Annotated in this window: 48 protein-coding genes and 2 rRNA genes (1 of these 50 running past the window's edge); 23 read left to right on the forward strand and 27 right to left on the reverse strand. The window is 66.6% G+C overall.

Annotated elements, in window-relative coordinates; genetic code table 11:
* The 3 genes in view from AC3FOF_RS30260 to AC3FOF_RS30270 are tightly spaced (at most 45 nt apart) and all read left to right on the forward strand, a layout consistent with a single transcriptional unit that may run on beyond the window.
* Positions 1-916, forward strand: the 3' portion of a protein-coding gene (locus tag AC3FOF_RS30260; protein ID WP_488728691.1) for an MFS transporter. 437 nt of this gene lie to the left of the window's left edge; the window shows 916 of its 1,353 coding nt (coding positions 438-1,353); its start codon lies beyond the left edge, outside the window; it ends in the stop codon at positions 914-916.
* 37 nt (positions 917-953) lie between these two features.
* Complete coding sequence (locus AC3FOF_RS30265) at positions 954-1,580, forward strand: RraA family protein (protein ID WP_017228689.1); 627 nt, start codon at positions 954-956, stop codon at positions 1,578-1,580.
* A gap of 45 nt (positions 1,581-1,625) precedes the next feature.
* Positions 1,626-2,546, forward strand: a complete 921-nt coding sequence (locus tag AC3FOF_RS30270; RefSeq protein ID WP_488728692.1) for an HpcH/HpaI aldolase/citrate lyase family protein — start codon at positions 1,626-1,628, stop codon at positions 2,544-2,546.
* Positions 2,547-2,727: 181 nt separating this feature from the next.
* On the opposite strand, the gene AC3FOF_RS30275 is transcribed toward AC3FOF_RS30270, so the two are convergent.
* Positions 2,728-3,723, reverse strand: a complete 996-nt coding sequence (locus tag AC3FOF_RS30275; RefSeq protein WP_017228686.1) for a LysR family transcriptional regulator — start codon at positions 3,721-3,723, stop codon at positions 2,728-2,730.
* Between the two features lie 125 nt (positions 3,724-3,848).
* On the opposite strand from AC3FOF_RS30275, the gene AC3FOF_RS30280 reads away from it, so the two are divergent.
* From AC3FOF_RS30280 to AC3FOF_RS30300, 5 genes are all read left to right on the forward strand, one after another.
* The gene (locus AC3FOF_RS30280) at positions 3,849-4,610 is read left to right on the forward strand and encodes an HAD family hydrolase (RefSeq protein ID WP_488728693.1); all 762 of its coding nucleotides are present in this window, start codon (positions 3,849-3,851) and stop codon (positions 4,608-4,610) included.
* A 52-nt stretch (positions 4,611-4,662) separates the two neighbouring features.
* Positions 4,663-5,970: an NAD(P)/FAD-dependent oxidoreductase gene (locus tag AC3FOF_RS30285; protein ID WP_488728694.1), complete on the forward strand. Its 1,308-nt coding sequence runs from the start codon at positions 4,663-4,665 to the stop codon at positions 5,968-5,970.
* 389 nt (positions 5,971-6,359) lie between these two features.
* Entirely contained in the window at positions 6,360-6,962 is a 603-nt protein-coding gene (locus AC3FOF_RS30290) for a sigma-70 family RNA polymerase sigma factor (RefSeq protein WP_488728695.1), read from the forward strand.
* Positions 6,946-7,785: a FecR family protein gene (locus tag AC3FOF_RS30295; protein WP_488728696.1), complete on the forward strand. Its 840-nt coding sequence runs from the start codon at positions 6,946-6,948 to the stop codon at positions 7,783-7,785. The genes AC3FOF_RS30290 and AC3FOF_RS30295 overlap by 17 nt, the downstream gene beginning before the upstream one ends.
* Positions 7,786-7,890: 105 nt before the next feature.
* The gene (locus tag AC3FOF_RS30300; protein ID WP_488728697.1) at positions 7,891-10,275 is read left to right on the forward strand and encodes a TonB-dependent siderophore receptor; all 2,385 of its coding nucleotides are present in this window, start codon (positions 7,891-7,893) and stop codon (positions 10,273-10,275) included.
* A gap of 144 nt (positions 10,276-10,419) precedes the next feature.
* Here AC3FOF_RS30300 and AC3FOF_RS30305 read toward each other — a convergent pair whose 3' ends face one another.
* Positions 10,420-10,944, reverse strand: a complete 525-nt coding sequence (locus AC3FOF_RS30305; RefSeq protein WP_276266934.1) for a helix-turn-helix transcriptional regulator — start codon at positions 10,942-10,944, stop codon at positions 10,420-10,422.
* 381 nt (positions 10,945-11,325) lie between these two features.
* Here AC3FOF_RS30305 and AC3FOF_RS30310 point away from each other — a divergent pair, with 381 nt between their 5' ends.
* The 3 genes from AC3FOF_RS30310 (at position 11,326) to AC3FOF_RS30320 (ending at position 15,133) form a co-directional block, all read left to right on the forward strand.
* The gene (locus tag AC3FOF_RS30310; protein WP_488728698.1) at positions 11,326-13,494 is read left to right on the forward strand and encodes a TonB-dependent receptor; all 2,169 of its coding nucleotides are present in this window, start codon (positions 11,326-11,328) and stop codon (positions 13,492-13,494) included.
* Positions 13,495-13,501: 7 nt separating this feature from the next.
* Positions 13,502-14,236 (forward strand): hypothetical protein, encoded by a 735-nt coding sequence (locus AC3FOF_RS30315; RefSeq protein WP_488728699.1) that lies wholly within the window; start codon positions 13,502-13,504, stop codon positions 14,234-14,236.
* A 267-nt stretch (positions 14,237-14,503) separates the two neighbouring features.
* On the forward strand, positions 14,504-15,133 hold the full coding sequence (locus tag AC3FOF_RS30320) for a heme-binding beta-barrel domain-containing protein (protein ID WP_017228677.1): 630 nt from the start codon (positions 14,504-14,506) through the stop codon (positions 15,131-15,133).
* A 232-nt stretch (positions 15,134-15,365) separates the two neighbouring features.
* Here AC3FOF_RS30320 and AC3FOF_RS30325 read toward each other — a convergent pair whose 3' ends face one another.
* From AC3FOF_RS30325 to AC3FOF_RS30345, 5 genes are all read right to left on the reverse strand, one after another.
* On the reverse strand, positions 15,366-15,848 hold the full coding sequence (locus AC3FOF_RS30325) for a hypothetical protein (RefSeq protein ID WP_488728700.1): 483 nt from the start codon (positions 15,846-15,848) through the stop codon (positions 15,366-15,368).
* 208 nt (positions 15,849-16,056) lie between these two features.
* Entirely contained in the window at positions 16,057-16,725 is a 669-nt protein-coding gene (locus AC3FOF_RS30330) for an anti-sigma factor family protein (protein ID WP_488728701.1), read from the reverse strand.
* The gene (locus AC3FOF_RS30335) at positions 16,715-17,335 is read right to left on the reverse strand and encodes an RNA polymerase sigma factor (protein WP_488728702.1); all 621 of its coding nucleotides are present in this window, start codon (positions 17,333-17,335) and stop codon (positions 16,715-16,717) included. The genes AC3FOF_RS30330 and AC3FOF_RS30335 overlap by 11 nt, the downstream gene beginning before the upstream one ends.
* Positions 17,336-17,464: 129 nt before the next feature.
* Complete coding sequence (locus tag AC3FOF_RS30340) at positions 17,465-17,989, reverse strand: dethiobiotin synthetase (RefSeq protein ID WP_276266928.1); 525 nt, start codon at positions 17,987-17,989, stop codon at positions 17,465-17,467.
* Between the two features lie 760 nt (positions 17,990-18,749).
* On the reverse strand, positions 18,750-19,835 hold the full coding sequence (locus tag AC3FOF_RS30345; protein ID WP_276266927.1) for a ferritin-like domain-containing protein: 1,086 nt from the start codon (positions 19,833-19,835) through the stop codon (positions 18,750-18,752).
* Positions 19,836-20,004: 169 nt separating this feature from the next.
* On the opposite strand from AC3FOF_RS30345, the gene AC3FOF_RS30350 reads away from it, so the two are divergent.
* Both AC3FOF_RS30350 and AC3FOF_RS30355 read left to right on the forward strand, forming a co-directional pair.
* Positions 20,005-21,033, forward strand: coding sequence for a 2Fe-2S iron-sulfur cluster-binding protein (locus tag AC3FOF_RS30350; protein WP_488728703.1), 1,029 nt, complete (start codon positions 20,005-20,007; stop codon positions 21,031-21,033).
* A complete protein-coding gene (locus tag AC3FOF_RS30355) occupies positions 21,030-21,716 on the forward strand; it encodes a TetR/AcrR family transcriptional regulator (protein WP_276266925.1) in 687 nt (228 codons plus the stop codon). The genes AC3FOF_RS30350 and AC3FOF_RS30355 overlap by 4 nt, the downstream gene beginning before the upstream one ends.
* Positions 21,717-21,733: 17 nt before the next feature.
* Here the strand turns inward: AC3FOF_RS30355 and AC3FOF_RS30360 are convergent, their stop codons facing one another.
* The gene (locus AC3FOF_RS30360) at positions 21,734-22,642 is read right to left on the reverse strand and encodes a LysR family transcriptional regulator (protein ID WP_346430294.1); all 909 of its coding nucleotides are present in this window, start codon (positions 22,640-22,642) and stop codon (positions 21,734-21,736) included.
* A gap of 124 nt (positions 22,643-22,766) precedes the next feature.
* Here AC3FOF_RS30360 and AC3FOF_RS30365 point away from each other — a divergent pair, with 124 nt between their 5' ends.
* The gene (locus AC3FOF_RS30365; RefSeq protein WP_017230516.1) at positions 22,767-23,666 is read left to right on the forward strand and encodes a sterol desaturase family protein; all 900 of its coding nucleotides are present in this window, start codon (positions 22,767-22,769) and stop codon (positions 23,664-23,666) included.
* Here the strand turns inward: AC3FOF_RS30365 and AC3FOF_RS30370 are convergent.
* The 10 genes from AC3FOF_RS30370 to AC3FOF_RS30415 all read right to left on the reverse strand — a co-directional run bounded on the left by AC3FOF_RS30370 (position 23,657) and on the right by AC3FOF_RS30415 (position 37,567).
* Complete coding sequence (locus AC3FOF_RS30370) at positions 23,657-24,361, reverse strand: orotate phosphoribosyltransferase (protein ID WP_488728704.1); 705 nt, start codon at positions 24,359-24,361, stop codon at positions 23,657-23,659. The two genes, AC3FOF_RS30365 and AC3FOF_RS30370, sit on opposite strands and share 10 nt — an antisense overlap.
* 63 nt (positions 24,362-24,424) lie before the next feature.
* A complete protein-coding gene (gene aspA, locus AC3FOF_RS30375; protein WP_488728721.1) occupies positions 24,425-25,849 on the reverse strand; it encodes an aspartate ammonia-lyase in 1,425 nt (474 codons plus the stop codon).
* Positions 25,850-26,119: 270 nt separating this feature from the next.
* Positions 26,120-27,373, reverse strand: coding sequence for a hydantoinase/carbamoylase family amidase (locus AC3FOF_RS30380; RefSeq protein WP_488728705.1), 1,254 nt, complete (start codon positions 27,371-27,373; stop codon positions 26,120-26,122).
* A gap of 113 nt (positions 27,374-27,486) precedes the next feature.
* The gene (locus AC3FOF_RS30385; RefSeq protein WP_488728706.1) at positions 27,487-28,437 is read right to left on the reverse strand and encodes a dihydroorotate dehydrogenase; all 951 of its coding nucleotides are present in this window, start codon (positions 28,435-28,437) and stop codon (positions 27,487-27,489) included.
* The gene (locus AC3FOF_RS30390; RefSeq protein ID WP_017230521.1) at positions 28,430-29,278 is read right to left on the reverse strand and encodes a dihydroorotate dehydrogenase electron transfer subunit; all 849 of its coding nucleotides are present in this window, start codon (positions 29,276-29,278) and stop codon (positions 28,430-28,432) included. The genes AC3FOF_RS30385 and AC3FOF_RS30390 overlap by 8 nt, the downstream gene beginning before the upstream one ends.
* A gap of 83 nt (positions 29,279-29,361) precedes the next feature.
* On the reverse strand, positions 29,362-30,621 hold the full coding sequence (locus tag AC3FOF_RS30395) for an MFS transporter (protein ID WP_488728707.1): 1,260 nt from the start codon (positions 30,619-30,621) through the stop codon (positions 29,362-29,364).
* Between the two features lie 595 nt (positions 30,622-31,216).
* The gene (locus tag AC3FOF_RS30400) at positions 31,217-33,685 is read right to left on the reverse strand and encodes a TonB-dependent siderophore receptor (protein ID WP_488728708.1); all 2,469 of its coding nucleotides are present in this window, start codon (positions 33,683-33,685) and stop codon (positions 31,217-31,219) included.
* A gap of 7 nt (positions 33,686-33,692) precedes the next feature.
* The gene (locus tag AC3FOF_RS30405; RefSeq protein ID WP_488728709.1) at positions 33,693-35,918 is read right to left on the reverse strand and encodes a TonB-dependent receptor; all 2,226 of its coding nucleotides are present in this window, start codon (positions 35,916-35,918) and stop codon (positions 33,693-33,695) included.
* A gap of 112 nt (positions 35,919-36,030) precedes the next feature.
* Positions 36,031-37,041 (reverse strand): FecR domain-containing protein, encoded by a 1,011-nt coding sequence (locus AC3FOF_RS30410; RefSeq protein WP_488728710.1) that lies wholly within the window; start codon positions 37,039-37,041, stop codon positions 36,031-36,033.
* Positions 37,042-37,057: 16 nt separating this feature from the next.
* Positions 37,058-37,567: a sigma-70 family RNA polymerase sigma factor gene (locus AC3FOF_RS30415; protein ID WP_017224838.1), complete on the reverse strand. Its 510-nt coding sequence runs from the start codon at positions 37,565-37,567 to the stop codon at positions 37,058-37,060.
* A 324-nt stretch (positions 37,568-37,891) separates the two neighbouring features.
* Here AC3FOF_RS30415 and AC3FOF_RS30420 point away from each other — a divergent pair, with 324 nt between their 5' ends.
* The 5 genes from AC3FOF_RS30420 to AC3FOF_RS30440 all read left to right on the forward strand — a co-directional run bounded on the left by AC3FOF_RS30420 (position 37,892) and on the right by AC3FOF_RS30440 (position 44,104).
* Entirely contained in the window at positions 37,892-38,404 is a 513-nt protein-coding gene (locus AC3FOF_RS30420; RefSeq protein WP_017224839.1) for a sigma-70 family RNA polymerase sigma factor, read from the forward strand.
* Between the two features lie 6 nt (positions 38,405-38,410).
* Positions 38,411-39,403, forward strand: coding sequence for a FecR domain-containing protein (locus tag AC3FOF_RS30425; protein WP_488728711.1), 993 nt, complete (start codon positions 38,411-38,413; stop codon positions 39,401-39,403).
* Positions 39,404-39,560: 157 nt separating this feature from the next.
* Positions 39,561-42,098: a TonB-dependent siderophore receptor gene (locus AC3FOF_RS30430; protein WP_488728712.1), complete on the forward strand. Its 2,538-nt coding sequence runs from the start codon at positions 39,561-39,563 to the stop codon at positions 42,096-42,098.
* Positions 42,099-42,259: 161 nt separating this feature from the next.
* Positions 42,260-42,928, forward strand: a complete 669-nt coding sequence (locus AC3FOF_RS30435; RefSeq protein ID WP_488728722.1) for a hypothetical protein — start codon at positions 42,260-42,262, stop codon at positions 42,926-42,928.
* Positions 42,929-43,579: 651 nt separating this feature from the next.
* Positions 43,580-44,104 (forward strand): Spy/CpxP family protein refolding chaperone, encoded by a 525-nt coding sequence (locus AC3FOF_RS30440; protein ID WP_276266497.1) that lies wholly within the window; start codon positions 43,580-43,582, stop codon positions 44,102-44,104.
* Positions 44,105-44,190: 86 nt separating this feature from the next.
* On the opposite strand, the gene AC3FOF_RS30445 is transcribed toward AC3FOF_RS30440, so the two are convergent.
* The 4 genes from AC3FOF_RS30445 to AC3FOF_RS30460 all read right to left on the reverse strand — a co-directional run bounded on the left by AC3FOF_RS30445 (position 44,191) and on the right by AC3FOF_RS30460 (position 47,976).
* Positions 44,191-45,153, reverse strand: coding sequence for a hypothetical protein (locus AC3FOF_RS30445; RefSeq protein ID WP_488728713.1), 963 nt, complete (start codon positions 45,151-45,153; stop codon positions 44,191-44,193).
* Between the two features lie 201 nt (positions 45,154-45,354).
* A complete protein-coding gene (locus tag AC3FOF_RS30450) occupies positions 45,355-46,011 on the reverse strand; it encodes a TerD family protein (RefSeq protein WP_017225999.1) in 657 nt (218 codons plus the stop codon).
* An 85-nt stretch (positions 46,012-46,096) separates the two neighbouring features.
* Positions 46,097-46,837, reverse strand: a complete 741-nt coding sequence (locus AC3FOF_RS30455) for a VWA domain-containing protein (RefSeq protein WP_017226000.1) — start codon at positions 46,835-46,837, stop codon at positions 46,097-46,099.
* 53 nt (positions 46,838-46,890) lie between these two features.
* A complete protein-coding gene (locus AC3FOF_RS30460; RefSeq protein ID WP_488728714.1) occupies positions 46,891-47,976 on the reverse strand; it encodes a toxic anion resistance protein in 1,086 nt (361 codons plus the stop codon).
* A 336-nt stretch (positions 47,977-48,312) separates the two neighbouring features.
* Here AC3FOF_RS30460 and AC3FOF_RS30465 point away from each other — a divergent pair, with 336 nt between their 5' ends.
* Both AC3FOF_RS30465 and AC3FOF_RS30470 read left to right on the forward strand, forming a co-directional pair.
* The gene (locus AC3FOF_RS30465) at positions 48,313-48,666 is read left to right on the forward strand and encodes a GFA family protein (RefSeq protein ID WP_488728715.1); all 354 of its coding nucleotides are present in this window, start codon (positions 48,313-48,315) and stop codon (positions 48,664-48,666) included.
* Positions 48,667-48,845: 179 nt separating this feature from the next.
* Positions 48,846-49,100, forward strand: a complete 255-nt coding sequence (locus tag AC3FOF_RS30470) for a hypothetical protein (RefSeq protein WP_276266500.1) — start codon at positions 48,846-48,848, stop codon at positions 49,098-49,100.
* A gap of 140 nt (positions 49,101-49,240) precedes the next feature.
* Here AC3FOF_RS30470 and leuD read toward each other — a convergent pair whose 3' ends face one another.
* From leuD to AC3FOF_RS30485, 3 genes are read right to left on the reverse strand one after another with little or no spacing between them, the layout of a single operon-like run.
* Positions 49,241-49,897: a 3-isopropylmalate dehydratase small subunit gene (gene leuD, locus AC3FOF_RS30475; protein WP_017226005.1), complete on the reverse strand. Its 657-nt coding sequence runs from the start codon at positions 49,895-49,897 to the stop codon at positions 49,241-49,243.
* Between the two features lies 1 nt (position 49,898).
* Positions 49,899-51,314: a 3-isopropylmalate dehydratase large subunit gene (locus AC3FOF_RS30480; RefSeq protein ID WP_488728716.1), complete on the reverse strand. Its 1,416-nt coding sequence runs from the start codon at positions 51,312-51,314 to the stop codon at positions 49,899-49,901.
* A 10-nt stretch (positions 51,315-51,324) separates the two neighbouring features.
* The gene (locus AC3FOF_RS30485) at positions 51,325-52,218 is read right to left on the reverse strand and encodes an isocitrate lyase/PEP mutase family protein (protein ID WP_035809825.1); all 894 of its coding nucleotides are present in this window, start codon (positions 52,216-52,218) and stop codon (positions 51,325-51,327) included.
* Positions 52,219-52,341: 123 nt separating this feature from the next.
* Between AC3FOF_RS30485 and AC3FOF_RS30490 the strand changes: the two genes are divergently transcribed.
* Positions 52,342-53,343 carry a tripartite tricarboxylate transporter substrate binding protein gene (locus AC3FOF_RS30490; RefSeq protein ID WP_017226008.1) on the forward strand — a complete coding sequence of 334 codons (1,002 nt, stop codon included), beginning with the start codon at positions 52,342-52,344 and terminating at the stop codon, positions 53,341-53,343.
* 43 nt (positions 53,344-53,386) lie between these two features.
* The gene (locus AC3FOF_RS30495; RefSeq protein WP_017226009.1) at positions 53,387-54,139 is read left to right on the forward strand and encodes a GntR family transcriptional regulator; all 753 of its coding nucleotides are present in this window, start codon (positions 53,387-53,389) and stop codon (positions 54,137-54,139) included.
* Positions 54,140-54,351: 212 nt separating this feature from the next.
* Here AC3FOF_RS30495 and rrf read toward each other — a convergent pair.
* Together rrf and AC3FOF_RS30505 are read right to left on the reverse strand one after the other, a co-directional pair.
* Positions 54,352-54,464 (reverse strand): 5S ribosomal RNA (gene rrf / locus AC3FOF_RS30500).
* Between the two features lie 113 nt (positions 54,465-54,577).
* Positions 54,578-54,665, reverse strand: a 23S ribosomal RNA gene (locus AC3FOF_RS30505); the annotation flags it as partial.

Consider the following 54,665-nt stretch of genomic DNA (forward strand, 5'->3'; position numbering starts at 1 on the left):
TGTGCTGATGGCGGTGGAACACGCGCCGGCCAACCGGCGCGGCCTCTATGGATCGTGGGTGCAGATCGGCGTTCCCGCCGGCACGTTGATCGCCAACCTGGCGTTCCTGTTCAGCAATGCGGTGATGTCCAATGAAGCGCTGCTGTCCTGGGGCTGGCGCATCCCTTTCCTGGCCAGCGTCCTGCTGGTCGGCGTGGGCATGTACATCCGCCTGAATACGTCGGAAACGCCGTCGTTCAGCAAGGTCAAGGCCACCGCCGCGCAGGTGAAGATTCCCCTGGCGGAGGTGCTGACGAAATCGTGGAAGCAGGTGCTGCTGGGCGGCATCGCAACGATGTCCACCGGTACCGCCTTCAACCTGATCGTGGCGTTCGGCCTGACCTACGGCACCCAGACGCTCGGCTTCTCGCGCAACCAGATGCTGACGATCGCGCTGATTTCCTGCGCGCTGTGCATCGTGCTGCTGCCGCTGTTCGGCCTGCTGTCGGACAAGGTTGGCCGCAAGCCCGTCATCGTCGGCGGCATCATCGCCGAGGCACTGCTCGCCTTCCCGCTGTTCTGGCTGCTGGACACCAGGATGTTTGCCTTCGCCCTGCTCGGCTACCTGCTGATGATGAGCGCTTTTGCCGCGAACTACGGCCCCATTGCCACCTTCCTGGCCGAGCTGTTCGGCACCAAGGTGCGCTACTCAGGCCTGTCGATCAGCTACATGCTCTCCGGGCTGCTGGGCAGCGCCGCCACGCCGATCATCACCACCGCGCTGCTGTCCGCCACCGGCCGCGGCTCCTCGGTGGCCTGGTACATGATCGGCTCGGCGCTGCTTTCCGCCATTGCCCTGCTGCTGCTGGCCGAAACGCTGCGCAAGGATGCCAGCTCGGCAAGCTCCGCGGGAGACGCCAGGACTTCGCTGTCCTGAGCCGCCGGGACGACTTCGCCATTACGCAAAACCGATCATGCAAAACCATATCGACGCCGCCCTGCTGAGCCGGCTTGAACGCGTGAGTTTCCCCACGCTGGGGCACTTCCTCGAAGACGGCTTTGCCAGCCACGTGATTCGCGCGCTCGTTCCCAACGTGAAGGTCGTGGGCCGGGCCGTCACCTTGCGGCTGGCCACGCCCAACGCCATTGCCGTAAACCGGGCGCTGGCCCGCCTCGCGGCCGGCGACGTGCTGGTGATCGATGCCTGCGGCGACCACGCCCATGCGCCCGTCGGCGCGGTCACCGCCACCGCGGCCTTGTGCGCGGGCGCCAGGGGGATCGTGGTCGACGGCGTGGTGACGGATATCCTGGAACTGCGCACCATGGGCATGCCCGTTTTCGCGCGGGGCACCAGCGTGCTCACCACCAAGCGGATCGACGAAGGCGGCAGCGCCATCGGCGTGCCGGTAGTCTGCGGTGGCGTCACTGTCAACGCGGGCGACATCGTGCTGGCGGACGATAACGGCGTGCTGTTCCTGGCGCCGGAGATCGCCGCCGGCATCGTCGGCCAGGCGCTCGCATCCGATGAGGCCGAGCCAGCGATCCTGGCCCGGCTGCAAGCAGGCGAACCCGCCGCCACGGTGCTGTTCCAGGGCCATTGAGGCCCGCCGCTGCCTTGCGCCCCCTATGGAGAAAAAGAAAACGCCATGAGCGCTCACCCCCGAACCATGACAAGACGTCCGGCGGAACTCAGGCGCAGCTGGCTGTTCGTGCCCGGGCTGGACCCGGTACGGCAGCAGGCCGCGCTGGAAAGCGGCCCCGATGTGCTGGTCGCCGACCTGGAAGAATTCACCTGCCCCGCGGACCGTCCGGCGGCACGCGCGCGGATAGTCGCCCTGATGGCGCAATGCCGGGCACGCGGCATCGTCGGCGCCGTGCGCATCAACAAGCTGGATGGCGACGGGCTGGACGACCTGCGCGGTGTGCTGCCGGGCGGCCCCGCGGCCGTCTTCCTGCCGCATACCGAGACGGCTGCACAGATCCAGGTGCTGGACCAGGAAATCACCGCGCTGGAACGCGAACTCGGCCTGCTCCACGGGCAGACGGAAATCGTGCCCACGCTGGAGTCCGCGCGCGGCGTGGTCGCCGCCGTGTCCATCCTGTCAGCCAGCACGCGCGTCAGCGCCTGCCTGCTGGCCGCCGAGGACCTGAGCGCCGACCTCGATGCCGTGCGCGGGCCGGACGGCATCGAGCTGCAGCACCTGCGCGCGCGCTTCCTGGTCGATTGCGTGGCGGTGGGCTGCGTGCCGATCGACTGCCCCTGCAACTACCAGGATCCGGCGGTGCTGGCCGCGGATCTCGCCTGGGCGCGCCGGATCGGGCTGAAGGCGAAATGCACGGTATTCCCGCCGCAGGTGGTTGACATCCACGCCGCGCTGACCCCTTCCGCACAGCAAGTGGTGCGGGCGCAAGACATCGTCCGCGGCTACGAAGCCGCTCGCGACGGGAAACCCACGGCTGGCCCGCGCATCGATCCGCCGGACTACAACACCGCGCGCCGCCTGCTGTCGCGCCATGCGAAGTTCGCGCAGTGGGCGCTGGGCGGCAGCGGCAAGGCACACGGCTAAGGCCCCCTTGGGAACGGGTAGGCCAGCGCCAACCCGGTCTCCCGCTAGCTCCCGGACTTGAAAGCGGCCTCCGGCCGCCGTGGCTCGTACTCCAGTTGCGCACCACTGGCCACGGCCGCGGGCCGCGCCAATGCCAGCGCAAGCGCCGCCGCGAGAGGCGGTATCGACATCCGGAACGCCATCACCGCTTCGCCTCGCCGGGCTCGCTCTTGCCCTGGCGCCTGGCGCGGGCGTGCAGCCGGCGCAGGATGCCGTCGAAGCTTTCCAGTTGCCGGTTGATCTCCGCCTGGCCGTTCTCCACCAGGAATGCGCGAAATGCCAGTGCGACGCGCGGCAGGCGCACGGCGGGCAGGTTCAGCACATACCAGTCGCGCTCGATCGGATTGCTCTGCAACGGCAGCAAGCCGATCAGTCCCGCCTGGAACTCCAGCGTGCAGGCGTGCAGCGACAGGAACGCCACGCCAAGGCCGGCGGACACCATCCGCTTGATGGCGGCGTTGCTGGAGAGTTCGGAACCCAGCGGCAGCCGCAGTCCGGCCTCCTTGAACAGGCGCTCCACCGTATTGCGGGTGCCCGAGCCGCGCTCGCGCACCATCAGGTTCTCGTGCATCAGGTCTTGCAGCGTGACATGGCGGCGCGCCATCAGCGGGTGGTCCGGCGCCGCGATGAACGCCATCGGGTGCTTGGCGAACGGCGTCGCGTGAGTGCGGATATCCGAGGGCGGCCGGCCGATGATGGCAAGGTCGATCTCGTGCATGGCAAGCATCCGCACGATCTCCTCGCGGTTGCCCACGTGGAGCTTGATCTTCACATCCGGCCGGTCCTCGGTAAAGGCCACCAGCATCGACGGCAGCAGATACTCCGCCGTGGTGATGGCGCCCACGCGCAGCGTGCCCGCCAGGCTGCCCTTGAGCGCCGTGACTTCCTCGGTGGCATCGCGCCACAGGCGCAGGATCTGCCCGGCGTAGTCCGCCATCACCTCCCCGGCGGGCGTGAGCTGCAGCCCCCTGCCAGCGCGCTGCACCAGCGGGGTGCCGGTTGCCTCCTCCAGCAGCTTGAGCTGCAGCGACACCGTCGGCTGGGTGAGATGCAACTCCTCCGCGGCACGGGACACGCCGCCCAGGCGGGCGATCGCATCGATGGCGTTCAGCTGCCGGAAAGTGGTGGTGCGATTCATAGTAGAAAACCTATCGGTCGGTTTTATAAACCAATTTTTCAATATGAGGGGGCTACCTTATAGTGACCTCACCCGAAACGCAATGCTGTGAGCGTATCGCAACGCAGTGCACATGGAGATGGAGAATGTCGCTTGAATTGCTGGTGCTAACCGTAGACGAAGTGCTTGTCAGGACCGACGAGCTGCACAGGGCCGCCATCAACGTGGCGCTGCGGGAATGCTACGACGATGCGGGTTGGACCAGCGAAGCCCATGCGATGTGGAAACGGGCCGGCGACTCCCGCCAGATGCTGCGGGCGTGGCTGCACGCACGGCACGGGCGCGTCCCGCCGGCACAGGATGACGCCTTGTACCGTGCTTACCAGAAAGCCTTTGTCGAGCGTTGCGCCCGGCAGGCTATCGGCATCCGTTGGCAGGCCTTGCGACTCATGGACGGTGCCGAGCAGGGCGGCGCGCGGCTCGCACTGGTCGCCCCGATGTCATCGCGCATGCTCTGCGCATTGCTCGATGGCGCGCTCGGGGCGGACTGGGTGGATCGCTTCTCCGTGGTAGCCACCGCCGACGCCTTGTCGGCCCAGGAGACCGAGGCTGATCTCTACCGGCTCGTCCTGCGTACCGCCGACGTGCCGGCGCACCGCGCCTTGCTGGCCGCCGCGACGGAATACGGCCTGCGCGCCGCGCAGGGCATCGGCATGCATGCGGTGAACGTGTTGCCGGAGGGCAGCGAGGCGCCACGCCTGGCCGCTGGCCTGGCGACGCTTTCCAGCGCGCCGCAGGCGATCTGGCCCGAGTTCCACGCCCTCGAGTCATTGGTGCCCACGCAGCCTCCTCGCGCGACTGATGCCTCCGATGGAAGCCGCGCCACGGCCGAGCCGCTGGCGAATTGATTCGCCCGCCACCACGGCAAGCACGAACCGGATACCCATTGCGGAGATGCCCATGAAAACCATCGTTATCGTCGGCGGCGGCGCCGCCGGGCTACAGGTCGCCACGCGCCTGGGCAAGCGGCTCGGCAAGCGCGGCCTCGCTGAAATCGTCCTGGTCGACCGCAGCCCGACCCACCTGTGGAAGCCCCTGCTGCATGAAGTGGCCGCGGGCAGGCTCGAACCCGTCGTCCACCACACCTCGTTCGCCCTGCAGGCAGAGCGCCACCACTTCCGCTTCGTGCAAGGCGAACTGCATGCAGTGGATCGCGCCAGCCGGACCATCGCCGTGGCGACCGCCGGCGCGGGATACGGCCAGGGCGAACAGGTCCGGTCCATTGCCTACGACAAGCTGGTGCTCGCCGTTGGCGGCGTCACGCAATACTTCGGCGTGCCCGGCGCGCGCGAGCACGCCCTGACGCTGGACAGCGTCAGCAGCGCGGAAGAAGTGCGGGACCGGGTGCACGCGGTCCTGCGCCGCAAGACCGCGCTGCCAGGCGCCCCGGCACGGGCCGCCGCGGGTAAAGTCCGCGTCGCCATCGTCGGGGCGGGCGCGACCGGCGTACAGCTTGCGGCCCAGTTGCGCCGAACCTCGCACGTATTGAACCGCTACGGCATCCACGGGCTCGACCCCGTGACGGACGTGGACATTTGCCTGATCGAAGCCTCGCCCGCCGTGCTCCCCGGCATGGGCAACCGGATCGCAGCACGCGTGAGCGAGCAGCTCGCGCGGTTGAACATCCGCGTCCAGTGCAGCGCGCGGGTGACATCGGTCAGCGCAAGCGGCCTGACGTTTGCCGGCCAGCCGCCCATGCAGGCCGATGTGGTTGTGTGGGCGGCCGGCATTGCGGCGCCGGACATGCTGAGCACCTTCCAGCTTCCGGTGAACGCCAAAGGACAGATCCGCGTGCTGCCCACGCTGCAGAGTGTCGGCGACGAGCATATCTACGCCATCGGCGACTGCGCCAGCTGCCGGCCGCATGACCTCGACGCCGAACTCCCGACCCGTGCGCAGGTTGCCTGCCAGCAGGCGCTGTACCTGGCCGAAGCCCTGCCGCAGCAACTCGCGGGCCAGCAGCCGGAGGGCTTCAGGTATCGCGACTATGGTTCGCTGGTGTCCCTGGCGGGAAGCAGCGCCATCGCCAAACTGGCCGCGCCCGGCAAAGCGGAGGGCTGGCATATCGAAGGGACGCTTGCCGCCCTGCTCCACCATGCGGTCTATCGCCGGCACGTGCTCGCCATCCACGGCTGGGGACGGGCGATGGGGATGACGCTGGCGCAGGGGCTGGAGCGTTTGCTGGCGGCGGGGACGCGGCTGCATTGATGCCGTGGACGCCAGGTCTGGCGGCATGCTTGCCGGCAGACCTGGCGCTTGCCATGGTTTGCTCCGCTCTCCCGCTTGCGGGAGGGGGCGGCCGGGTCAAATACCGCTGCGTGCTGGATAACAGCATTGGCTTCGCTTGTTTGTTCGCCTGCCCGCCAGGCGCCAAACCCGGCGGATTCCCTGGAGAGGCATTGTTCGCCTGATGGAGTGAGGGTGCGGGATGCTGATTCGGGTTCCACCCCAGCCTTTGGGGTGAAACCGGGACGCCGCGCAACGTGACGGGGTGCCGGCCTCGTTACATGCCTCTCGCGCGGCAGCCACACCCCTTATAAATAGTAACGATTATCATTTATAATTCGTGGCCATTCCACCCCCTTTCCTTGCGCCAGGTGCCCCCCGAACCCGACAGCCACAACCTGCTCGCCACCCTGGTCCGGCATTACGAGGACCTGGTCGAGCATGTGCGCCGCCGCTTTGCTGCCCGGGGCTTTGCACGCGATGTGGTGCATGACCTGTGCGTGCAGCTGCTCGAGCGGCCGCCCCGCGCCACGGCACGGCAACCGCTGGCCTTTCTCAGGCGTGCTTCGCTCTACCGTGCCATAGACCGGCACCGCGCGGAGGCCGCGCACGCCAATGTCGTAGTCTCGGTGGACGAGGTGGCCGACCTGCGCAGCCATGAAGCCGATGGCGCGCAGCAATTGCACCTGGCCCAGCAAGTACAATCGCTGCACATGGCCATCGAAAACCTGCCGCCGCGCTGCCGCCTCGTCTTCCTGCTGCATCGGCTACACGATATGCCGCAGGAAGAGGTGGCGCGGGAGCTTGGCATCTCCCGCAATATGGTGGCGCGCCATCTTGCGCGCGCCATGCAAAGCCTGCGGCCCTTGCTGGACCCGGACCCAAGGCCCCCGGCGCCGTTCGTCGTCCCGCAGCAGCCGGCGGCAATCGCAGCACCCACGATCGTGAGACCGGCTGATGGCAGTGCCGCCTGACAACGCCCGCAAGAACCCGCCCTTGCCCAACGACCCGCTGGCGCCTTTCAAGCCTGATCTGCTCCAGCACTTCCCTGGCAAGGAGGCGCTGCTGCGTGAAGGCAAGGCCTACAGCCGACGGCGTGGACGCACCAGCAAGGCAGCAGTAACCTGCCTCGGCGTTGCGGTGGCCGCACTGTGGCTGGCCGACCCTGCCTGGCAGACCACGCGCCTTGCCACTCGCGTTGGCGAGCGCAGCACCTGGACGCTTCGCGATGGTAGTCGCATCCAGCTCAATACCGATTCCGTGATGGTCGTCGAGAACCACCTGCGCAGCCGGCGGATCGCGCTCGAACGCGGCGAGGCCATGTTCACGGTGTCGCACAGCTGGCGCGCGTTCGTTGTCACCGCAGCCGGCGTCGAGATCCGCGATATCGGCACCCATTTCAACGTCCGCCGGGCGCATGGGGATGTGGATGTGGCTGTGATGGAAGGCGCGGTCGAGATCAAAGCCGGTACCGGCAGCGCGCGGGTAGCCAGAGGCCAGGCCCTGGCGGTGCACGGCGGACAGCTTGGCCCGCTGGTGGACGTCCAGCCAGGCGCAGTGGCGTGGGCCAAAGGCAAGCTGGTGCTCGACGGCAGCCCGCTGCGCCTGGTCGTTGCCGAAATGCAGCGCTACCGCGATGCCCCAATCCGCTTGCGCGACGAGCATGCCGGCAGCCTGCGCCTGTCCGGCGAGTACGACATCGGTGGCCTCGAACCCCTCCTGGACGCGCTCCCCGCCGTACTTCCGGTGCGCGTGGCCCGGCATGCCGATGGCACTGTCGACATCGCCTCGCGCTGATCCCGCAAAAAATTTGTAACAAGCATCAACATCGCCGCGCGCAGCTACGCCTTTCCCTGCAAGGCCCGGTTCCTGGGCCGTCCGATAAAGAAAAGGGGAAATCGCGTGAATCCAGCTTTGCTTGGCACCGCCCGCCGCGGCCTTGCCAGCCGCCTTACCACCCTGTCCGCGTTTGCCGCGGGCATAACGCTGGCTGCCAGCGCGCTAGCGCAGGGAACGCTTGACGTCGACATGCCAGCCCAGCCGCTGGACCACGCGCTGCGCGCGCTGGCGCGCCAGTCGGGCGCGCAGATCGTGTTCGCCACCGACCAGACCGAGCGCCGGACCGCGCCGGCGGTCAGCGGCAAGCTGACGCTAGACCAGGCGCTGGAACGGCTGCTCACGGGCACCGGCCTGAAGGCCAAGGGGACCGGCGCGCAGGCCTACGTGATCACCGCGCCGGCGGCGATGCCTGTCATATCTTCGCCGCCGCGCACCGCACCGGAAGCGAAGCTCGCCCCGGTGGAGATCAGGAGCACCCGTCCGTCGCTGTTTGCCAGCGACGGCATCAGCATGGGCGCGCTGGGTGAGAAGCAGCCGGAAGAGGTACCGTTCTCGGTGCAGTCGTACAACAGCGAGCTGATGAATTCGCAGGATGCGCGCACGTTGATGGATGTGGTGAAAAACGATCCGTCGATCCAGGATGCCACCCAGGCCGGCGCCTATGAGACCGTGCGCATCCGCGGCTTCTTTGTGGACTGGACCAACACCATTCGCCGCGATGGCATGTCGGTGGCGCCGTACTACGAGATCCCGCTCGAGAACATCGAGCAAGTCGATGTGCTCAAGGGGCCGTCCGGTTTCCTGTACGGGATCAATTCCCCGGGTGGCACGATCAACTACGTGATCAAGCGCCCCACCCGGGAACGATTCGCCAGCGTCAAGACAGCGGTGCGCGATCACGACGGCTACTACACCAGCGTGGATGCCGGCGGGCCTCTCGCCGACGGCCGCTTTGGCTACCGTCTCAATGTTGCCGGGGAAAAGATCGGCAACTTCGGCCACAACGGCGACGTTTCACGCAAATTCGTGGCCGGCGCCTTTGACTGGGGCATCACGCCGCAGGCCTTGCTGCAACTCAATTTCGACTACCAGGAGCGCAAGATCGCGGCCCAGCCCGCGGTTGGCCCCTACCCCGACGGCACGCTGCCGTCGCCGGTCAATCCGCGCGTGCTGCTGGGCCAGTCCTGGCTGCAGTACGAGACCAAGACCTACAACATCGGTGCGGACTTCAGTTACCGCCTCAACGATCGCTGGAAGCTCACCAGCCGCGTAGCCCAGTCCTATAACGCACGCGTGGCGGCCTTTCCCGATATCTACAATGTCAGCCGTAGCGGCGACATTCTCTCCGGCGACATCTACCTGAACCCGGACCAGAATTTCCGGGTACTTTCCACCGATACCTACGTCAGCGGCAACTTCGACACCGGCCCGATCCGGCACCAGCTCGTGGCGGGCTTGTCCACGCGCAACTTCAGCGCCGTCGAATCCGGCTTCACGGTGCTCGGCACCACGGTGGGCAACATCTACCGGCCGGTCTATTCGCCGGAGCCGGCGAACCTGAGCTTTCCGAAGAAGAACATCTCGAAGAACTACCAGCCCAGCATCTTCATCAGTGACGTGATGGCACTGGCACCGAAGTGGGACCTGTTGCTCGGGCTGCGCCATATCCGCTACAAGAACGACAGCCTGCCGGCCTCGGGAAAGAATACCGAGCAAAGTGCCAGCGTCAACGCGCCCTCCTTCGCGCTGACCTTCAAGCCGCTGGCGGGCCTGTCCACCTACGTCAGCTATGCCGAAGGTTACGAACAGCCTGGTCCGGCCGGCTACGACACCAACAATGCCGGCGAGAACATGCCGCCGCTGAAGACCCGGCAGTATGAGTTCGGGGTCAAGTCCAGGGTCACCGACAACCTCCTGGTGACAGGCGCGGTGTTCCGCCTGGAAAAGACCCTGCAATACGTGAACGCGGAGCATTTCACCGTCCAGGGCGGCACCCAGCGCCATAGCGGTCTTGAGCTGACCGCCAACGGCCGGCTCACAGGCGCGCTCTCGGTGGTAAGCGGGCTTGCCCTGCTGCATACCGAAGCGGACAACCCTGCCGACCCAAGCGTGGCCGGCAAGCGTATTGCCGACGTGCCGAACTTCCAGGCCAGCACCTTCCTGGACTACCGGATCGCGGCGCTGCCCGGGGTCAGCCTCAGCGGTGGCGTGTACTACGTGGGCCGGCGCGCGCTCAATGCGCAAAACACGAGCTGGATGGCAGGATATACCCGCTTCGACGCGGGAGCGCGCTACGCCGCGCGGCTGGCGGGATACCGCGCCACCTTCGCGCTCAGCATCCAGAACCTGACGGACAAGCGCTACTGGGCGGCCGGCGACCCCAGCATCAACGGCGCATGGGCTGGCAAGCCGCGCACGGTGTGGCTGTCTGCCCAGTTCGATATGTAAGCCTGGCGCCAGCCCCGACCCGCGCGCGGCACGCCACGCCAGCTGCGCGTATGAGCGGAGGGCTTGCGCATTGCCACCTCGGGCCGGCCTTGCCGGCTTTCCGGCTGCCGGCGGGCCTGACGGGCGCCACTGAGCCGCGCACCCTCAGGCCGCCTTGAGTCCGGGCCCGTGGGGTGCCTGCGGCGCCATCAGGTCCTCGAGGAAATAGGCCGCAAGCTGGTGCCGGCCCTCCACCTTGGCTTTTGCGTAGACGTTGGCCGCATGCTGGCGCACGGTCTTGGCCTTGCTCTCGCGCACCGCGGCAATTTCCTCCAGCGAGAGTCCCTTGATCAGGAGCAGGGCCACGTCTTTCTCCGAGGCCGTGAGCTTCCATGCCTCGAATTGCTCCTGCATTTCTCGGAGGAAGTGCCGGGTCGAAGCCCTGGCAGCCTCGTTGCGTTCGGCCATCGCGCGCTCGGCGGCCTGGGCCGCGTTGCGTAGCGCGGCAAGCTCGCGCGCCGCACGCTGGCGGTCACGCGCAAACACGGCAAGGATCCCGATGAAGGCCACGGTGGCAAAACACTCCGCGATCAGGTGGTAGCTGACACCACTCCTCAAGTGGAGATGAGCCAGGTCCCAGAACTGGTACATCGGAAAGAAGGCGAGCAGTAGAAGGAGTCTCGGCGGCATATGACGAATTCAATGCTGACATCCACCCCGATCGGATGGATCGGCGCCACCAGAAGGTTGCGCTGGATGCGCGAGACCGAAATGTAACTGATTCTCGTTTCTAGCGGAAGTACCGTGATGCCGAAGGCAGGCGTCATCCACCTAAAGTTGATTATTATCAACTTTTTGATACAGGACATTTGTCCCGCAGGCCGGCGGAGAGCGGTCCTGCTGGCCAAAAACCAACGTTGGGCCAGGAAAAGCAGCATCTCCTCACGGGGCAGATGTCCCGGGTGCCCGATTTTGAATTGAAAACAGGAATGATTCGCATTAGCCTCACCAGGGTCCGCCGAACTGGCGCCATGCATTGCTTCTCCCTAATCCGCGCATCTGGAATCCCCTGTGAGCACCACCGCAACAAAACGATCCCTCCCCGGCCGGCGGCTGCCCCGCCCCACGGCACTGGCCGCACTGACTTCCGCCATGTTCGCCGGACTTCCCCTGGCAGCCGCGGCGCAGGACTCCCATAGCCTGCCGGAGGTGACCGCATCGGCCGGCAAGGTGGCCGCCGGCAGCCTTGGCGACACCGTCACCACCGGCACCAAGACCGACACCCCGCTGCGCGATATCCCGGCCGCCGTGACGGTGATTCCAGACAGTCTGTTGCGCGAACAGGGCGCGGTGGACATGAACTACGCGCTGCAGAATTCCGCTGGCGTCCAGCCCCTGCTTGCGGGCGGCTATGGCTTCGCCAACAACTACACCATCCGCGGACTGGCCATGCGTTTCCTGCGCGATGGCTATCAGGACGGTCCCACCCAGAACGGCTACTACCGGACCATGTACGACGTCGACCGGATCGAGGTCCTGAAGGGCCCCGGCTCGGCGCTCTATGGCTCGGGCCAGCCCGGCGGCAGCGTCAATATGGTCACCAAGCCCCCGCTGAACAGGTTCGGTGCCGAAGTGGGCGCCTTCGGGGGCAGCTACGGCACCTGGGGCACTTATGTGGACGTGGGCGGGCCCGTCAGTTCGCAGTTCGGCACCCGTGTCATCGCCGACATCGAAAAGAGCGACGGCTATCGCGGCCTCGCGCGTGACATCAAGGAAGTCTCGCCATCCCTGAGCTGGGCCTACGATACGAACAAGACCCTGACCCTCGACTACGACCACCGCGACATCCGCATCAAGCCGGACAACTACGGCATCCTCTTCAACAACCAGGGCCAGATTGCCGGCGCCGCGCGCGATGCGCGCTACTACAGCCCGTTCAACCAGACCCACCAGACCATCGACCGGGTGACGCTGAGCCACGACTGGCGCATCGACCCCGACCTCACCATGCGCACCGCCTTTGTCTACGACGAGCGCGCCCTCGACATGACGCGCAACGCAGGCGGCAACGGCGGCAACGCCGCCAACCAGATGACAGGCCGAAGCGCGCGCGCACAGACCGACGATACGCACTTCACCCTGCTGCAGAACGAACTGGTATGGAAGACCAGCACCGGCCCGGTCGGCCATACCGTGCTGGCCGGCATCGAGTATTCGGACACGCGCATCGACACGGTGCGCACCGGCTACAACCTACCCAACATTGCCAACATCAACGCCCCGGCCGTGCCGGAAACCACGCTCTCCGGCCTGACCCCGGTAGCAAGCCAGGGCTTCAACCGCAAGCTCAAGCAGGAAGACCTCGGCGTGTATCTGCAAGACCAGCTTGCCTTCGGCGACCAGTTCAAGCTGCGCGCGGCAGTGCGCAGCGATCGCGTCAAGTTCAGCGACGTGGGCACCCAGGGCGGCAACTTCCGCTCGATCGGCGATACCCGGAACCTCACGTCCGGCTCGCTCGGCGCCGTCTGGCAACCGCGTCAATCCCTGTCCTTCTACGCCGGGGTGTCGACCAGCAAGTTCATCAACGTGTCGACGGAACCCTCTGCCCTGTCCACCCAGCCGGAGAGCGCGCTGCAGAAGGAAATCGGCGTCAAGGCCGAATTCCTGGATGGCCGGCTGCAGACCAACGCGGCCTTGTTCGAGACTCAGCGCAAGGACTACTACATCACCCTGCCGGGTGCGCTGAGCCCCACGCCGGACGGGCGTGACCGCGCGCGCGGGCTGGAACTGGAAATCACCGCGCGCCCGCTGCAGGGCTGGTCGATACTGGCCAACTTCGTCGTCCAGAACGCTGAAGTGCAATCCAACGCGCTGGCATCCAATGCCCAGATGGGCGTCGCCAACCGAAGCATTGCCGGCACCCGCCCCACCGGCGTGGCCAGGACCGGCGGCCGTCTCTGGACCACCTACGACTTCCAGCAGCCAGCCCTGCACGGCTGGGGCGTGGGCCTGGGCCTGACCTACAAGGGCGACAGCTATGCCGACAGCCTGAACCTGTATCGCGTGCCAGCCTATGTCGTGCTGGATGCCGCGGTCTACTACCGCCAGAAGAAGTGGGACGTCACCCTCAACCTGCGCAACCTGACCGACAAGACCTACTACACCAGTCCAACCTTCGTCGGCGCCTTGCCCGGGGATCCCCGCAGCGCAATGCTCACCGCGCGATACCGTTTCCAGTGAGACGCCAATGAACAAGCCCACCCCGGCCCGGCTGGCTGCTGCCGCCTTGATGATCGCAAGCGCCGCGCTGGCGCTGCCGGCCCACGCCCATTACCTCTGGCTCGAACAGGGCGCCAAGACCTCGCGGCTGTATTTCGGCGAATACGAGGAACGCCTGCACGAACGCTCGCCAGGCCGCCTCGACGAAATGCCGGCCCCGGAGATCCGGGCCGTCGACCGTTCCGGGAAACTGTCCGGGCTCGACGCCGTGCGCGGCACCGATGGCTTTACCTTCCCGATGCCGCAAGGCAGTTCGGGCATCGTGGCGGAAGAAACCGGCTACGCCGTGAAGGACTGGACCCGCTACGGCATTGGCGTGGTCAAGCCGATGTTCTATGCACGCCTGCTGACGGGGCCAGCACCCGTTGCGCCGGTGCTCCCGCTCGACATCGTCCCCACCGGGAAGGCCAGCGAGTTCAGGGTCGTGTTCCGCGGCGCTCCGCTGGCCGGCGTTGACGTGCGAATCGTCGCGCCTAACACCTGGTCCCGCGAAGAGCGAACCGGACAGGACGGTACGGTGCGCGTCAGCTATCCATGGTGCGGCCAGTACATCCTGCAGGTCGTCCACAAGGAAAGCGTCGAGGGGGTATTCGGGAACCAGCGCTTCGAAGCCGTACGCCATCGCATGACCGCCACGCTGTCCGTGCGAAACGGCGCAGCCACATCGGTGCCCGCGCAGTGGGAGGCATCCAAGGTGGATTGAGCGCCGGTCGAGCATGAAGCCGGCAGATATACCTTCTGGCGCAGGGCCGTCGCATGCATGCCCGCCGGGTATCGGGCGCACAATCGTTCCCCCTCACCTGAACGACGGTGTCGAAGTTCCGAGGCTGTTAGAATCGGGCGGAAAATCCACGTACCGTAGCATGAACGCCGGGACCGGACGGTGCAATCGCGTACCGGCCGGAAACCGTGCCCATATCCGGAACTGCTGCGTGGACCCCACATTCCAAAGCTTCAATCGAGAACCATCGTGAACGAGTTTCCTGCCGATATTTACACCGAGCCATCCGACATTGATGTCGATACGCTAAACAACCTGGGCCCGCTGACAGGCATGGCCGGGATCTGGCAGGGAATGCGCGGGCTGGATGTCAAGCCCAAGGCAGAAGGCCCGAAGAAGCAGGCATTCGTGGAACGGATCGAACTCCAGCCGATTGATCCACAGACCAATGGCCCCCAACTCCTTTACGGGCTCCGCTACCACACTCACGTCGTCAAGCCGGATCAGATCAAGACCTATCACGAGCAAGTGGGCTACTGGCTCTGGGAGCCGGGCACTGGCACGGTCATCCACACGCTGACGATCCCTCGCGGCCAAACCGTGATGGCCGTTGGAAATGCGACCGCCGATGCGACGGCGTTTGAGCTCGTTGCGACGAAGGGGTCCGAAACGCATGGCATTTGCTCCAACCCTTTCCTTGAGCATGCGTTCAAGACCATCGAATTTCGGATCAATGTCACGACCAACGCCGATGGGACCTGGTCTTACCACGAGGACACGGTGCTCATGATCCGGGGCAAGACCGAGCCGTTTCATCATACCGATCGCAATACGCTCACCAAGATTGGAGAGCCCACGCCGAATCCGCTCGCACGATAATGGATCTTGCCGTACTGGTTTCGCGGCAGCGTGATCTCGCCCTGTGCTTGATATGGCCCGCCTTGGCATGGTGGCGAGAATGACAACACGACGCGTGCTCTACCGACCCCAGACAGCGCGCCGCCCCGCAGCCAGATGAACCCGGAACAAGCCGCCGGTGGAAAACCACCGGCGGGCCGCAGCCTGCCTTTCTCCCTTCTCTATTTACGTCGCGCGCGGTGCGCCCGGCGCCTTAGCTGTGCGCCCCGTCCGTGAACGGATCGCGCCGCTCCGTGATGTTTGCACCATCGGAATAGACGTCGAATTTGCTGGCTCGCGCCCCATCGGTGTAGGGATCTCGCGGCCCGGCGATATGGGCTTTGCTGTCCAGCGTTGCGGCATTGCCGGGAATGGCGGACGCATGGGCCAGGGCCGCGAACGATGTCAATGCGGCGACAGCCGCCGGAATCAGGATTTTCATGATGCGCTCCAATTGCAGTAGGGATGGCTCCCAAGGCACGTTGCCGCGAGGGCTGCGCCTGGGCTCGCATGTCGATCCGGCTTCCGGGAACTCGCTGATTGCCGGCAACCGGTTCGCCATGCACCTGTAGAACTGCGCAGAGGCCAGGCTTATTCCCGGTCCCGAACGAAGGGCGGCAAGGTCTCCGGTCTCATGGCCGGTGGCGCCGCGCAGATCGACCGCACCATCCGCGTTGACATCGGGACTGGCTGACAATGCCGCTCAGCGGATGGCGCCAATGCCCGCGCAGGCTAGCGCGGGCAAAGCCAGGTGGATGCCGATGCGCCACGCGGGGACGAGCGCACCGCACAGCCGGCAGCAGAGGCGTCCGCGCTCTCCACAATGCCTTGTCGATCTTCCTCCTTGCCTTGCAACCGACAGTGCCTACCCGGCCTATCGTGATGACATGGCCCCGTTCGCCGTTCTAATTGCCTTGCCACGTCCGCAGCGCCTGCACGAACGTGTTCAGATGCTCCGGCTCCGCGTCGGTGATCGCCCAGAAGCTCATGCCGTTCTGCTGCCACCGCGCCATTGCGTATCCCTCGGCAGAATAGGCCGCGTGCGCGGGCACCCTGCCCTGCGCGGGGAACACGTAAAGGTCGATCGGGTGCCGCTGGTAGCGATAGACCAGCACCGCGACGGCGCGGTGGCCGACATAGTCGACCCGCCCGCCAGCCAGGGGAAAGCCCTGTGCCGCAAGGTCGATGACCGGCGGCGCATAGTCGAGCCGGCCGTTGAACCAGGGCTTCACGGTGTGCCGATCGGTCGACACTACGTCGACCGGATGCTGCGACATCAGCGAACGCACGTGACTCGCGACAATCTCGTCGCCCAGCATGCCGGTTCGCGGCGGCTGCACCAGGACAAGCGCACCAAACACCAGCGCAGAGGCCGCGACGCCTGCCAAGGCGCCGCCAGCCCACGCCGGCGCAAGATGGAAGGCAAGGTTGCCCCATGTGGACCAGGGCTGGCGGCGAGGCTGGCGCGGCAACCCCGCCAGCACGCGCGCACGCAGATGCGGCGGAGCGCGATGATAGAGCGATCCGTCGCGCAGCAGGCTGTGCAGCGAACGCGCTGTCTTGTCATTGTCCATGATTCTCTCCCAACGAGTGGTCAGGCGCAGGCACGCGGGCGCGCGCGATACCGGCGGCATGGCCGCATGCCGGCGCCTGGGCCGCTCGCACCGCGGCGCACAGCAGATGGCGCCCCCGGGCCAGCCGCGACATCACAGTGCCGATCGGAATGCCGGCAACCGTCGCAATATCGCGATAGCTCAACTCCTCCAGCTCGCGCAGGACCAGCACCTCGCGATATTCGACCGGCAGTGTCTCCAGCGCGCGGTGGACAAGGTGCACATCTTCCTGGCGCACCGCCAGTGTTTCGGGATTGCTGCCGATATCGTCCTCCCATCCCTGCAGGCGCTCGTCGCCATGCAGGGCATCGTCATAGGACGCGCCCTCGGCCGCATCGCGCCGCCTGCGCCACTCGGTGAACCAGGTGTTCCTGACGATGGCAAGCAGCCACGCCCGCGCGTTGTCACCGTGAAAGCCATTGAAGAAACGAAACGCGCGCAAGTAGGCCTCCTGCACGATATCGTCGGCATCGCCTGCGCTGCCGCTCAGCCAGCGTGCCAGGTTGTAGGCCGCGTCCAGATGCGGCAAAGCCACCTCCGAGAAGCGGCGGGACTCGTCGGTTGCAGCCACGGTGCCCTCCTGTTCCTTGCCTGTGTATTACCGCCCCGGGCTGCCATTTATTCCCGGGCCAACGCCTGCCCGCCGGGAAAGACCCTGCGGTGTTCGACGGCGCCGTTGCCCGGTGGAAGCCGGCGCGCGCTACGACCCGGTCAGGAAATCCGGGATGACCTGAGTCAGGCGCAGCACCCCGCCCGGATCGAAGTAGAAGTGCATCGTCGCGTACGACAGACCGTCCTGCGCGAAACGGTAGCTCCATACCCTGCGGTGCAGGCGGGGGAATTCGGTGGTTTCGGCCGGCTTGCCGAAACGAACCAGCACCTCATGCATGGTCCACTCGCCGATCCTGGCCTGGCCGAGCTCCTCGCTGGTCAGGATCTGCCTGACACTGACGACGCGCCCGCTGGGATCCAGCTCGGCTGCCCATTTGGTTTCGCCTGGCGCGGGATAGAGCCAGCGCCAGGAGCCATCCGGCAGTGGATAGGCCTCGCGCGGCTCACCCAGCCTGGCCCGCAGTTCGGCCTGGCTGGTGCCCGGCGTTACCGATTGCCACGCCGGACTCGCGCAGCCGCCTGCCAGGACCGCGGCAGCCAGTGCCAGCATCGGCCGTGCATGCCGCGGCGCATGAAGCTTCAGCGCGCGTTTGATTGAGGTAATGGAAAACATGTCTGATCTCCTGCAACCATCGTGGAGAAGACTGCCGCCCGGCCTGCGGAGCCGGATGGCAGCGCCAAGGATGCGCCGGCATGCCGGGCCGCCGATGCGCCACGGTGTCATGCCCTGGCGAACCGGCTGGATGTCGAAGCGGGAGGCTATCCGGGAGGCGCCGCTGCGTGCCGGCACCTGTATTACTGCCGCACGAGCGCGGTTATTCGCATGAACCGGACAGATATCGGGAATGAAGGTTGCCCTGTCCGGCGACCCGGGCCATCCGGCAAGATCTGCCCGGTCGGACACCGGCGCGGCGACGCGCTGGCGGACAGGCGATCGCCTTTCCGCCAGCCAGTGCGGGCCATAGCATCGTGTGCGCCCAACATGCACCTTCCCGTCTGTCGTTGTTGCCGCAACGCCAGATGACAGCGGTAGCTGCAGGACGAAAGCTGACCCGATTGCCCGCGTTGGGCTGGTTGCTACCGGTCCCCCACAGAGCAAGCGGACGTTCAGCCTGGAGCGCCCAGTGAGCGTCCGCCCGGTAGCAAGCCCGCGGCAGATGCCTGGACGCCTTGGGCCAAAAGACCGCTATGGCCGATGTGCTGGCAGTGGCGATCTTCGTGTCAATGGCAGCTCCGCTCCGGAAGCTGTCATGCGAATGATGAGCCGCCGGCTGGCGGCAGTGGGCCGACAAGCGACCTTGGTTACCCACGCAGCCCGGCGAATCCAAGAAACCTGGGAAGTGGTTGCGCCACCGCCCAGCCCCCCTTCCGCCTCAGTGCTGCGCGCCGGCTTGCGCCGCGTCGATGGCGTCCGTCACGTGCCGGCGCGCATCGAATTCTTCGGCAATCTTCTGATCCTGCGCAAACTGCGCCTCCACGTCGACATTGGCGAACTCGATGGCGCCCATGTCGGCAAACGCGCTCTGCACGCGCGGGCTCCATAGGCCGATATCCTTGACGGTGGGCACGATGCGGCTGAACAGCCGATGGCGGAACTGCCGCATGTTCTCCGACTCCCGCACCGCCTTTGCGCACTCGTCCTCCGGCAGGCCGAGGCGGCCCCAGACCTCCTTCTGGTCGAAGCGATCGCGCATCAGGTAGCAGGCTTCGATGACGAAGTCTTCCCGCTCCTTGCGTTCGGCCTCGGTCAGCTGCGGATAGTAGCCGCGCAGCGCGGTACGGCCGAAGGCGACGTGGCGCGCTTCGTCCTGCATCACGTAAGCGTTGATCGAGGCGGCCAGCGGATTCCTGGAAAAGTCGCGGATGCGCTGGAACGCAGCGAGCGCCAGCCCTTCCACCAGCACCTGCATGCCGAGGTAGCAGAAGTCCCAGCGCGAATCGGTCAGGATGGTTTCCAGCAGCGATTTGAGTCCCGGCGTGATCGGATAGAGAATGCCTACCTTTTCGTGCAGCAGGCGTGAATACGCTTCGACATGGCGCGCTTCGTCCATGGTCTGCGTGGCGGCATAGAATTTGGCGTCCATGCCCGGCACCATCTGCACGATGCGCGCGGAAACCATCAGCGCCCCCTGCTCGCCATGCAGGAACTGCGACAGCGAATGCGCCTGCTGGTGGCGGCGCACTTCGATGCGGTCCTGATGCCCCAGCTTGTCCCAGAGCGGCGTGCCGTAGATCGGGATCATCCGGTCGTCCAGTTCCTGCGGGTTCTCGGGATCGAGTTGCTGCGACCAATCGATGCGGTCGCTGGCGTTCCATTGCTGCTTCTTGCTGGTCTCGTAGAGTTGCAGCAGCTTGGAATTCTCGTTGTCGTATTCCCAGTTGAACTCGGTGGCCACCTGGCTGCCGATCGACCAACCTGTCTGGACCACCGGCAGCGTGTAACGATGAAGGGATGACATGCCGTCTCCTTTGGCGCTCATGGGTTGCGACCGCTCTCCACGCTGGTTTCACCGGAGGTGGGAACGGTCTTGAATTTGCGTTGGTCTCCGGCTATAAAACAGAATCATAATTCTCTTTCTTGTTATTTCAAGGACTCGGAACAGGGTCCGGAGCCGCCGGGAGACATTGATGCAGTTCCACAATCTGACGGTCGCGCAGGTGACCGGGGAGACCGCCGACGCGCGCTCCTACACGCTTGCGGTGCCGGATGCGCTGCAGCAATCGTTCGCGTATCGCGCCGGCCAGCACCTCACTTTCCGGGTAAACATGGAGGGCGAAATCCTGCAGCGGAGCTACTCGCTTTCCAGCTCGCCCGAGGCCGGCGGCCTGCCGGTGGTCACCGTCAAGCACATCCCCGGCGGACGGGTGTCGGGCTGGTTCCACGCCCAAGTCCGCGCCGGCACGCAACTGGAGGTAAGCGCGCCGGCCGGCCGTTTCGTTTGCGACGACAGCGACGCCCCGCTCTTCTTCTGCGCGGCGGGCAGCGGCATTACGCCCGTGCTTTCGATGATCCGGTCGGCGCTGGTTTGCACGAAGCGCGGGATGACGCTTTTCTATGCCAATCGCGATGCCGCCGGCACGATCTTCGGGAGGGAGATCGCCAGCCTGGCGCGGGACCACCCCGAGCGGCTGACCGTGCATATGCACTACGACGATGCCGCTGGATTTCCCGGGCGCGGCAACATTGCCGCCCTGCTCTCGCCGGTGGCGCATTGCCAGCTTTATCTGTGCGGCCCGGGGCCGTTCATGCAGACGGTCGTGGAAGCGGCCGAAGCGGCAGGCGTGGCGCGCGGGCGCGTGCATCTTGAGCGGTTCGACGCTGCCGCGCAGCAACCCGGGGCTGCTGCCGCGAGCCCTTCATCGCAGGCGGGCACGGACGCCTGCGATGCCAGCGTCACCATCGGCGGCGCGCTGCATGTGGTCCGCGTAGCCGGCGGCCAGTCGCTGCTGCACGCGGCGCTGGCCAGCGGCGTGGATGCGCCCTATGCCTGCGAGGAAGGCTATTGCGGCTCGTGCGCGGCCAAGTGCATCGACGGTGCGGTGGTCCATGAGCGCAACGATGTCTTCAATGCCGACGAGCTTGCCGCCGGCTGGATCCTGACCTGCCAGGCGCGCCCGCGCCGGGAGCGGCCGGTCGCCATTACCTACGACGTATGACATCCGAAACCACGGCGCCGGGAAAAGCCGCGGCTACCACGCTGCGCGCGGGACTGAAGCCACCCCGGCAGGAGCGCAGCGAAGCCACGCTGAAGGCATTGCTGTCGGCAGGCAGGACGCTGATCAATGAAGCGGGCGACCTGGGCGGCTTCTCGCTTGCCGGGCTGACGCGTGCCGCGGGCACCTCGGTCGGTGCCTTCTATGCACGCTTCCCCGACAAAGAGACCTTCTGCGCGCTGGTGCTGGAGGACACGCTGGCAGAACTGCGCGCCGCGCTGGACCTCTCGCTGGCCACGGACCCGGTGTGGGCCACGGGGCCGGCCGCCGCGATCTGCGCCCGCATCGTCGGCTTCTATATCGATCTCTTCCGCAAGCACCGCGGCCTGTTCGCGGCCTATATGCGGCACGGCCCTGCGCAGAACCCCCTGTGGCGCCCCATCCGCGAGGCCAACCAGCGGATACTGGATGCGATGGTGCCGCGCCTGGCGCGGCATGTCGATGCCACGCGCTTCACCGGACCCGACGACGAAACCCGGATCGCGGTCCAGCTTGTCGTCAGCGCCTTGACCAACATCGTGCTGCATGCCCCCGGCGGCCTGGACCTGTACGACCCGCGGCTGGAGCAGCGGCTTGCCGAGATGCTGCATCGCTACCTTGCGCTGCCGGCAGGCGGCCAGGCCTAGGCATCGCCCCCTACGGGCTACCTGTTCACTTCACCCGCAACCCGCGTGATGCAGGCGATCGCATTGCTCGCCATGGGCGACGGCGTCCGGTTGCGCAGGCTCACCACGCCCATCTCCGAAAACAGCGCGGGCAGTCCCCGCACGCGCAGCGGCACCAGTGCACCGGCATCGAGATCGGCTTGCACCGCGGCCTGCGTGGCGGCCAGCACCGTGTCGGTCGATAAAGCCACCGCCCGCAGGATGGCGAAGTCATCGCACTCCAGGGCGGGAATGGCTTCCTGCCCCGCCGGCAATCCGATGGCTCTCGCCAGCCCGGCTTTCACCACGTTCGGTACCTTCGTGGCCGCAACGCCGTAGCGCCAGGCATCCTGCAACGTGCATTGGCGCGCCGCCAGCGGATGCCCCGCGCGGACGCAGAAGCAGCCGCGCTGCGTTCCCAGCGGACGGACATCCAGCGCCGCGTCCTCCGGCAGGTCGCGTACCTCCGCAACGAAGAACTCGATATCCTCCGTGCGCAGGCGCTCCAGCAACTGGTGCCAGTTGCTCTCCTCGACCCGCAAGGCAACCTTGGGATAGAGACGCCGCAGTTCGGACAGCACACGCGGCATGAGGGTCGCGGCCGGGAACGGCCCGACGCCGAAGGCGGTGTCGCCCAGCTCGCTGTCGCGATAAAGATCGACATCGCGCTGCAGGCAGCGCGCATCGAAGAGCAGCTTGCGGGCCCGCTCGATCACGAACTCGCCGGCCGGCGTGGGCCGAACGTCGCCGGCATCGCGCTCGAACAGGCGGATGCCGAGATCGCTCTCGATGGCCTGGATGCTGCGGCTGAAGGCGGGCTGGCTCAGGTGAACGCGCTCGGCCGCCCGCGCGAAATGCAGCGTGTCGGCCAGCGCCAGGACGTGGCCGAGGCGGCGAAGATCCATCATCTTGCGTTGCTCCATACGCATTGGAACGTTGCGAAGTATGCATTGGACGCATTAACGCGGCAAGCCTAAAGTGGTCCGGACCTAAAGTCGTCCAGACCATGAAGCGACATCGGAGACAACGCCAATGCGTCCGCACCTGCAGAACCTGTTGATCCTGACCATCATGCTTGGCTTTGCCGGCATGGAGTTCGTCACCCGGCGCTACAAGCGCAGCGTCCACGCCACCCACGACGATACCAAGCTGGAGCTGGCGATGTTCGTCAGCCTGCTGGCGGTGACCCAGCCGCTGGCCCTGCTCGTCACCAACAAGCTCTGCGTGTGGCTGATTCCGCAACAGCAAGGCGCGTGGGCGGACCTGCCCTGGTGGGCCATGGTGGCGATCATGCTGGTCTGCGACGACATGACCCAGTACTGGTGGCACCGCCTATCGCATTCGCCGCTGCTGTGGCCATTGCACCGCGCGCACCACACCGCGCAGTACATGAGCATCCGCATGACGTACCGCAACAATTTCTTCTATTACCTGATGATGCCGGGACTGTGGATTGCCGGCGTCTTGCTGTACCTCGGCTTCGCCAAGGTCTATGGCGTGTACATCGTTGTCAAGCTGGCCGTGATCCTTGGCGCACACAGCGCATGGCGCTGGGACGAGCCGCTGTACCGGATCCGCGCCTTGCGCCCGGTGATGTGGGTGCTGGAGCGGACGATCTCGACGCCGGCCACGCACTGGGCCCACCACGCACTGACGAATGAAGACGGCATCGGGCACTACAAGGGCAATTTCGGCAACCTGCTGTTCTTCTGGGACATCCTGTTCGGCTCCGCGCACATCACGCGAAAGTACCCCGCCAGGGTCGGCCTGCAGGATGACCTGCTGTTCGGGCAAGAGCGCTGGTTCACCCAGATGTTCTATCCCTTGTTCCAATCGCGGCGCGAGCATTCCGCGCTGCGCTTCGGCGGGCGCGCCTATGCGGAGGCCAGCGCCGATGCGGCTTTGCCGCATGGCGAACGGACTCAGGCCTGACGCCCGCCGTGATCCCGCGACCAGCGCAGCGGGTCGTCCAGAAACGCGCGCAGCTCGTCCAGGCTACGCTGGCCAACGGTACCGGCCGCGCACGCTGCGTCGAGCACGTCCCGCCAGTTCGCCAGCGAATGCGCCGTGACCTGCCATGGGGCCAGCATGGCTTGCGTGGGGAAGGTGCCGTAGTCGAACAGCACGAAAATGTCCTTCACGGTCGTGCCGGCGGCGCTCAGCGCTTCGCAGAAGATCCGCTTGGAGCGGGCAGCCGCCATCATGTCGTCGACCAGCAGCACCCGGTCTCCCGCCGCCACCAGCCCTTCGACCTGCGAACCCGGCCCCAGGCCCTTGGCTTCCTTGCGCACATACAGCAGCGGCAGGTCCAGGGCTTCGGCCACCCAGGCGCCAGGCGCGATCCCGCTCGACTCGGCGCCGGCCACCGCGTCGATACCCTCCAGGCAGTGGCGCTCCCTCAGCATCTCCAGCCCGCGAGCGATCAGTTCCCGCCTCAGCCGGGGAAAGGAAATCAGCCGGCGGCAATCGATATAGACCGGGCTGGCCCAGCCGGACGGCAGCCGGAACGGCTCGTCCGTGCGGAACTTGACGCAGCCGGCGTCCAGCAGGGCACGGCCCACGGTTGTCGACAGGCCGACCTGGGAACGCAGCTGAGCAGCTCGGGATGGCTGGAAGGGTTGAGACATGCATGTGCTCCAATTCTTGTGCGCCACCGCGGCAGGCTCGTGCAGCGGTGGCAAGACGCCGCGCTACCGCCCGGCCGGCTTCGGGCCGTACGCGCGGGGCTGGATCAGGGCTTCCGGCCGCAGGGCTTCCTCCAGTTCCGCCTCGGTCATCAGGCCCCGCGCCAGGACCACCTCCCGGATGGTCGCATTGCTGGCGTAAGCCTCGGCAGCGACCGACGTTGCGTTCTTGTACCCGATGATCGGGTTGAGCGCTGTCACCAGGGCGATGGAGCGCTCGATGGTCTCTCGCAGCCGGTCCGGGTTGGCTGTGATCCCCTTGACGCACCGCTCCGCCAGCGTGGCGCAGCCGTTGGTCAGGTGCTTGAAACTGCGGAACAGGCTGGCCGCGATCACCGGCTCGAAGGCGTTCAACTGCAACTGCCCGGCCTCCGCGGCGAAGGTCACCGCGGTGTCGTTGCCGAAGACCTCGAAGGCGATCTGGTTGACCACTTCCGGGATGACCGGATTCACCTTGCCCGGCATGATCGACGAGCCGGCCTGCATGGGCGGCAGGTTGATCTCGCCAAAGCCGGCGCGCGGGCCGCTGGACAGCAGCCGCAGGTCGTTGCAGGTCTTGGACAGCTTGACGGCGATGCGCTTGAGCACGCCGGAGATCTGCACGAAGGCGCCGCAATCCTGCGTGGCCTCCACCAGGTTGGGCGCGGTGATCAGATCGACCCCGGTGATCCGGCTCAGCGCCGCGGTGGCCTTGGCCGCATAGTCGGGATGCGCGGTAATGCCGGTGCCGATGGCGGTGGCGCCCAGGTTGACTTCGCGGATCAGCGCCGATGCCTCCCGCAGCCGCGCCATATCCTCCTCGAGCATGACCGCGTAGGTCGAGAACTCCTGGCCGAGCGTCATGGGGACCGCGTCCTGCAGCTGGGTGCGTCCCAGCTTGAGCAGTCCGGCGAACTCCACGGCCTTGGCGTCGAACGCGGCGCGCAGCACGTCCATCGCATCCAGCAGGTGCCCGATGGCGAAGAAGGTGGCGATCCGCAGCGCCGTCGGGTAGACGTCATTGGTGCTCTGCGCCATATTGACGTGCTCGTTGGGATGCAGGTAGGCGTACTCCCCGCGTTGGTGTCCCATGATCTCCAGGGCCCGGTTGCAGATGACCTCGTTGGCATTCATATTGGTGGAGGTACCGGCGCCACCCTGGATGATGTCCACCACGAACTGCTCATGCAGCCTGCCTTCCCGGATCTCCTGGCAAGCCGCGGCGATCGCGGCGCGCAACGCTTCCGGGAGCAGCCCGAGTTCCGCGTTGGCCTGCGCCGCCGCCTCCTTGATGGCGGCCAGGGCGATCACCAGATTGGGATAGGTGGCGATCGTGGTGCCGGAGATCTGGAAGTTCTCGACGGCGCGCAGCGTATGCACGCCGTAGTAGGCGGCATTGGGCACCTCGCGCTCGCCCAGCAGGTCCGATTCAATGCGATAGGTGTCGTTCATCTCGTTCATGATCCGTGCCTCTCAGATGGGAGCATTGCTATAGCCTGGCAATGTCGCTGCGATGTCACTTTCCCGGCTCGCTTCGGGTTCCGCCATCTTCCAATCTAGTGCCTCGCCGGCCAGGAACGGAAGCTCCGTCTTGCCATCCGGCGATGCGACGAATCCGGGCGCCCGCCGGCGCTCGCTCAGGAACGTGATGCTCCCCACGTTCAGGGGCCGGCCGCGGCAGCGGTCCCCGGACAAACGCGATCGAGCATGCCATGGCGCCGCTCAGAGGCTGCCGATGGCCTGCTCCAGCACGCCCGTGCCGAGCATGAAATCATCCAGGTCCATGGCCTCGCCGGGATTGTGGGACCCATTCTCGTTGCGGATGAACAGCATGCCCGTCGGAATGCCGGCATTGGCAAACAGGGACGCATCGTGGCCGGCGCCGCTGGGCACCAGTTCGAACGGCGTGCCCTGCAGCCGGCACTTCTCCGCCAGCAGCCCGGACAGCTGGCTGTCCATGGTCGCCGGCGCGGAATCCATGCGGCGGTCGAACTCGAAGCACACGCCACGGTCGCGGCAGATGGCCTTGCATTCCGCGCGCATCAGCTGGTAGAAGCCCTCCAGGGTGTCAACGCTCTTGCTGCGCGCCTCGAAGCTGAAATTCACCGTGCCGGGAATGCGGGAGACCGAGTGTTCCTCCGGGCTGGTGCTGACCATGCCGGTGGTAACCACCAGGTCGATGCCGCGCTCCAGCAGCACACGCCAATGCTCGTCGAGACGGGTGATCAGCTCGGCCACCGCGAACATGGCGTCCTTGCGCAGCCAGCGGGGTACCGCGCCGGAGTGGCCGGCCTCGCCGATGCAGGCGATGCGGTTGTGGCGCACGTTTCCGCGGATGCCAGGCACCACGGCCAGCGGCAAGCCGCGCGCCACCATCACCGGGCCCTGCTCGATATGCAGCTCCAGGTAGGCGCGCACCTTCGACTTGTCGAACAGCACGGTCTGCGCGCGGACGGCCTCGATATCGGCGCCGGCGGCTTCCATGCACGCCGCCAGCGTCTGGCCGGACTGCCGGTGCCTGAGCGCGAGGTCGTCGGCGGACAGCTTGCCCAGCGCGGCGCCGGACCCCATATAGGCCTTGCCGAACCAGGCGCTCTCCTCGCCGCGGAAGCCGATCACCTTCAGCGGCACGTTCGATGGCCGGCCACTGCGTTTTTGTCGCACCAGGCAGAGAATCCCCGCGACGATCCCCGCCAGGCCGTCGTAGTTGCCGCCCTGGGGCACCGAGTCCAGATGCGAACCCACCCATGCGGCCGGCGCGTCGCGGTCGGCTTCGGGCAGGTGGAACACGAGATTGGCCGCCCGGTCGGTGCCGGCCTCGATACCTTCGCGCAGCGCGAATTCCCGCAGATAGTCGGCTGCGGCGGTCTCGCCCGCGCCATAGCTGCCCCGGGTCACGCCCACGCCATCGAACGACAGCGCCCTGATGTCGTTGAACAGCTGCGCGGCGAGCGGCTTGAGTTCCAGAATATCCATGACGCTTGTCTGCCTGTCGCTTGTCTGCTTGTCTGTTTGTTGCTGGTTACCCGTGCATCGCTGCAAGCGCGCGGCGGGAGCCGGCCGCCGCAGCGGTGCGGCTGGCGCCGTCGTCAACCCGATTGCTGCGCGAAGCGCAGCCAGCGGTCGCTCAGTTGCCGGTCGAGCCGGACCTGTCCCGTCAGGTCCCGCACCGCTGCGGTGCCCGTCTCGTCGCAGTACGCCTGGAGCCCGTCGATGATCTTCTGCATGACCCCGGGATCGCGGAACGAGGCGGTGCCGACCTGGACGGCGGAGGCCCCTGCGAGCATGAACTCCACCGCATCCTCGGCGCTCTGGATACCGCCGCAGCCGATGATGGGAATGCGCACGGCGCGGTAGCACTGGTGCACCAGCCGCAAGGCGATCGGCTTGATGGCGGGGCCGGACAGGCCGCCCATCACGTTGCCCAGCCTGGGCTTGCGCGTGCGCACGTCGATGGCCATGCCGAGCACCGTGTTGCCCATCACGATGGCGTCCGCGCCCGCATCCTCCGCCGCCCGCGCCACTGCCGCGATATGGCTGGCGTTGGGCGTGAGCTTGACCCAGAACGGCAGACGGGTGCGCCGGCGTATCGCCGCGACGGCCTTGTAGGTGGTCTCGGGCAGCATGGCGAAGGCCATGCCGTCGGCCTCCAGATTGGGGCACGAGATATTCGCCTCGATCGCCGCCACCCCGGGCAGCGACATGGCCTCGCATGCGAAGGCGAACTCTTCCGCCGTATCCGCGGAGACCGACACCACCACCGGCGTGTCGTACGCTGTGTACGGCGGCAGTACGTGATCGCGGTAGTGGTCCAGCCCCTTGCCGGGAATGCCGATCGAGTTCAGCATGCCGCCGCAGGTCTCCGCGACGCGGGGCGTGGGATTGCCGGCGCGCGCTTTCGGCGAGACGCTCTTGATGACCAGGGCGCCGAGCCGGTTGAAATCGAGCGCTTCGCGGTACTCGATGGCGAAGCAGCCGGAGGCGGGCATGACAGGGTTGCGCAGCGTGAGCTCGCCGACCCGAACGGATGAATCAGCCAAACTCCACCTCCCCCACCACATCGCGAATCGAAAACACGGGGCCTTCGCGGCAAACCCGCAGGAATTGCTTGTCGCCGTCACAATCGAACAGGCGGACGCAGGACAGGCAAACCCCCATTCCGCACGCCATGCGCTGTTCCATCGCCACCTCGCCCCTGACCTCGGGATAGTCCGCCAGCACGCGCTGCAGCAGCATCAGCAGGCGGTGCGAGCCGCAGGTATAGACGGCGTCGGGCCGCTGGGTGTCGATCATGCGGCGCAGCAGGACTTCGACGGATGCCACCGATGACGAGCCATCGGCGTCGAACACACGCTGCACCCCGGCATTGGCGCCCCGCAGGAATTCCTTCTCCATCAGGTCATCGGGCGCGCGTGCCGACATGACCGCGCTGATCGCCACGCCGGCGCCGGCCGCCTGCTGGATCAGCGGCGCCATGGTGGCAAGGCCCACGCCGCGCGCGACCATCAGGATGCGTTTGAACGCGGGGTCGAAGGTAAAGGTATTGCCCAGGGGGCCGACGATATCCAACTGCCCGCCGTCCTGCAGGCCGGCCATGGCGCGCGTGCCGGCGCCGGTCACGCTGTAGAGGAACTCGATGCGGCCGTCTTCCGGCCCCGCGCCATAGACGCTCATGGGGCGCAGCAGGAATGGCTGCTCCGCTTCCGTGACCGGGCATCTGAGCTGATAGAACTGCCCCGGCCTGGTGATCCGCGCGAGCGGCGCATCGGACGCCAGGCGAATGTACTTGTAGCGCCGGTTGACCCAGTAGTGCTCGACGACGCGGCAGCGGTAGGACGCGACGGCGGCGCCCTGCAGCGCGCTGCAAAGGGTTGCTGACATGGTGACTCCTGTCTACCTGAACTTGATGCTGGCCACTCGATGCCGGCCGCCTGCCGTATCCGGCGCGGCTGCCCGCAGCCCGCCTACCCCAGCTCGACGCCCTTCAGCTCGGGGATCAGGAGCAGCGTGGCCAGCATGTCCAGCACGTAGATGCTGGCCAGCAGCGCGATGGCGACCTGGAAGGAGTACGTTGCCGCCAGCGCGCCCACCACGATCGGCCCGAAACCGCCAACCGCCCGGCCGATATTGAACAGCACGTTCTGGGCGGTGGCGCGTGCCGCGGTGGGATAGGCCTCGGAGATCAGCGCGCCGTATCCGCCGATCATGCCGTTGACGAACATGCCCATCACGGCGCCGGCCCACAGCATGGTGGCCGGATCGGACATGCGGGAATAGGCGATCACCATCGCCACCGCGCCCGCCTGGAAAACCAGGAAAGTGGGCCTGCGGCCGATGCGGTCGGCCAATTGCCCGAACAGGCAGACGCCGATCATCATCCCGACGATGGTGACCGAGGTCCACATCGCGGACTTGGTCAGCGAGAAGCCGAGCGTCTTCGACAGATAGGTGGGCAACCAGATCATGATGCCGTAGTAGCCGAAGTTCTGGACCGCGCACAGGACGACAATGCCAAGGCTGGTCCGCGCCGTGCGCGCATCCGCAACCAGCAGCCTGAATGCGTTCGCCTTCTTCCCGGCATCGTTGCTGCGCACGAACACTTCCGGCTCATGCAGCTTGTTGCGCACGAACCAGGCGACCAGCGCGGGGACCACGCCAAGCAGGAACATGCCGCGCCAGCCGATGTGCGGCAGCAGCAGCGGCGTGAGCAGCGAGGCCATCAGCACGCCCGCCTGCCAACCCAGGGCCACGTAGGACGACACCCGCGCGCGCTTGCTGGCGGGCCAGGCTTCCGCCGCCAGCGCCATGCCGATGCCGAACTCGCCGCCAAGGCCGATGCCGGCGATGGTGCGATAGGCCAGCAGGTCCCAGAAGCCCTGCGCAAATGCGCACATGCCGGTAAAGACCGCGAACAGCACGATGGTCCAGGTCAGCACGCGAACCCGGCCATAGCGGTCGCTCAGGGAGCCGAAGATGATGCCCCCCGCCACCGCGCCGATCAGCGTCCAGGTCACCAGGGCGCCCGACTGGCTGGTGCCGAGGCCCAGCGACAAGCTGATGGCCGGCAGCATGAAACCGAGGATCAGCAGGTCGAACCCATCCATCGCATAGCCGATCGCCGAGCCTGCCAGCGCCTTCCAGGCGTAAGCCGAGGTGCGCCCGGATGACGGGTTGGAGGACATGGCATCGGCAAGGGGTGCCGGTGCGCTCGCGTTTGCTTCCATGGGGATCGCTCCTTGGTATCTTGGCCGAGCCTGGCTGACGGATCGGAACCGCCTGTGTCAATGGCGGCAGGGGGTGCTGGCCCCACCGCCTCTCTTTTTAAGACGCCTCGCGCCGTCGCCGGGACCTCTTGCCCGCCTCACCGGTCCGGCAAACCCGCCGGTGACCGAGGCAGCCCCGGGTCTTCTCGTCCTTCTAGTGGCGAAAACGGCGCTAGAAGACCAAGCAACGCGCCATGTCGCGGAATGGCTTACCGTCCTTCGCCATGCTTCCTCTCAAAGATTGTCTCTTTTTTTGGACCAAAGGGACAAAAAAATAGGTTTCTGTCGCTGCCATCTCAACACGCCGCCAACATCTGGGACATAACCTGGCGTTTCATCTTTTTTTTTAGACTACGCCGAGTAAAACCGCCTTTCAAGCTCTATTTGCGACGCTAGGGAAATCCCCTATCCCAGGTGTCGCTGCCCATCCAACGCGCCAGCCACAGCATGCGATCGCAAAAAATCCAATTATTGAGACAGAATCAGCGAATCCTGTTGTGATTTACTCACGCCCTGGCCACCCCTACCTCATCCACGCATGCGGCCGCCTGCCGCCTCAGAAACTCACTGTCGCCGACAGCAGGAACGTGCGCGGCTCGGCCTGGGCCAGCCCGCCATAGGCGTCGACCGCGGCCCAGTAGCGCTGGTCGAATACATTGCGGACGTTGATCCGGAACGTCGTGGGCCTGCCTGCCACGGTGGCCCGGTAGCGGGCGCCCAGGTCCACGCGCGTCCAGCCGGGAATGCGCTGGCGGTTGGCCTGGTCGACGTACTGCTTGCCGGTATGGACGAGACTGCCAGCCAGGGTCAGCGCCGGCACGAACGGCGTATCCCACTCCGCCCCCAGGTTGGCCTGGAAAGACGGCACGCCGATCGCGGTCTTGCCGGCCGTGCCCGGGTCGCTGCTCCTGGTGAGCCTGGCGTCGAGCATCGTGGCGCTTGCCAGCAGCCTGAGGCCAGGCGTCGCTTCGCCGGACAGGCCGAGTTCCAGCCCCCGGTTGCGCTGCTCGCCATCGGCGGCAAACAGCGTGCCGGTCATCTGTCCGCCGGGCTTGGTGATCTGGAATGCGCTGAGCGTAGCCATCAGGCGCCCGTGCTCGAGCTTGACGCCGGTTTCATACTGCGTGGCCTTGTAGGGGGCGAACACCTCGCCCGCGTTGCCGGCGCTGGAGGGCGCGCTATCGCCCTTGCTCAGCCCCTCGACGCGGTTCGCATAGAGCGAGACCTGCGGCCAGGGCCTGACCACGAGGCCCAGCATGGGTGTGAGGGCGCTCCTGTCATAGCGCGACGCCGCGGCACCCGCGGCGCTGAAATTGTCCGACCTGACCCGCTGATGACGCACGCCCAGCGTCAGTTGCACGCGCTTGTCCAGCATCGACAAGGTGTCGGCCAGCGCGACGCCGGTCAGTGTCGACTCCGACGCCCTGGGCGTGCCTGCCGGCGACGCCAGGCTCTGTTCGGCAAGCACGACCGGCTGGTAGAGATTGGTCAGCAAGGTGGTGGTGGAGGCATTGACGCCTCTGCCTAACGCGTCCCGATAGGCACTGAGATGCACGGTCAGGCTATGGCCAACCGCACCGGTATCGAAACGGGCCCGCAAGCCGGTATCGGCGGTGGCGCGATCGACGTTGAACCGGTAGTTCGAATCCGACACGCTGACATCGCCGCCCGCATCGACGATCAACGGCGTGATGGCGAACAGCCTGGCAACGCGCGTGCGGCCGCCGCCGGCATCGGCGAACCACGTCAACCCGTCGCCCAGGTCGTACTCGGCGCGCAGCAGCAAGGACTGGTCGCGGATCCGCGAGGTTTCCCAGGACTGGATGATATTGCGCCGCCCGTCCGGCGCGGCGGGTACCGCGATGCCGGAAACGATATGCGGCAGGCGCGAGGGCGCATTGATCCTTTCCTGCTGGTCGATGAAATCCGCCGTGGCGCGCAGGCGCTCGCCCTGATAATCCAGCGCCAGCGCGCCTGCGCCCGCGTTGCGCGACTGGTTGTCCACGCCGGTGCCACCGCCGCGATGGCTCCCGTTGAAGCGGATGCCGAACTGGCGCGCGGCGCCGAAGCGCCGGCTCAGGTCAAGGTTGCCGCCAAGCTGCGACGCCGAGGCGTAGTCCACCGTGACCTGCGTCAGGTCCGGCCCGGTGGCGCGCTTGGGCACGATGTTGATGCCGCCGCCCACGCTGCCGCTGGGTGCCATGCCGTTCAGCAAGGCGGTCGGTCCCCTGATCAGTTCGATGCGCTCCACATAGGCGGTCGATACCCGGTAATTGGAGGCAACGCCGTACGCGCCGTCGAAGGCAATTTCCCCGAAGTTGCCGTTGCCGACAGGAAAGCCGCGAATGGTGAAGGCATCCAGGATGCCGCCAGGCAGGCTGACAAAACGCACCGAGGCATCGTTGGCCAGCACGTCCCCCACCGTGCGTGCCTGCTGGTCCGCGATCGCCTTGGCGGTGTAGCCGGTGACATGGAACGGCGCATCCATGACATCCACGTCGCCGAGCATGCCCAGCCGGGCGCCGCGCGCGACCTGCTCGCCCGCAAAAGGCTGCGGCAGTTCACCAGGGCTTGCGGCCACGCCGGTGACGGTCACCGCCGGCAGCCATCCGGCAGCCTCGCCGCGCGCGGCCGGCGGCGCCCGGCGCACGGCGAACCCGCCGCCGGGCAGCGCCACCGCTTCCAGCCCGCTCCCTGCCAGCAATGCCCCAAGCCCTTGCGCGACGGTATGGCTGCCATGCAGACCCGGGCCTTGCGCATCGCCGAGCAGCGCCGCGTCGTAGGAAAGGTTGATGCCGGCGGCGCGGGCGAAGCGGTTCAGTGTGACGGTGAGCGGGCCAGGCGCGATGGCGAACACCCTGGCCTGGATAGCGCCCGGCGCCGCCGGCGACTGCGCGTGCGCGGGCAATACCGGCACGCTTGCGCCGAAGGCAAGACAGGCCATGACGCAGCGCAGCCAGCCCACCGCCGGCTTTGGCTGGCGGGCAGGATCGGTCAACGCGGCGGCACGGTGGCTTGCGGACATGGACGGACTAGAAGTCCACGGACACGGAAGCCATCAAGGTGCGCGGCGCACCGAGCGAAATCGTCCCGTAGGACGCCACTCCCGACCAATACTTGCGATTGAAGGCATTGAACAAACCGGCCCGGAACGTGGTGGACTTGCCGCTCACCGTGGTCCGGTAGCGCGCGCCGAGATCGACCGTGGTCCACGACGGCACCTGCTGCGTGTTCGCCTGGTTGACATACTCCTTGCCGGTGTAGTTGACCGCGCCCGTCAGGGTCAGGCCGGGCACCCAGGGCAGGTCCCATTCCCCGCCCAGGTTGGCCATCACGGTGGGCACGCCGACCGGCCTGTTCCCGCGCGTGGCCGCGCTGTTGGTCCTGGTCAGCTCCCCGTCCAGCAAGGTCACGCCGCCGAGCAGCCGCACGCCCTTATAGGCCTCGCCCGACAGCGTCAGCTCCAGGCCCTGGTTGCGTTGCTCGCTGTCGATGGCATAGACGGTGCCGAACAGCTGCCCGCTGGGCTTGGTCATGCGGAACGCGGCCAGCGTCGCCATCACCTTGCCCGCGTCCAGCTTGACGCCGACCTCCTGCTGCTTGGTCTTGTATGGCGCGAAAACCTGCCCCGCATTGGACGCCGTGGCCGGCGCGATATCCCCTTTGCTCAGCCCTTCCACATAGTTCGCATACAGCGACACATGCTGCCACGGCCTGACCACCAGGCCGGCAAGCGGCGTGACGGCGTTCTCGTCGTATGACGATGACTTTGCACCGGTGACGGTGTTGTAGTTGCTTGACCTGACCTGCTGATACCGCAGGCCAAGGGTGAGCTGCACGCGGTCGTCGGCCATGCTCAGGGTGTCCGCCAGCGACACGCCCGACAGCGTCGAATCGGAGACCTTCGGCACCCGCTGCGGCGCGGGTACGCCCGGCTCCGCCCGGTCGGCCGGCGCGTAGATGTTGGACAGGATGGCCGTACCGGCATTGCCGGCGTTGGCGATACGGTCCATGTAGAAGTTTGCCTGCAGCGCGAGAGCATGCCTGACCGGTCCGGTCTCGAATTTGCTCCGCAGCCCGGTATCGAAGGTCGAGCGGTTGACCTGGAACTTCCAGTTATGCGGGCTCGCCGAGGTTGCGCCGCTTGCATTCAGGATGGTCGGCGTCTGGTCCGAGAAGCGCGCCACATCGGAGCGGGTGCCGCCGGCGTCGGCGAACACGGTGAGGTTGTCGCTCAGGTCGTACTCGGCGTGCAGCAGCGTCGACAGGTCGTTGGACTTCCACCAGCCCCAGGGCTGCGTGATATTGCGCCGGCCGTCGGGCGCCGACGGTACCGGCAACCCGGCCGCCACCAGGAAGGGACGCGTCGGCGCATCGACCCACTGGTATTGCTCGATCACATCGAGCGACGCCCGCAGACGGTCGCCGTGATAGTCGAGCGACAGCGCGCCCACCTCGGCGCGGGACTTCTGGTTGTCGAGCGCGGTCGGCCCCTGGCGGTGCAGGCCATTGAAGCGGATGCCCCACTCCCGCTCGCTGCCGAAGCGCCGGCTCAGGTCGACCGCGCCGCCCACCTGCGCGTCGGACGCGTAATCGAGCGTGAAGCGCGTCAGGTCCTTGGCCAGGGGCCGTTTCGGCACGACATTGACGACGCCGCCGACCCCGCTGTTCGGCGACATGCCGTACAGCAGGGCTGCCGGTCCCTTCAGCACTTCGACCCGCTCCAGGTATTCGGTGAAGAGATGGTAGTTCGGTGAAACGCCGTAGACGCCGTCGAACGCGACCTCGGACAGGTTGCCTTCGTTGATCGGAAAGCCACGGATGAAGAAGGAATCGGTGACGCCGCCGACCTGGCCGGTGAAGCGCGTGGAAGGATCGCTGTTCAGGACCTCGGCCAGCGTGACCGCCTGCTGATCCTCGATCCGTTGCGCGGTGTAGTTGACGATCGAGAACGGCGTATCCATGACGCTCTTGTTGCCCAGCAGGCCGAGCCGGCCGCCACGAGCGACCTGGCCGCCGGCATAGGGCTGCGGCAGCTCGCCCGGCGCCTCGGCGCCGGCGGTGACGGTCACCGCCGGCAGCGTCGTCGCGGCGTCCGGCGTGGCCGCCTGCGGCTGCGCACGCGCTTCGAGCGGCGCCACGCTCGCGCCCATGGCAAGGCAGACGAAGGCGTGGCGCAATGCGAGCGCGAGCGGCCTGGGTTGAGGCGGGCGGCTGGCGCCCGCGTCGGCGGCATAACGAATGCGAATGGCAGACATGATTCTCTTTTCCGGCAGTGTGTTGATCTGGGGTCCTACCCAGTAGGCCGGTCGAGAATCGAAATCCCCTCAATCTTTCCCTGAAATTTTTCAGGGCGCGCACGATATGGCATCAATGGCCCCCGCCAGGGCCCACCGCGATCCAGAAGCGGGTGCGATAGACGATGCTGACGGGCTGCGCCTGCGCCAGGAACCGTAGCGTCTGGTCGGTATCGCGCACGTGATAGGCACCCGATACGCGCAGATCCGCCACGCGCGGATCGCAGACGATGCGCCCGGTCCGGTAGCGCGCCAGTTCGGCCAGCAGGTCGGCCAGGCGCATATCGTTGCCGGCGATGACGCCGTCGGCCCAGCCGTCCGCCTCGAAAGACTGCGCCGGCGCCGGCGTGCCGCCATCGCTGGCGAGCCACCAGCTTGTCCCCGCGCGCGCCACCTGCCGCGCGCCCTGCGCAGCCGGATGCAATTCAACGGCCCCCTCCTGCACGCTGACGCGGGCGCGCCCGGCCTCGAGCCGCACCACGAAGCGCGTGCCGAGCGCGCGCAGGCTGCCGAACGGCGTTTGCACCCAGAACGGCCGCGCCGCCCCGTTGCTGGCCGAGAAGCGTTCGTCGTGCCCCGTGGCGACCAGGATCTCGCCGCGGCGCAGCGTGATGACGCGGCGCTCATCGCCAAGCCCGGTATTGATGGCGGTATCGGTGTTGAGCACGATGGTGCTGCCATCGGCCAGCCTCACCGTGCGCTGTTCGCCGGTGGCGGTGCTGGTATCGGCCAGCAGGCGCTGCCACGGCGCAAGCTCGCGCACGCTGGCGGCGGCGAGCACCGAGACGCCGGCCAGCGCCAGCACCTTGAGCGCCTGCCGGCGCTTCAGCCCGCGCATGCCGCGCCGGGCGCCGGCGCTCTGCAGCGTATCCAGGGCCAGAGCGGGCGGCATGCGGGAGAAATCGTCCCGCAACGCCTGCACCCGCTGCCAGGCGAGCGCGTGCAGCGGGTCGGCCTCGAGCCACCGCGCGAACGCCTTGCGCGTGCCGGCGCTGGCTTCGCTGAAGTCGAGCCTGACCGACCAGTTGATGGCCTGGTCGACGACACGGGCGGGAATATCGGCGTCTGGCGGGGACGTCTGCACGGCAGTCCTGGCGAGCTCAGGCACCGAAGCGCAACGCGTAGCAATGGCGCAGCGCCGCTGCGATATACCGCTCGGCGGTCGCCAGCGACACACCCAGGCGCACGGCGATCTGCGGACAGGTCAGCCCTTCCAGCTGGGCCCACAGGAATGCCGTGCGCACCTGCGGCTTGAGCGCATCGAGCATGCGGTCGATGGCGATCAGGGTTTCCAGGAACATCAGGCGGCTTTCGGGCGAAGGGGCCTGGGGCTCGGGCAATTGGGCCAGGGTCTCCAGCCAGGCCTGCTCGAGCTCGCGCCGCCGCCAGTGCTCGATGACCAGGCCGCGCGCAATCGTACTCAGAAAGGCGCGCGGCTCGCGGACATCGGACGGCTGCCGGTGGAGCAGGCGGATAAACACGTCCTGCGCGAGATCGGCGGCGTCGAAGGCATTGCCCAGCTTGCGGCGCAGCCACCCCTGCAGCCATCCATGGTGCGTGTGGTAGAGCGCGTGGACCTGCTGCTGCAACGCGGACTCGACGGCTGGCATGCGCCTCCCCTTCCAGTGAAGTGTCTGGCGCGGCCAAACTTAAATGAGAATGGTTCGCATTATAAAGCAAGGAGACGTTTTTACACTAGTGGGGAAAGATTCAATTTGATCCAGGCCCCAGAAGCCGTCTCATCCAAACGACGTCCGCTCCGTGTCGCCCCTCGATTGGAAAATGGAAATCCCCGCGCCGAAGGCGAAGCCAGCGGCGCTCGGCAAGCATGCCTCCCGACTTTGCCATCCGCCCACGATTTCTTGCTATACTGCGAATCGTTCTCATTTACTTTAAGCTGGTGCCGAGCACCTCAGGACCAGGAGGGAGTGCCCATGCCGGCCGCCGATCCCGCACTGCAGCGCGACCTGCACGCGCTATATAGCGACCACCACGGTTGGCTGTGTGGCTGGCTGCGCAGGAAGCTTGGCTGCTCCCATCGCGCCGCCGACCTGGCGCACGACACCTTTCTGCGCCTGCTGGCCCGCGAGGAAGCCATCGCGATCCACGAGCCGCGCGCGTTTCTCACCACGGTGGCGCAGCGGGTGCTGGCCAACCACTGGCGGCGCGAGCAAATCGAGCGCGCCTACCTCGAAGCCCTCGTGCATGCGCCCGCGTCGCTGGCGCCCTCGCCCGAGGAGCGCGCCATCGTGCTGGAGACCTTGCTCGAGATCGACCGCCTGCTCGCCGGCCTGCCGTCCCCGGTCAAGCGTGCCTTCCTGCTGTCCCAACTCGACGGCATGGGCCAGGCGGAGATCGCCACGCAACTCGGCGTCTCCCTCACCACCGTCAAGCGTTACCTGGTGCGTGCCGGCACGCAATGCTATTTCGCGCAGGCGCTGGATTGAGCACGCATGCCCGCCACCACACCCTCCCGTATCCCGCCCGCCGTCGCCACGCGTGCCGTCGAATGGCTGCTGGCCCTGCAGGCGGAAGACGCCACCAGCGCCACCCGGCTTGCCTGGCAGCGCTGGGTGGACGCGCATCCTGATCATGCCCGCGCCTGGCAGCGCATCGAAGCCGTCAATGACAGGCTGCGCCAGCTGTCGTCCCCGGTAGCCTCCGCCGTGGCGCATGCCGCGCTGGCACCGCCGCGCACGCGCACGCGCCGCGAAGCCGTCAAGACCCTGGCACTGCTGCTGTTTGCCGGCGGCGTCGCCTGGATGGCGGAAGAGCGCGCGCCGTGGCGGGAATGGGCGGCGGACGAGCGCACCGGCGTGGGCGAGCGGCGCGCCGTGACGCTGGCCGACGGCACCGTGGTCTCGCTCAACACCGATAGCGCCATCGACGTACGTTTCTCCGCCGGCGAACGCAGGGTGCGGCTGATCGGCGGGGAGATACTGGTGGTCACCGGCAAGGATGGCAAGAACGGCACGGCGCCGCGCCCCTTCGTGATCCAGACGGAGCATGGTGAGATGCAGCCCCTGGGCACGCGCTTTTCCGTACGGCTGCTGCCCGAGGCCAGCCGGGTCGGCGTGTTCGAGGGCGCGGTCGCGCTGCGCCCACGCGACATGCCGGGCACAGCGCGCACCCTGCATGCGGGCGAGCAGGCCCGGTTCACGCGTAGGGCGATCGACGCGACCGAAGCGGCGAACGACGCCGATATTGCCTGGACCGACGATATGATCGTCGCCACCGGCATGCGCCTGGACGACTTTCTCGCCGAACTCGGCCGCCATCGCCCCGGCCACCTGCGCTGCGACCCCGGCGTCGCCGGGCTGCGGGTCTCCGGGACCTATCCGCTGGCGGATACCGGGCGCATCCTCGATACGCTGCGTAGCACGCTGCCGGTGGAAATCCACTTCCTGACACGCTACTGGGTGACCGTGCGGCCGGCGCGCCCCTAGCGCGCCCGGGCACCGGCATCGCGCAAGCCGTTCCCGTTCCCTGTCTCTGCTTCTGCTTCCCGATCCTTATTTCCCAAGCGGGTGGTCTGTTTACGATTCTCGCGTGACATAGGAGACAAGCGCACCACATCTCCAATCATTCAACGAGTCATCGAACATGCAACACCACCGCAACGCCGGCCGCCCCGACCGACGCCAGAGCGCACCACGGATGCCGGGCAAGGGCCGTGGCCAGGTACCATCCGGCCTCGGGCGCCGTCCGCTGGCAGCGGCTTTCAGGCTTGCCGCGGTGGCAATGGGACTGACCATGGCCGCCGTGTTGCCCGGCATGGCGCAAGCGGCCGAAGCCGCGTCCGCCCCCGCGGGCGCCCGGGCCTTCGACATCCCTGCCGGTCCGCTGGAAGGGGCGCTCAACCGCCTGGGCCGCGAAGCCGGGATCCTGCTCTCCTTCCCGACGGAGCTGACCGCGGGCCTGCAGAGCCATGCCGTACGCGGGCGGTATAGCGTGCCGGACGCGCTCGGCGTGCTGCTGCAAGGCACCGGCCTGGCCGCCGTGGCACAGGCCAACGGCAGCTATGTCCTGGCCAGGCGCATCGCGCCTGCGCAGGCCGCTTCCGCCGCGGGCACCGGCGGGACAGCGCTGCCGCCGGTCACCGTGCGCGCGGACGCCGCTGGCGACGACAGCTACCGCCCGCCGCCCAGCGCCTCCGTCACGCGTTCGGACGCGCCCCTGCTCGACACCCCGCAAGTCGTCAACGTGGTCCCGGCCCAGGTGCTGCGCGATCAGCGGCCACGCAACCTGGACGACGCCCTCTCCAACGTCAGCGGCATCACCCAGGGCAATACGCTGGCCGGCACCCAGGACACCATCATGAAGCGCGGCTTCGGCGCCAACCGCGATGGCTCGGTGATGCACAATGGCATGCCCCTGGTGCAAGGCCGCGGATTCAACGCGGCTGCCGACAGCGTGGAAGTGCTCAAGGGCCCCTCCTCGCTGCTGTACGGCATCATGGATCCGGGCGGCGTGATCAACATCGTCAGCAAGCGGCCGATGCTGCAGCAGTACAACGCCATCTCCGTGCTCGGCTCCACCTATGGCCACGGCAAGAACGGCGCGGGCGCCACGCTGGATTCCACCGGCCCCATCGGCACCTCGGGCCTGGCTTACCGCCTGGTGGTGGACCAGGTCGACGAACAATACTGGCGCAACTTCGGCGAGCACCGCGAGACGCTGGTGGCGCCGTCGCTGGCCTGGTACGGCAAGGACACGCAGGTGGTGCTGTCCTACGAATACCGCAAGTTTCTCTATCCCTTCGACCGCGGCACCGCCATCGACCCGAAGACCAACGAGCCGCTGGCGATCCCGAGCCGGCGCCGCCTGGACGAAGCCTTCAACAATATGACTGGGCAGTCCCACCTCGTCCAGCTGGCGGTGGACCATCAGTTCAACGCGGACTGGAAGGGCCACTTCGGCTATAGCTACAACCGCGAGTCGTACGACGCCAACCAGTTGCGGGTCTTCGGCATCGATTCCACCACCGGCGCGGTGTCGCGCAGCAACGACGCCACCCATGGCGCGCTGAGCACGGACAGCTACGCTATCGCTTATGTGGATGGCCGCTTCAGCGTGGCCGGCTTGCGCAACGACCTGCAGGTCGGGGTCGACAGCGAGTACCGCAGAATCTACCGCGCGGACCTGCTGCGCCAGACCACCACCACGCCGTTCAATTACCTGAATCCGGTCTACGGCCTGCTGTCGCCGTCCACCACGGTGTCGGCCAGCGACAGCGACCAGACCGACGCCTTGCACGACACCTCGCTGTTCTTCCAGGACAGCCTCCACCTGACCGAGAAATGGATCCTGGTGGGCGGCGCCCGATTCCTGTCCTACAGCCAGGTGGCCGGCCGCGGCCGGCCGTTCAATGTCAACACCGACATCAACGGCACCAAATGGCTGCCACGCGCAGGCGTGGTCTACAAGTGGAACGACGCGGTCTCGCTGTACGGCAGCTATACCCAGTCGCTCAAGCCCTCCTCGACCATCGCGCCGCTCGGCTCGGGCGCGGTGATCGATTCCTCGGTGCTGCCGGAACAGGCGCGGTCCTGGGAACTGGGCACCAAGTTCGAGCTGTCCGGCGGACTGACGGGCAACCTGGCACTGTTCAACATCGACAAGAAGAACGTGCTGGTCTCCCAGTACAACGATGCGACCCGGCAAACCGACTGGCGGACTTCCGGCCGCGCGCGTTCGCGCGGGGTCGAGCTGGACGTGGCCGGCCAGATCGGCAGCCGCTGGAGCCTCATCGGCAGCTATGCGTACATCGACGCCAAGACCACCGAGGATCCGCTGTACACGGGCAACCGCCTGTGGAACGTCGCGCAGCATACCGCGTCGCTGTCGGCCGTCTACGACTTCGGCCAGATCTTCGGCGGCGACCGGCTGCGGCTGGGCGCGGGCGCGCACTATGTGGGCCGGCGCCCGGGCGATTCGGCCAACAGCTTCGCGCTGCCCGCCTACACCGTGGCGGACGCATTCGCCAGCTACGAGACCAGGATCGGCGCGCGCAAGCTCAGGTTCCAGCTCAATGTGAAGAACCTGTTCAACCGCACCTACTACCCATCCAGCGTCAGCAAGTACTTCGTCTCGATCGGCGACGCCCGGCAGGTCTCGCTGCTGACCACGCTGGCGTTCTGAGCGCGCCGCCCCCCCTCATCTCGCATAAGGCAATCATCATGAAAAACCAGGATCCCAGGCCAGACGATGCGCACATGCCCGCCATCGCACACGCCCCCGTGCCGGGCAACACTGCGTCAGCGTGGCGTACGCTCCGCGCAACCATCGCCGGCGCGCTGCTGATGGCCTGCGGCCTCGGCATGGCGGCCCACGCGGCCGAGCCCGCGGGCAAGGGCACCAGGATAGCGCTGGTAGTCCAGGCCGACGGCCCCGACCTGCCGGTCGACCAGAAGATCAAGTCGCACCTCGAAGCACGTGGCTACGCGGTCAGCCTGATCGGGCAGGACCAGCCGGTGGAGGCGGCGCGCGATGCGGATCTGGTCGTGATGTCGTCCACGGTCTCGGCCAAGCGCGTGGCCGCCGGCTGGCGCCAACTGCCCAAGCCGCTGCTGACCTGGGAGAATGACCTGCTGGACGACCTCGCCATGACCGGCAAACGGCATGACGTCGATTTCGGCGAGGCGCAGAAGGAGCGCTATCTCTGGCTCGTCAATGCGCCCCACCCCATCGCCGCCGGGCTGCCCGCAGGCGCCGTCAATGTCTACAACCGCCAGGCGGGCATGAGCTGGGGCAAACCCGGCCTGGGCGCCAGCATTATTGCCACGCTCTATGGCCAGCCGGACAAGGCCGCCATCTTTGCCTACGAGAAAGGCGCGACGATGGACTACGAGTCGCTGGCCCCCGCACGCCGCGTCATGTTCTTCCTCGACAACGACACCTTCACCAACCTGGCGGCGCCGGGGCGCCAGCTCTTCGATGCCGCCGTGGATTGGGCGGCCGGCTTGCGCTAGCCTGGATAGCCGGGGCCGCGGGCCGCTGGTGCGTGCAAAGCCGGGCGGCCCATCCAGTACCCGCTTGCCGGCAGGGTGATCACCTGGTTCGTTCTTGACTTCAACAAACCAATGGCTAGCATGTGAAAGAGCGGTATCAGAGCGGCATTCAATGTATTCAATACTGCCCCGCGCATGTGTCCCTCCTGAAACAGCAGAAGGTGCCGTTCATGACTCAATCATCCCGAATCATGCTTGGCTGCCGAATAGCTGCGGCGATCGTCGCGCTGGCGGCTTGCGCACTTCCGGCGCAAGCCCAACATGGCAGGCGGGACCGGGAGGATCACGAGCGGCGGGCTCCCCATGGCGAGTATCACGATGACCATGGCGGATATCGGGGCGATGGCGGCGGTCTGATCATCGGAGCGCTGCTGGGCGCAGTCGCGGGTGCCGCGATCGTAGGCGCCATGCAGCCGCCGCCAGCCGTCGTATACCGCTCGCCACCACCTCCGCCACCTCCCGGGGCCTACTACCAGGATCGCTACCCTCCCGGTTACTGAACCCTGCACTCAAGCTTGATGCCGGCCCATCCACGTCCGGCAGCCAGTGAATTCCACAACGCCCGGCCTTGCGGCCGTCACCAATCCGATACCGGAACCCGAGCATTCCGCCATGAAAAACACGAACCGCATTCGTCAGATTGCAATGCCTGCCTTGTTGACGCTGGCATTGCTCGGCACGTTCTCTGCCTGGTCGCAGACACCGGCGGCAGGCGCACCGGGGGGAGCAACATCCGCCGCGCCTGGCAAAGCCAGCCGCGCGCAAAAGCATGAAGACTTCGTCGAGAAGCGCATCGGCGAAATGCGCACCCAGTTGAAGATCACGGATCAGCAGTCCCAGCAATGGGACACCTTCGCACAAACGATGCGCGACAACGCCGAGAAGGCCGGGCAAGCCTTCCAGGACCGCGCGCAAAAGCTCTCGTCGATGAATGCGGACGATGCGATGAAGTCCTATGCGGCAGTGTCCCAACTGCACGCGGACAATATGCAGAAACTGGCCGCCGCATTCAGCCCGCTATACGCCGTGCTCTCCGACGACCAGAAGAAGATAGCGGACAAGCTGTTCCGGAACGAGCATGCCGGGCGGCGCCACCAGTCGCCACACAAGCATTTGCCCGCCGCGCCGGCCAACTAGGAGGCCATCGCCACGGGAGCCCCGCCAGCTGATCCGGCGAGGCGCGGCGCCCCGCGCGTCGCCAGTGTTCTGAGTGAGTCAGGACACTAGAGTCCTTGCGAACGCGCCGCCATCGCTGCCGGCAATGTCACGTTCATCAGGTGGTCGGCGCGGGACAGCAGGTCCACGGTCTTCTCGTCCACGCCGCGCAACTGCAGCGGCAGCAGCGCAAGCTGCTGCACCGCCTGGCTCACCACGTCGCGGCGGTCTGCCAGGGCCCGCTCCAGGGCGGGTTCATCCGGCGCCTGGACCACGTCGGCCACGGCCCCGAGCGCTGCCAGCGTAATCATCAGGCTTTCCTCGGCACGCTGGATGGTTGCCGCCAGCGCTTCGGTGCGCGGGGGGAACGCGCTCAGGGCCTGCTTCAGGACGGTCAGCACGGCGCGGAAGTCCACCTCGGCGTTGCGCCCGTGGAAGATGCGATCGAGCAAGCCTTCCTTGCGCGTGGTCCTGGCCAGCAGGTCGGCCATGACCCTGGCCGCATCCAGTTCATTGAATTCACGCATCAGCCGCGCCACCGCTTCCACGGCCTCGCCGCTGGCCGCCAGCGAGGCTTCCGCCGCGCCTGCCACCGTTTGCAGCCTGGGCGGCAGCAACTGGCGAATGGCGCGCTCGATACGCAGCCGGTGCGCAGGATAGAGCCTGGCAAAACGATCGCGCGCGACCTGGAAACAGCGTTCGAGCAGCGGGTGGCCGGCTTCGCCGAACAGGGCCCTGGCCGGCTCGCCGGCTGACGGGCGCGGCGGTGGCGGCGATGGCGGCGCCGTGAACTGGAGTTTTCCGGGCACGCGCAGGCCCGCCGTGGCTGCCTGCGCGGCGCCGGCAGATGGCGCGTCCGGCCCGGCATCGGGAAACGCCAGCGCGCGCGGCGCCTTCGCCGCCGGCGGGGAACCGGTGGCGGCCTGCGGCGCAGGCGCCCCGAATGCGAGCGGCGCGGGTGCCCGGTGGGCATCCCGCTGCACGACGGACGGGACGCCCGCGCCGAATTCGATTTCCTTGGGTTCGGTCACTGCCGGCCTCCCGGCGCAAGGGCCATCGTCAAAGCGCAGGGCGCCGGATTCCGGCCGGATCTGGCCGGGAGCGCCAGCGCCCGGCGGCTTGCGTGGATCGCGTGGATCGCGTGGATCGCGTTGATCAGGACGGTTCGGCATCCATGGTTTCCCGGACGAACGGCGGCGCCAGCCCGGCGCCGCCCCGGCCGCACCGGCGTATCAGACGTTGCCGCCGTACACCTGGACGAAGTCGCCCAGGCCGCGATTGTAGCCGGCACCGACTGCCTTGAAGAAGAACTGCCCGTCCCGGCGATAGAAGCTGCCGACCTGGACGGCGGTCTCCATCGAGAAGTCGTCTTCCAGCGGGTACTTTGCAATCTCCGTTCCGGTCACCTCGTCGGAGATCTGGATATAGCTGTTCCGCACCTGGCCGAAATTCTGCTTGCGCGCGGCCGCCTGGTCGATGGTGACGATCACCGAGATCTCTTCCACTTCCGGAGCGAGCTTCGTGATGTCGACAAAGATCACTTCGTCGTCACCGGCGCCGGCACCGGTACGGTTGTCGCCGCTGTGGACCACGCCCAGGCACTTCGACGCCGGCATGCCGTTCTTCGGGAAGTCGTCGCCGGACTGGAAGAAGGTGGCCTTGCGGTCGCTGGTGCGGATCTCGCTGTTGTAAAAGATGAAGTGCTGATCCGAAATCAGCCGGGGGTTGGCCTGCGCGTCGTACTTGCACAGGAAGATCGATACATCCAGGTCGAAATCGGCGCCGGTGTCGGTACCGTTGGCATCCCAGCCCAGCCCGACGCGGAATTTCTGGGTGCCCGGCGCCTCTTTCGAGAGGTTGACACGGCCGCCCTTGGACAGATTGATCATGCTGCTTCTCCTACTGTGTGACTTGATCGCTGATGATTGATCGTTGATCGTGAAAATGGATGGCCGGTGGCCGGCCATCGGGTGCCTACTTCCCGCGAACCCAGGTGCAGAACTCCGGCGTGATGAGATGCTCGTAGAGCTGCTCATCCGGCACGTCGAGCGTTTCCATATGCAGGAAACCCACATTGGGGAGATCGTCGGCCAGCTCCTGCAGGAAGCCGAATTCGCTTGGATCGCCCACGCCGACCAGCGACCAGTAGATCGGGAACTTCTTCGAATCGTTGAGCAGGCGCCGCACCTGCTCGCGGTCGGCGCGCGGGTTCTGGCCATCGGTGATGAACAGCGCCCACGCCGGAATGCCGTTGGCCGGCGCCGCGGGGATCGGCGCGGCTTCTTCGGACGCGCCGCCGAACAGGCGGCTGAGAAAGCCGCGCTTCTCGCCGGCCGGACGCGCGGCGGGCGAGCGGAAGTAAAAGCTGATGATGTCGGACATGACCGGCGCGTACTTGGTGCCGCCCCATTTGTCGATGTCGGCATGCAGCACGTAGTCGGAGATGTACGAGCCGTAGTTGTCCGGCGTGGCCGTCGGCAGGCGGTTGAAGCGCTCGGTGAAGGTCCAGGTATCGACCTCTCCGTTATCGTCGAACTTCAGCGCGATGCCCAGGATGCGGTCATGCGTCTCCTGCACGATGCCCGACTGGTAGAGATCCCGGGCAGAGCCGGAGATATCCAGCGCGGCGCCCACGCGCACCGTGGGCGGCTTGGCCAGTTGGCGCTTTTCCAGGACGATGCCAACCTTGGCCGCGCGTTTCTCGAGAGTGATCATGCCTTTGATTCCTTAATGCGGTTCCGCGGTTCTACGGTTATGCGGTTATGCGGCTACGCCGGCTTCCGGGTAAAACGCGTCACCAGATCCTGTTCGAGCTGGCGCAGCCGAGGCGCCTCCTGCTCGCGTTGGCGGCGTCCTTCGTCGACGATGCGGGTGATGTCGTCGAACGCCCCGAAGAGCTGCTCCTGCGCGTACTCGAACGTGCTGGTAGCGATAACCGGACGCTGCCCCAGCTTGGCGATCTCCTGCGCGTTGGCCCGGCTCAGGTCGGCCTGGGCGCGGATGGCGGCATCGGCCGCCTCGTAGGTCGCGTTGGCCAGCTCGGCCGCCCGCCTGGTGCTCAGTTGTTCGAGGTAAAGCGAAAACGCATTGGTCCACGCGGGAATCAGCACCGTCTTGATGGTGCCGAACTTCGACGTCAGCGTGCGCTTGTGGTCCTGCTCCATGCGAATCTGCGGCGCCAGCTGCTTGGACATCAGCATGGCGCGGTTGAGATCGTCGATCTTCTGCTCGAGCGCGCTGATGCGGCGCCTGACGTCCAGCAGGCGCTGGGCCGCGAAAGCGTCGCCGGCTTCCGGCTCACCCGCCAGCACGGCGCGAAAGGCCGCCAGGGCCTGCTCGCCGTGCTGCCTGGCGGCTTCCAGCTCCTGGTGCATGGCGTAGTTGTCCACGTACATCTGCTCCAGGTCGGCAATGCCGCTCTTCTGCTGATGGGCGTGCGTCTCCAGTTCCCGCAGCAGCGTATCCAGCCGCTTGCTGACCGTCTCGTACTGCGCCAGCAGGCGCTCCCTGGTCGATTTGAGGAAGCCGCTGACGCGCGCCAGCACGCCTCCCCTCTGCATGGCGTTGGGATCCAGCCCCTTGGCCGTGGCGATCAGCTCGTTGAGCTTGTCGCCGAACTGGCCGGCATCGGCGGCACGGACGCTGGACAGCATCTGCTTCGAAAATGCCGCCATCCGGACGCCCTGCTCGGCGCCGAGACGGTCGATCTCATCATCCGTCAGCAGCTTCGGCAGCGCTGCACCCGGCGGGGTAGCGCCGGCATGCGCGGACATGGCCCCAGTAGTGAGCACTGACAAAGACGGCGCGGCCGCGGGTTGTGCTTCGCGTTTTTCGTCGTTGAAAAGGGGTTTCATTGCCGCCTTCACTCCTTAATCCTGATAGTCCCGGCATCCCCGGTAGGCGAAAACGCACACATAATACATTTATAGCGGTTGTAGCGAAAATAGATTATCAGGCATATAGCGTGCGAACTCCCGGCTCAGGGACGAACGCAGGCCGTGCAACGATTCGATCGGCGCGACGGGGCTTGGCCAGGTCTTCGAACTGGTCACCCAGTTGAGGGCGCAGGCCTGCCGGCGCTGGGAACGGCGGCGGATTGCAAGGCGTGGAGAAAGCGGTCGCATGCATTACCATGCTCGGAAAGCAGGCAGAAAGTGCCAGCCCCTGACCGCCGGAAAGAGAGGAAAACTATGCAGGAATATCTTGGCGCATGCCACTGCGGCACCGTCACGTTCTCGTTCGAGGCCGATATCAATGAACTGGTCCGCTGCGACTGCTCCCTTTGCACCAAGCGCAACGCCGTGATGGCGACCGTCGAGCGCAGGCGGCTCCGGGTCCTCTCTGGCGAGGAAGCCTTGAGCCTGTACCAGTGGAACACGGGCATGGCGAAGCACTACTTCTGTTCCCGCTGCGGGATCTACACCTTTCATCAGCGGCGCACGGACGAGCGCTATTTCAGCGTCAACGCATTTTGCGTCGATGGCATCGACGCCACGAAGATCCCCGTCCGCCAGGTCGATGGGAAAAGCCGCTCGACGGTCTAGCCAGGACCGGCCCCTCCCCGCGCTCAGGCCGGCCGATGCGACGACCTGAACAATGCCACCGCTTCCTTCATGCAGGCCAGGAGCCTTGCCGCCATCGCGGTCAACGGACGGTTCCTCCGCGTCACGATCGAGACGCAGATCTCCGGCAGCGGCTCGCGCAGGCGCAGCACGGAAATCTGGTGCTTCCTGAGTTCGAGCTGGACATGGCCCCCAGCGCAGCGGACCAGGCCGCATTGAACCACTACATCGCGTCGCACGGCGTGAAGGTCTACCGCGATACGCCGGAATGGAAAGGACTGGTCTATGGACAAACGCGCATTGCCGTTCTCCAGGCTGTGGCGGGACTCTCCGGCAGCACGGCCGGCGGAGCGGATCCGCGCGGCTGGCAACGTCAGGCAGAGAGAAGGAACGCCGCACGAAAGGGGCGGGCCTGAAAAAGGCCCGGGCGGACGGGGAGAGCCGCACGGGCAAGCCCTGACAGACAGCACAGAGCGGCAGCGAGTTTACCGGTGCCCCCCGATCGGCATTGCAAACAATTGTGGCGCCCAGTCCACCGAAGCTGTCGCCGGACCCGCTACGGCGGCAGTTCGCCAGCCGGTTGAGGCGTGTCCACGGTCCAGATCCAGGGCCGCGCCGCGCGATCGGCATGCTGGAAAGCCTGGATCTGCGCGCGCCGTTTCAATGTCAGGCCAATGGCATCGAGTCCCTCCAGCAACATGCTGCGCTCGCTCCGGGGCACGGTGAACGGCAGGCACCGGCCCTGCGGATGCCGGACCACGCAGCGCTCGAGATCAACCGTCAGGATCAAGGTCCCCGCCGCCGCTTCGGCCGCCATCCAGTCGATCTCCGCCGCCGGCAACACCACCGGCAGGATGCCGTTCCGATAGCAATTGTTCTGGAAGATCGCCCCGAACGACGGGGCGATGACACAGCGGAACCCGAACTGCCGAACCGCCCAGGCCGCGGCTTCGCGGGAGGATCCGCTGCCGAAGTTCTCCCCGGTCAGCAGGATCGAGGCCTGCCGGAATGGCGCGCGATTGAGCACGAAATCGGGGCGCTCGACGCGCTCCCCGTCGGCGGATGATTGATAACGCCAGGGCGCCAGCAGTTTTTCGCCGTAGCCATCGCGCCCTGGAGACGTGATCTCGCGTGAGGGGATCAGCAGGTCGGTATCGATATTGGCGTGGACAAGGGGGGCGGCAATGCCGCTCAATTCAACGAACTGTTCCATATCATCTCCCCTCGCCAAGCAGCGGACGCGGATCCGCGATACAGCCGGCGATCGCCGAGGCTGCCACCGTGGCCGGACTGGCCAGGTGCGAGCGCACGCCGGGACCCTGCCGACCTTCGAAATTCCGGTTGGTGCTGGTAATCACGCGGCGTCCGGGCTTGCCGGGCTGGTCGAAATTGTCGCCACCGGCGAAGAAGCACAGCGAACAACCGCTCTCGCGCCACTCGAAGCCGGCCTCGACGAACACACGGTCCAGCCCTTCGGCTTCCGCCGCGTGCTTGACCCCGGTCGAGCCTGGCACCACGATGGCCTTCACGCCCGGCGCCACGCGGCGCCCGCGTACCACCTGGGCCGCCGCGCGCAAATCCGGCAGGCGGCTGTTGGTGCAGGAGCCGATAAAGGCGGCATCGATGGGAATCCCCTGCAGCCGCTGTCCCGCCTGCAGCGCCATATAGTCAAGCGCGCGCCCGGCATCGCCGTCGGCGGCGCGCGGCACCGCGCCATCCACCGCCGTTACCTGGCCGGGGTTGGTTCCCCAGGTGACCTGGGGCGCCAGCTGGCTGCAATCGACGTCGAGTTGCCGGTCCCAGCGCGCTCCCTCGTCGGAGGCCAGCGCAAGCCAGTGCGACACTGCCGCATCCCATGCGGCGCCGCGTGGCGCGAAAGCACGCCCTGCCAGCCATTGCGCGGTGCGCGCGTCCGGCGCCACCAATCCGGTCCAGGCACCGAATTCGACTGCCATATTGCACAGGGTCAGCCGCCCCTCCACCTCCAGGGCCCGCACCGCCTCGCCGGCGAACTCGATGGCATGGCCATCGCCGCCACCCGCCCCGTACCGGCCGATCAGCGCCAGCACCATGTCCTTGGCCGACACCCCAGGGGCAATCCGGCCGTGGAACAGCACGCGCATGATCTTTGGCCGGCTTCGCACCAGGCACTGCGTGGCTACCGCGTGCTCGCCCTCGGTCGTGCCGATACCCCATGCCAGTGCGCCGATCCCGCCTACCGTGCAGGTGTGGCTGTCGCAGCAGACCATGGTGCTGCCAGGCAGGGCAATGGCCAGCTCGGGCGAGACGACGTGCGCGATGCCCTGCCGCGGATCGCCCAGGTCGAACAGGCGGATGCCCGCGCGCCGCGACGACGCGCGGAACGCTTCGATAAACGTGCGCCCGCCCCGCACCAGGGTATCGTCGCCCCTGCCGGGCAAGGTGTCGACAATATGATCCATGGTGCCGAACACCAGGCCAGGATGCGCGACACGATGGCCCGCCTCCTCCAGGCCGCTGAAAACGCGCGGCCCGGCGCGGTCGTGCAGGAAGACGCGGTCGATATGGAGCAGCGCCTGGTCGCCCTCCATCCGCGCCACCACATGTTCGTCCCAGATCTTTTCGATGATGTTGCGCGGCGATGTATGCATGGCGCTCACCCTATTGCGCAGTGCCGGGGTGCAGCAGGCCCGACAGATAGCGCCGTTCCAGCGCGAACACGTCCTCGAAGCCGACCAGCTTGAGCTGCTCGCGGAAATCGGCCAGCGGCGCGCCGGGCCCGCCGGCGCATCCATTGGCTTGCACTGCCGCCAACGCGTCGCGCATGCCCTGGATCGCCGCCAGCATCAGCGTGGCTGGCAGGCTGACACGCGCAATGCCGATCTGCTGCATCTCCTCGAACGTGAATGCCGTCGGCGACTTGCCGCCCTCGACCACATTGATCGCCACCGGCCCGCGGATGCCCTGCACCGCCTGCCTTGCCAGTTCCTTCGACGTCATCCCGTCCACGAAGATCATGGTGGCGCCGGCGGCGAGATACGCATTGCCGCGCCGTATCACTTCGTCGATACCGCCAACCGCGAGGGCGTCGGTGCGCGCGTTGATGACGAAATCCGGATCCGTGCGCGCTTCGGCGCAGGCCCGGATCTTCTGGACCGCTTCCTCGATCGGCACGATGGACTTGCCCTCCAGGTGCCCGCAGCGCTTGGGCATGACCTGGTCCTCGATATTGACGCCGGCGCAGCCGATGCGCTCGAACGCCTTGATGGCGTACCAGGCATTGACGGCGTTGCCAAAGCCCGTATCGCCGTCCGCCATGACCGGCAGGTCCACCGCGTCGACGATGTGCTGGGTGGCCGCGACCATATCCGGGAGCGACAGGAAGCTGTAGTCCGGCAGCCCCAGGCGGCTCACGGAAATGCCGAAGCCGGAACACTGCACGGCGGCAAAACCGGTCTCCTGGACGATGCGGGCGGAGAGGGCGTCAAAGGCACCCGGCATGACTAGGATCTCGGGGGCATGAATCAGTTTCTGGAGCAATGTCGTCTTTCGCATGATGAGCCTTTCTGGTCGTGACGATGGTCAGTATGCATACATGACAATGCAAAAACAAGATTTAGAAGTACATAAAATCATTTTTAACGCTATCATGCATACATAACATCAGGAGACCAAACAATGCCTTCGACTCGACTTATCAGCGGAACCCGGCCGTTTCTACTGCTGCTGGCGCTTGCCGGCGCCGTCCTGCCGGGCCGCCACGTATCCGCCGGAACGAACCCGGCATGGCCGGCCCGGCCGATCACGCTGGTCGTGCCCTTCCCCGCCGGCGGGACCACGGACACGGTTGCCCGCCTGCTCTCCAGGAGCCTGTCCCGCCAGCTGAATCAGACAATGGTGGTGGATAACAAGAGCGGTGCCAGCGGCACGCTGGGCGCGGCGCAAGTCCTGCGCGCGCCCGCCGACGGATACACCTTGCTCCTGGGCACGCCGGCCGAGCAGATCAACGCACCGATGATGATGTCGCGGGCGCCTTACGATGCGGCCCGCGACTTCGCGCCGGCAGGCTGCGTCAGCCGCGGGCCGAACGTGCTCGTGGTCAATCCGGGATTGCAGGCCAGGACCGTCGCGGAGTTGCTGCGCGCGGCGCGGGCACGGCCCGGCCAGATCAATTTCGGCAGCGCGGGCAACGGCAATACGTCGCATCTATCGGGGGAGCTGTTCGCGCAGACGGCCGGCATCGAACTCACCCATATCCCCTATCGCGGCAACGCCCCGGCGATTGCCGACACCATCGGCGGCCAGGTGCAGATGATGTTTTCCAATCCGGCCACCGTGCTGCCCCACATCCGCAGCGGCACGCTGCGCCCGCTCGCCGTGACTTCGCACGCGCGCATCGCGGCGCTTCCGGATGTGCCCACCCTGAGGGAGTCCGGCGTCCCGGTCGAGATCTACAGCTGGACGTGCCTGTTCGTGCCGTCCGGAACGCCGAAGGACATCGTGGGTAAACTGCACGCGGCGCTGGCGAAAGCACTCGATGACCGGCAACTCGGCCAGGCCATCGAAAACAGCGGCGCCGAGAGATTCCCCACGACACCCGAAGAGGCAAGCCGGTTTCTTGCCGGGGAGAGGGCGTTGTGGGGTAATCTCATCCACAGCCGTCATATTCACGCAGACTGATTACCCATCACCGGTTTCAGATCACCGACTCGCATCAGGAAACATGTCTTCACCCGAAACTTCCCGCACGCGCGCGCTCTCGGTCGCCGACATCTTGCGCAACCGCATATTCGACGGAGAGATCCCGCCTGGCGCCCATTTGATGGAGGTCACCCTGGCCCAGGAGCTGGGCGTCTCCCGCACGCCGGTGCGCGATGCGCTGGCCCGGCTGGCAGACGAAGGGCTGCTGGTCTATCAACCCAATCGCGGGTTTCTGGTCCGCCAGTTCCATACCAAGGACATCAAGGACGCATTCACCGTCCGGGCCACGCTCGAAAGCCTGGGCTGCCGCCTGATCGGCGAGCGCGGCCTGCTGCATGCCGAGCAAGAGCGGCTCGCCGCCTTGCTGGAGGCGCAGCGCAAGGTGCTGCACGATGAGGAATGGAACGACGGGCAGGCCCTCCTGTGGCAGGACATGAACCTCGACTTCCATTTCGCGCTGCTGGCGTTGGCTGACAACAGCTGGCTGACGGATGCCGTCCGCCGTGCCCGCCAGCTGCCCATCATATTCGACAGCAAGTCGCACCCACATGACCATGAAGCCCTGCTCCTGCTCTACCGGCGCGAACACAGCCGGCAGGCGCTCGGCGACCACTACCGCATCGTGGATGCGCTGGCGCAGCGCGAAGTCGGCCGTGCCGAGGCGCTGATGCGGGAACATATCCTCACCAACCGGGATGTCCTGGTACGGGCCTTGAGCAAGAACACCCCTGGCGGGCCTGCGGTGCAGCCCGCCCAGTGGGTCGGCCAGGCCTAGCCGGATCCGGCGCGCCGCAACCCTGCCCAAAGCGGACAGGGGCGGCGCCGGGATGGTTGGGAGCCCGGTCGGAAGGCAGACAGCCTTGCCCAGGCACGGGCGCGGTATGCGACTGTTCCTGATATGGTCGCACCATGCATTTCCGGCGCCGCAATCGGACCTTAAATGGCAAAACCCCCCAGTACTATCGTACTGGGGGGTTTCAAGGGAGAGCCTGGCGATTACCTACTTTCACACGGGTATCCGCACTATCATCGGCGTGGAGTCGTTTCACGGTCCTGTTCGGGATGGGAAGGGGTGGTTCCAACTCGCTATGGTCACCAGGCATAAACGGTGTGCCGCGCTGACTCGGTCAACGCAGCGAATAGGGATGTAGTTGGGGTTGTGCGTATCGGCCAATGGCACGCGATACTCAACCAGGAGAAACACACTGGTTATAGGATCAAGCCTTACGGGCAATTAGTACTGGTTAGCTTAACGCATTACTGCGCTTCCACACCCAGCCTATCAACGTCCTGGTCTCGAA

Source organism: Cupriavidus sp. 96C5-1 (assembly GCF_057798855.1).

Coding starts and splice junctions, on each gene's coding strand:
- AC3FOF_RS30355 (WP_276266925.1), top strand. CDS start 21,030: ATGACATCCGAAACCACGGCGCCGGGAAAAGCCGCGGCTACCACGCTG.
- AC3FOF_RS30280 (WP_488728693.1), top strand. CDS start 3,849: ATGTCGCTTGAATTGCTGGTGCTAACCGTAGACGAAGTGCTTGTCAGG.
- AC3FOF_RS30345 (WP_276266927.1), bottom strand. CDS start 19,835: ATGTCATCCCTTCATCGTTACACGCTGCCGGTGGTCCAGACAGGTTGG.
- AC3FOF_RS30455 (WP_017226000.1), bottom strand. CDS start 46,837: ATGATCACTCTCGAGAAACGCGCGGCCAAGGTTGGCATCGTCCTGGAA.
- AC3FOF_RS30495 (WP_017226009.1), top strand. CDS start 53,387: ATGTCTTCACCCGAAACTTCCCGCACGCGCGCGCTCTCGGTCGCCGAC.
- AC3FOF_RS30425 (WP_488728711.1), top strand. CDS start 38,411: ATGCCCGCCACCACACCCTCCCGTATCCCGCCCGCCGTCGCCACGCGT.
- AC3FOF_RS30340 (WP_276266928.1), bottom strand. CDS start 17,989: ATGTTTTCCATTACCTCAATCAAACGCGCGCTGAAGCTTCATGCGCCG.
- AC3FOF_RS30400 (WP_488728708.1), bottom strand. CDS start 33,685: ATGTCCGCAAGCCACCGTGCCGCCGCGTTGACCGATCCTGCCCGCCAG.
- AC3FOF_RS30460 (WP_488728714.1), bottom strand. CDS start 47,976: ATGAAACCCCTTTTCAACGACGAAAAACGCGAAGCACAACCCGCGGCC.
- AC3FOF_RS30465 (WP_488728715.1), top strand. CDS start 48,313: ATGCAGGAATATCTTGGCGCATGCCACTGCGGCACCGTCACGTTCTCG.
- AC3FOF_RS30480 (WP_488728716.1), bottom strand. CDS start 51,314: ATGCATACATCGCCGCGCAACATCATCGAAAAGATCTGGGACGAACAT.
- AC3FOF_RS30415 (WP_017224838.1), bottom strand. CDS start 37,567: ATGCCAGCCGTCGAGTCCGCGTTGCAGCAGCAGGTCCACGCGCTCTAC.
- AC3FOF_RS30405 (WP_488728709.1), bottom strand. CDS start 35,918: ATGTCTGCCATTCGCATTCGTTATGCCGCCGACGCGGGCGCCAGCCGC.
- AC3FOF_RS30370 (WP_488728704.1), bottom strand. CDS start 24,361: ATGTCTCAACCCTTCCAGCCATCCCGAGCTGCTCAGCTGCGTTCCCAG.
- AC3FOF_RS30265 (WP_017228689.1), top strand. CDS start 954: ATGCAAAACCATATCGACGCCGCCCTGCTGAGCCGGCTTGAACGCGTG.
- AC3FOF_RS30350 (WP_488728703.1), top strand. CDS start 20,005: ATGCAGTTCCACAATCTGACGGTCGCGCAGGTGACCGGGGAGACCGCC.
- AC3FOF_RS30295 (WP_488728696.1), top strand. CDS start 6,946: ATGGCAGTGCCGCCTGACAACGCCCGCAAGAACCCGCCCTTGCCCAAC.
- AC3FOF_RS30360 (WP_346430294.1), bottom strand. CDS start 22,642: ATGATGGATCTTCGCCGCCTCGGCCACGTCCTGGCGCTGGCCGACACG.
- AC3FOF_RS30380 (WP_488728705.1), bottom strand. CDS start 27,373: ATGGATATTCTGGAACTCAAGCCGCTCGCCGCGCAGCTGTTCAACGAC.
- AC3FOF_RS30330 (WP_488728701.1), bottom strand. CDS start 16,725: ATGGACAATGACAAGACAGCGCGTTCGCTGCACAGCCTGCTGCGCGAC.
- AC3FOF_RS30440 (WP_276266497.1), top strand. CDS start 43,580: ATGAAAAACACGAACCGCATTCGTCAGATTGCAATGCCTGCCTTGTTG.
- AC3FOF_RS30285 (WP_488728694.1), top strand. CDS start 4,663: ATGAAAACCATCGTTATCGTCGGCGGCGGCGCCGCCGGGCTACAGGTC.
- AC3FOF_RS30305 (WP_276266934.1), bottom strand. CDS start 10,944: ATGCCGCCGAGACTCCTTCTACTGCTCGCCTTCTTTCCGATGTACCAG.
- leuD (WP_017226005.1), bottom strand. CDS start 49,897: ATGGAACAGTTCGTTGAATTGAGCGGCATTGCCGCCCCCCTTGTCCAC.
- AC3FOF_RS30315 (WP_488728699.1), top strand. CDS start 13,502: ATGAACAAGCCCACCCCGGCCCGGCTGGCTGCTGCCGCCTTGATGATC.
- AC3FOF_RS30390 (WP_017230521.1), bottom strand. CDS start 29,278: ATGTCAGCAACCCTTTGCAGCGCGCTGCAGGGCGCCGCCGTCGCGTCC.
- AC3FOF_RS30490 (WP_017226008.1), top strand. CDS start 52,342: ATGCCTTCGACTCGACTTATCAGCGGAACCCGGCCGTTTCTACTGCTG.
- AC3FOF_RS30395 (WP_488728707.1), bottom strand. CDS start 30,621: ATGGAAGCAAACGCGAGCGCACCGGCACCCCTTGCCGATGCCATGTCC.
- AC3FOF_RS30435 (WP_488728722.1), top strand. CDS start 42,260: ATGGCCTGCGGCCTCGGCATGGCGGCCCACGCGGCCGAGCCCGCGGGC.
- AC3FOF_RS30420 (WP_017224839.1), top strand. CDS start 37,892: ATGCCGGCCGCCGATCCCGCACTGCAGCGCGACCTGCACGCGCTATAT.
- AC3FOF_RS30365 (WP_017230516.1), top strand. CDS start 22,767: ATGCGTCCGCACCTGCAGAACCTGTTGATCCTGACCATCATGCTTGGC.
- aspA (WP_488728721.1), bottom strand. CDS start 25,849: ATGAACGACACCTATCGCATTGAATCGGACCTGCTGGGCGAGCGCGAG.
- AC3FOF_RS30450 (WP_017225999.1), bottom strand. CDS start 46,011: ATGATCAATCTGTCCAAGGGCGGCCGTGTCAACCTCTCGAAAGAGGCG.
- AC3FOF_RS30430 (WP_488728712.1), top strand. CDS start 39,561: ATGCAACACCACCGCAACGCCGGCCGCCCCGACCGACGCCAGAGCGCA.
- AC3FOF_RS30275 (WP_017228686.1), bottom strand. CDS start 3,723: ATGAATCGCACCACCACTTTCCGGCAGCTGAACGCCATCGATGCGATC.
- AC3FOF_RS30485 (WP_035809825.1), bottom strand. CDS start 52,218: ATGCGAAAGACGACATTGCTCCAGAAACTGATTCATGCCCCCGAGATC.
- AC3FOF_RS30270 (WP_488728692.1), top strand. CDS start 1,626: ATGAGCGCTCACCCCCGAACCATGACAAGACGTCCGGCGGAACTCAGG.